A 55,758-nucleotide genomic window follows, 5' to 3' on the forward strand; every position below is an offset into this window, starting at 1 on the left:
GTGGGGGAGATGTCCGGCAGGACAGAGGGGGGCGCTGTCCGGGCGCTGTCCCGCCCACCTTGCCTTAATTTCCAGCTCCAGCTCACTGCTTCTCCTCTCGGTGGAGCCTACCGCCCCATCAGCAAATCGACGATCAGCCGCTGCAGATTGCCGCGCGGGGCGAATTCTACCCGGTCGAACTCGCGGCTTGCCTTCTGCCGAGCCTGGGAGAGTTCGGCAAGCCGCCTGGTCATTTCGGTCCTGATCTTTTTGCAGCCGGGATCGTCGGGGACGGACAAGCCGATGGTGGCCGCCTCGATCTTTCGCGCCATGTCCGTATACATCTCGCCATGCACCTTTTCATGGGCGGCAAGGCCAGCAGCAAAAACCTCCCAGCTTTTTTGAACGGCGTCCGGTAGCGACCCGGATGGCTTGGGCAAGATGTAGGTGATGATGAGCTTCGGCCGTGCCGACATCAGCACGCAGGCATCGCCTTGCGGCTGGTAGTTTCTGACCCAGGTCAGCTTGTAATCGGTGTATGCCATGACGCGGCGCTTGCTTTTGCCGATGGTTGGCCCCTGCTCGCCCATCGAGGCATGGAGTTCCGGCCCGGTCTGCCCTGAAATGGCGTAGGTTTCGACCTTCTCGACCGGCTTCCACTGCGACTTCGACTGCGCCCCCATCTGCGCCTGCCCCGGCGATGCCAGCAAACAGGCCAGGAGCAGATACTTCAGAACGGCTGTTTTCATGCGAATCCCCCGGGGCGATGCCTTTGGTGCGCTGAGATCATCAACGCATGGCCGGAATGCGGTCAAGACGCCCTCGCCAAACTCGCCGTTCGCATTTCGCGTCGAAAGAACCAATCAACGGCGATGTGCCGCAAACTCAATCCGCTTGGCGGGTTCGATTTGAAATCTTCTTTCTCTTTAAACTTTATAAACTTAGTAGACTTAACGCACACAAGCGTTTTGCGAGGAGCCCAAATGTCGAAAAATCTGGTGGTGGGGCTGTCGGGCAACCTGACCCGTCCGTCGAAGACCAAGGCGTTCATCAGCCACATCGTTGCGGAGGTGGCGAGCAGCACCGGAGCAGCCTCGACCGTTTTCGACATCGAGGATCTCGGTCGGTCGTTTCCGCTGGCAAGGCGCATTGGCGATCTGGATCCATCGGCCAGGAACATCGTCGAGCGATTGCTGGGCGCCGACGTCCTGGTGGTTGGCTCGCCGACTTTCAAAGGCAGCTACACCGGGCTTTTCAAGCATTTCTTCGACCTGCTCGACCCGTCATCCCTGCGGGGAAAGCCAGTCATCCTTGCTGCAACCGGCGGCGGCGATCGTCATTCGCTGGTGGTCGAACATCAGCTGCGGCCGCTGTTCGGCTTCTTCGAGGCGCTGACCCTGCCGACAGCGATCTACGCCTCCGACAAGGACTTCGCCAACGGCGTGCTGGTGTCCGAAGCCATCCATGCTCGCGCCAGCCAAGCGGTCGCCGAAGCATGCCGTGCGGTGCCACGCAGCGTCGGTCTTGCCGCCTGAATACCGGCCCGTGTCCTCAATTCGCTTCCCGCACAGCTCAGAAGGAGCCCGCAATGACCAGACCCAGCAAGTCGAGGCAGATGAAGCTTGGTGCTTTCCTGCCCGGTGGCGGACAGCATATCGCAGCCTGGCGCCATCCTGACGCGCCGGCCGACGGCGCGACGAATTTCGAGTTCCACAGGCAGCTCGCGCTGACCGCCGAGCGCGGCCTGTTCGACGCCTTTTTCCTCGCCGACAATCTGACCGTCGGCCTCGGCGCCCGCGAAGGCGGCAATGCCAAGATCGCCGGGTTCGAGCCGGTGACGCTGTTTGCCGCATTGGCGCCGCTCACCACGCATCTGGGCTTCATCGCCACCGCCTCGACCACCTATGAGGAGCCCTATACGCTCGCCCGCAAGTTCGCCTCGCTCGACCTGCTGTCAAACGGCCGGGCCGGCTGGAATGTGGTGACCTCGGCGGGCGACGAGACCGCGCGCAATTTCAATCGCGAGACGCAGCCTGCCCACGCCGAGCGTTATGCCCGCGCGCACGAGCATGTCGAGACGGTCAAGGCGCTGTGGGACAGCTGGGAAGACGATGCCTTCATCCGCGACAAGAAGTCGGGGCGCTTCTACGAAGCGGACAAGCTTCACGACATCGACCACAAGGGCCGGCATTTCAGCGTCAAAGGCCCGCTCAATGTGCCGCGACCGGTGCAGGGCCACCCGGTGGTGGTTCAGGCCGGGCAGTCGGAAGACGGACGCAAGCTCGCCGCCCAGTCGGCTGAGGTCATCTTCACCGCCCATCAGAACCTGGCCTCGGCGCAAGAATTCTACCGCGACATCAAGGCGCGCGTGGCGGCGGTCGGCCGCGATCCCGGGCAGGTGCTGATCATGCCGGGCGTAGCACCCTTCGTCGGCCGCACCGAAGAGGAAGCCCGCGCCAAGTACCAGCAGTTGAACGCGTTGATCCTGCCCGAGGATGGCGTGGCCCTGCTCAACGGGCTGGCCGGCCAGACGCTCGACATCAGGGGGTACCCGCTCGACGGACCGCTGCCGCCGAGCAAGGAAACCGAAGGCATGAAGAGCCGCCAGGCGCTGATCCGCCAGATTGCCGACGAGCACAACTTCACCATCCGCCAGCTCTACCAGTGGGTGGCGACGGCCCGCGGCCACTACACGGTCATCGGCAGCGCGGCGCAGGTTGCCGATCAGCTGGAGGAATGGTTCGGCAACGACGCCGCCGACGGCTTCAACATCCTGCCGCCGTGGCTGCCCGGCGCGCTCGACGATTTCGTCGACCTGGTGATCCCCGAGCTGCAGCGTCGCGGCCTGTTCCGCACCGCCTACGAGGGCAGGACGCTGCGCGAGAATCTCGGCCTCAGGCGGCCGGAAAATCCCTGGACCGCTGCCCGCTCCAAGGTGCTGGCCGCCGAATAGATTCTCTTGAAGCAAAGGGCAAGACGATGAGTTTGCAACACATCGAGCAGCGGGTGACGATCGATGCACATGACGGCAGAACCGGCCTTGGCGCCGATTTCCCGCGCCTGGCCAACCGCACTGTCATCCGCTTCCTGTCCCGCTACGGCATCCTGATCGGCTTCCTCGCGATCTGGCAGGTGTCGAGCAGCGCGGGATGGGTCAACGCCGCGGTGCTGCCGCCGGTCGACACGATCGTCTCCGCACTGTGGAATGGTCTGGCCGGCGGCACCTTGCTTGGCGACATCGCCATCAGCCTGCAGCGCGCCGGCCTCGCCTTCGCGGCGGCGGTGGCGGTTGCCATCCCGCTTGGTCTGTTCATGGGCCAGGTGCGCGCCGTCGAAACCGCGCTTGACCCGATCCTGCAGGTTTTCCGGCAGACCTCGGCGCTTGCGCTCTATCCGGTGTTCATCCTGCTGCTCGGGCTGGGGGAGGCATCAAAGGTCTTCGTCATCTTCTGGGCGACGCTGTTTCCGCTGCTGCTCAACACCATCAGCGGCGTCAAGCAAGTCGATCCGAAACTGCTCGAGATGGCCCGGGTCTACGGCGCCACGCGGCTCACCGCGTTTCGCCGGGTCGTGCTTCCGGGGGCCGCCCCTTCGATCTTCGTCGGCTTGAGGCTGAGTGCGACCACGGCGCTCTTGTTGCTGATCGCATCCGAAATGATCGGCGCCAACAAGGGCATCGGCTTCCAGGTGATGAACGCGCAGTACAACTTCCAGATCCCGCTGATGTTTGCAGCGATCGTCATCCTTGCCGGCCTCGGCCTGATCGCCAACCAGGCGCTGGTCAGCCTGCAGCGGCGACTCTGCCGCTGGAGCAATCCCATCGACTGACCAGCTTTCAACCATGCTCTCCAACAGGCCCCATCCTCCAACACGAAAGTCCGGACCATGCCAATCACTCGCCGATCCCTGCTTGCTGGCGCTCCCTTTGCCGCCGGCATCATCGCCACCGGCCTGCCTCGCTTTGCCGTTGCGCAAGCCGCGCCGGTCACGTTGCGCTACCTCGCCAGCCGCGGCAGCATCTCGCCGCATGAGCTGGCGGACGCGCTCGGCTATTTCAAGGACGTCGGCGTCAAGCTTGAGAATGTCGGCTACTCCAGCGGCGGCCCGGAATCGCTGTTCGCGCTCGCCTCCGGCAGCGTCGATCTCGGCTCGGCGGCAACCGCTGCGGTGATCAATTCGATCTCCGGCGGCAACGACTTCGTCGCCGCCTATCCAAGCAACGGCATCAACGGCCGAGTGCGCAGCGTCTTCTACGTGCTGGAAGACAGCCCGATCAAATCGATCGCCGACATCGCCGGCAAGACCATTGCGGTCAACACGCTCGGCGCCCATCTCGACTACATCGTGCGCGAGGCGCTGCACGGCGTCGGCCTGCCGCCGGATGCCGCCAACCTCGTCGTCGTGCCCGGGCCGCAGCTTGAACAGACCTTGCGGTCACGCCAGGTCGATATCGCGGCACTGGGCTACTGGCAGGCGACGTTTGCCGGCGCGCTGGTCGACAAGGGCGGTGTGCGCGGCGTGTTCAACGACACCGACGTGCTGGGCGAACTGGCCGGCGGCTTCATTGTCCTGCGGCGCGACTTCATCGCGGCGCATCCGGACGGCGCCCGCAATTTCGTCGAACAGTCGGCCCGCGCCGCCGACTGGTCGCGCCAGAACCCGAACGAGGCGCGCAAGGTGCTCGCGGAGATTTTCGATAAACGCGGCGAAAATGGCGAGCTGGCGCGCTACTGGACCGGCTTCGGCCTGCGCGAAGGGGCGAAGGCTGACGACCGCGACATAGACTTCTGGGTCGGCGTGCTCGAGCGCGACGGCCGGCTGCCCAAGGGCAGGCTGAAAGCCGCGGATATTCTTTACGGGCGAGGCGAAACGAAAACCAATTGATCGGGAGACGGCCATGGCCAGCACAAGCGGTGGCGAGGTCACGATACGCGACCTCTCCAAATCCTTCACCCTCGGCGGGCGCCCGCTTGCCGTGCTGAGGACGCTCAACCTCGATATCCGCTCCGGCGAATGTCTCGTCATCGTCGGCGCCAGCGGATCGGGCAAGACGACGCTGCTGCGCATCCTTGCCGGTCTTGAGGCCGCCGACAGCGGCGGTGTCGCGATCGACGGCAGGCCGGTCCATGGCGTCGGCGCCGAGCGCGCGGTCATCTTCCAGGAACCGCGCCTGCTGCCCTGGCTGACGGTGCTCGGCAACGTCGCCTTTGGCCTCGAAGTGCGGGGCGTGCCCAAGGCGGAAGCCGAGGACAAGGCCCGCTTCTATACCGCGCTCGTCGGCCTGGCCGAATTCAGCGATGCCTATCCCAGGCAGCTTTCGGGCGGCATGGCGCAGCGCGTCGGCATTGCCCGGGCCTTGACCGTGCAACCTGAAATCCTGCTGCTCGACGAGCCGCTGGGCGCGCTCGACGCCATGACCAAGATCGGCATGCAGGAGGAACTGGCGCGCATCTGGAGCGAGGAGAACGTCACCATGGTCATGGTCACCCATGATCTGGAAGAAGCGATCTATCTTGCCGACAGGGTGCTGATCCTGCCCAGGGAGAAGGGCGGCACAGCTCGGCTGGTCGAGGTTGAACTGCCGCGCCCCCGCGATCGCAGCGAGAGCCGGTTCGTGCGCTACCGCGAAGAACTGCTGCGCGAGTTTGGCTTGCACTGAGACTGGGGGCACCGAGACGCTGGTGAAAGGCGCGTCTTGCGCGCCTTACTTCCCGGCCGCCCCGGTCGAGAACAGCGCGCGCTCGACCGTCGGCTCCAGCGTTTGCGCAAAGGGCGTCGCCATGTGGTGGCGGTCGCGATAGGCCAGCTTGCCATCGATGAAGACATGGCAGGTCTTGGCGTCGCAGAACCGGTCGGTCATGTCGATGTAGGTCGCGTTGGGGACGGCGCGCACGATGTCACGCTCCACCGCGGCCATAGCGTCGTTGGCGGCGTCGGTTCGCGGCGCGTCACATACCGATGGCGTCTGTCCACGCCACAGCGCGCGGGCCACGCAGGTGTCGACAAACAGGGTGTTGAACGGCACATCGCGGATGAAGGCGACTTTCAGCCCGGCCTGGCTGAACGCCTCCAGCGTTGCGCGCAGGCCGCCCTGCCAGTCCTGATCGAGGCTTTCGGATTGCCGGGCGTCGGGCGACAGTTTGCGCGAACTGGTCAGCGCGATCTCCGAGATCACCACCAGGCTCGGGCGCAGGGCGATGATCTCCTTGATCGATTGCTCGCGCCATTGATCGCACTCGGTGTAGTCACGCTTCAGCTTCGAGCTCCAGACCGTCAGCCGCGATGCCCGGCAGGCGGCTTTGAGCCAGGTGACGACCTTGTAGTCGTTCTTCTTCGCGGCCTCGATCAGCGGCGTCGACCAGTGATCGGCATGCGAATCGCCGAACAGCGCGATCGAGCGCTCGGCATTCTTGGCGCCGAACTCGCAGGCCCTCGGCGTCACTGTCTCGTAGTCGACAACGCAGCCTACCTTGGCGCGCGCGGTAGAGGGCTGCGCGGCAGTTTCGGCAATGATGCGTTGCGAGGGGTCGAGGCCGTCCACGGCAAGGCGCGCATTGGCGTAAGTCGCCACGACGCCGGCGCCGGTCAGCATTGCGGCGGGGATTAGCGCGCGCGCCGCGTTCGCCATCAGCCAGCCATTGCGACGGATCGGGTTTTCGATGAAATTATAGGTGAAGAGCGACAGCGCCAGCGTCAATGCGGCGCAGGCAAGCCGCCCCGGCCAGGCCAGGTCGGGCACCATCATCGTCGCATAGACGATGACCGGCCAGTGCCAGAGGTAGAGTGAGTAGGAAAGTTTCCCCACCCATTGCAGGGGCGGCAGCGCCAGCATGGCGCTCGGCCCTCTTTGGACATTGCCGGAGCCGCTGAGCAGCAGGAGCACGGTGCCGGCCACCGGCACCACCGCCGCAAAGCCGGGGAAGGGGGTGTCCTGCTCGCTGAAGGTCAGATAGGCACCGGCGATCAGCGCCAGGCCAAGCCATGCCAGTGCTGCGCCCAGTTGCGGGCGCTCACGCCAGAATTTTACCGGCGCCATCGTCGCCAGGCCGCCGGCGGCGAATTCCCAGGCCCTGAGCGGCGAGAAATAGAAGGCCCAGGGCTGCGCCACGGTGGTGAGCCAGGCGCAGACGGCGAACGACACCGCGCCGGTGAGGCCGATCACCAGGATCGCCGTGCGCTTGCCCGGGCGCAGCCATGCCGCCAGCAGAAGCAGCCCCGGCCATACGAAATAGAACTGCTCCTCGACCGAGAGCGACCAGAAGTGGATGAAGGGGTTGTTCGCCGCGTCGGGGGCGAAATAGTCGAACGACCAGCGTATCAGCCAGAAATTGATCGCATAGGCCGAGGCGAACATGGCGCCTTTCGAATATAGCGACTGTTCGTCCGGCGACAGGATGAAGTAGCCGGCGACCAGCGTGGCGAAGATGACGAACAGCGAGGCCGGCAGCAGGCGCCGGGCGCGCCTTGCATAGAACCGCCACAGGTCCAGCCTGCCGTCCTCGGCGATTTCCCGCAGCAGCTGGCCGGTGATCAGGTAGCCGGAGATGACGAAGAAGATGTCGACGCCGGTGAAGCCGCCAGGCAGGTCCGACAGGCCAAAATGGAACGCGACGACGCCGGACACCGCCAACGCACGCAGCCCTTCGATATCAGGCCGAAACGATGCTGACACGGCAAAACCTCGCGAAGTCGTTGAAAAGCCACCCGTGCGAAGACTCGACGCAATGCATTGATATTGCAATGCAACAAATCTAACGCAGTGCAACATATGTGGAAGTTTGCCGGGTGCAGTGCGGCATGCTCGTCGGCGCGTCCTCAGCGAACGCCGCGCCAGCGCTGCCATCCGCATCCGCGGCGGCGGACTTGGGCGGCGGGATTTTGGAGCACAAAAAGACAATTTGGCCGGGATACGGCGGGCGGGAGGCGTGCGAATTTGACTGGCGTCCGCTCTATCTGTTCGTTTTAGCCGCATTTCTGCAACGCCAGATTCCTCCTGGCTGCAAAAACACTCTAGCGGGCCGGATCTCGGGCTTTAGAAGGAGCCCGCCGTTCGCGCGCCGCGCTCCTCCCTTAAAGCGCCTCGCGTTCGAAAGGAAATCGACGCGCTTTAAGTCTTTGTTTCTGTGCCTGTCGTTACCCCCAAAACCGCTGCGCACCCTCGGGTCAGGCCCAAGGGCATGCTTTTGGGCGACAAGCATCAGTCGTCACCGATCACGCATGCGCTGGCGGATGATGACGGGAGTCCCAGACTGCCCAGGCCGATGCCGCAACCACCAGCACGCCGAGGACAACGTGGGTCGCCATTGCGTTGGCGTTTGCCACGAAGCCGAGCAGCCAGGGCGACGCGATCAGCCAGAGCCCGACGACAAGGTTCACCCACTCTTCCCATTCGGCGAATACTGAAAGCGCCGCGAGAGCCAGGGCGCCGAGCAAGATCGCGGCAATCCAAGCGTTCCAGGCAGCAGTGGTTTCAGCAGCGAAGCCGACAACCCAGGGTGAGATGAACAGGCATGCCGCTAGGATCAGGTTGATCCAATCCTGAGGCTTCTTTCCTTCCATCAGATCGTTTGCCATGACAACCTCCACAGATGAAGCTTGACCAAAGCACTACGTCGCGTGCAACGCACGCTTAGTCATTGATATATCGCACTTTCGGCGGCTTTCAAGGAGTGGCTCCGGGGCGGCCGGTTACGCACTGAGTGCCGGGCGCGATCACGCCTTTTTCAGGAACTCGGTCTTCAGCACCAGGCCCTTTACCTGCTTGGTGCTGCCCTCGATCTCGCCGGGATTGCCGGTGAGACGGATGTTCTTCACCAGCGTGCCTCGCTTGATCGTCTCCGACGTGCCCTTGACCTTCAAATCTTTGATCAGGGTGACGGAATCGCCCTCGTTCAACTGGGCCCCGTTGCTGTCTCTTACGATCGCGTCTGCCATTTCAGGGTCTTTCATCGAAGGGGATAGCGGACTATCCGGCGGATGGCGGCAAGGTCAAGCGTGGTGGCAACTGTGCCATCGCTGGCGCGTGAAGCGGGCAGGGCACCCTTGTTGCTCAGGTCAGGAGGCCGTATCGCCCGTCGAAGTCGGCGATGCCTCGTGGTTGAAGCCGATTTCACCGGAAGGTGGAGGATCACAGCCTGGCGCGCGGCCGGCTAAGCCTGTCGATCAAGTGGCCTGTCAAACAAATGACTTGTCGAACAGGTGACCTGTCGAAATGCGGACCCGTCGATCGCGGACACCGCAAGCGGCGTACGGCCGGTTAAAGATTGAGCCCCACAACGGATGGAGAGACTCTAGAAATTGAAATAGATCGCCGGCGGATACAGACTGGATCCATTGTTGTCGGCTGGCGCCGCCGTCGCATCAGACGACGTGATCCCGCTGGTGGACTTGTTGTCGAGCGGCGGCCGGTTTTTCTCGGCTGAGGACGCTTTGGCATCGGTGGCAACGGCTTTCGTCTTGGCCTCCACGGCTTGCGAAAGTGCGAGCACGGTGAGAAGTGCAGACAGGGCAAGTTTCATGACGAGGTCCCTCCATGGTTAACGTATGGTTAACCGCGGCCGCCGGCCCGAACACGGCCGCTGTGTGGAAGGACGTGGAATTCTCCGGAATTTCTGGAATATTAGCTTGTGGAAAAGTACAATGTGAGCAGTTGCCGGCACGTGTAGGCTTGCAGCCGCATCAGGCCGAAGCTTGGAGCGGCCGCGACAGAACCCAGACATCCAGTTGCGCTTGGCCGCTCAATGTCGCGGCCAACGCTGGTGTTAAGCTCAATCCCTGAAGCCGTTCGAGTCGAGCAGGGCGACCTGCTTGCCGTCGATGAAAAAGCGTATCACGTGCGCGCCGCCGTCGACTTCGATGCGCGTCGGATCGATGACCGGCGCCGCAGGAGCCGCCTTGCCATATGTCGCTGCCGCGCGCGAGCCGGCAGCGGCACGCGACGGTCCATCCGGCCCGAAGGTCAGCAGCAGCAGTGCAGCGGATCCAGCCGCAACCGCGGTGAAAGGGATTTTGGGGGAGGCAATCCAGGACATCGAATTATTCCTTCCTTATTGAGGCGGCATCTACGCTGGTTTGTGCCGGTGCCGAGAGCTCGGCTTCGCCGTCGTTCAAATGACTGAGGAAGGGTGTTGGTATTCAGGCCTAAATAGCGTGAGTTTCATAACTTGCCCCTGCCCTGCGCGACCTTAGCGCCGCCCGGCGGGGCGAAAAGCGCAGGCGCGTGGAGGGGCGTGGAATTCTCCGGAATTTCTGGAATATGAGCTTGTGGAAAAGTATAGCCGGCGCGTGCTATCCTCGCGGCGGCATAAAGGGGCGGGTAGGATGGCACAGCATATCGCGCAGAAATTGCGGCTGACCGCGGCCGTGCTGGGGACCGTCACCCGCAAGGACCTTGCGGCGGCGTTCCGGGGCGTCAACCCGAAGACGGCGTTCGACCTCGGCCGCGCCGATAAATGGCTGCAGGGGCGCTCCCAGCCACGCGAGCTCAGCGTCTACGACGACTGGACGAAGCTGCTCAAGCTGGAGCAGCCCGGCGCTTGGATCGCCGAGAGCGACCTGCCAGGTTTTACCGCGGCGATCTGTGCCCGCCACGGCATCGACAGGGCCGAACTGGAGCGCCGCGCCAATGCGCATTTCGAAACCGCTGCCGGGCATGAGGAGCGGAGCCCTGGATTGGCCCTTGCCGGAACCTACGCCTGTTATTCGAGCGCCTTGTCGCCCTACTATCGCGGCCAGTTGATCAGGGGCAGCCTGTCGATTGATGTCGGGCCGGGGGCGAACGGCCTGACCGCCGCCTATCGCGAGGCCTTGCCGACCGGGCAGCTGCTGCTCGGTGGGCAGATGACGTCGGCAAAACGCGGGCTTTATGCGCATCTGAAGGAAGCCAGCGGCGAAGCGCAATTCTTCTTGTGCCTGTTTCCGCACTCGCGGCCGGGAAGCGTGCTTGGCGGCTATTTGTGCGGCACCACCATCATCGGCCCGGAGCCGCAGCCCTCGCTGACCCGGATCCTGATGGTCCGCTTGCGCAATCCGGCGCCCCAGGCATGGGGCGGATATCTGCCGCCCGACGGATCGATCGCCGCCGATCTGGCATCGCTTGGCCTGTCCGTCGAGCAGACGGAAGCGGTTGACCGGCAGCTGGCGCAATTCCTCGTCGGAGACAGCGACGGCGGCGCCAGCCAGATCCCGCCGGCCGAGTTCCGCGCCATCGTCGACGTGTTCGACCGTCATTGGCTGAGCCATTCCGCCTGACACCGGGCCGTCTGACCCCGGGCTGAGCGAGAGACGAAGACCGCTTGTCGCTCGCGCGGGGCTCGCTGGCACGAAGGTGGGGACGTTGCATGCCGGCTCAATATGCCCGATCATGGTCATGGCAGGGTGGAGGCATCAAGTGGCGGCCAATCGGCGAAACGGCATGAATCCGTCGGAGCCCGGGCTGGTGGGCGTTGTTTCGGCTGCCATGGCCCTGCCGCGCATGTCGCTGCCCACCGTCGCGACCGTCGTGGCGGCGGTTGCGGCCCTGTATTTCGGGCGCGAGGTTTTCCTGCCGATCGCAATCGCGCTGCTGCTGACCTTTGCGCTTGCACCCTTGGTTTCGGCACTCAAACGGGTCGGCATTCCCCGTCTTCCTGCGGTCATCGCCAGTGTGCTGGGCGCATTCACGGTGCTTGCGCTGTTCTCCTTCATTGTCGCCACGCAGGTCAGCGAACTGGCGCAGAACATCCCGCTTTACCAGTCAAATATCCTGACCAAAGTCCGATCCCTGAAGGAGACCGGCGTCGGCGGCGGCGTCATCGCCAGGCTGAGCGAGGCGATCGAACGTGTTGGCCAGGAACTCGACAGGCAGGAAACCTCGCCGCCCGCCGCGGATCAGCCACGGCGCGAGCCGGTGCCCGTCGAGATCATCGCACGCGAAAGGCCGCTCCAGGTTCTGCAGAACCTGATCGGCCCGCTGATCAGCCCGCTGGCATCGGCCGGCCTGATCGTCGTCGTCGTCATATTCATGCTGCTCGAGCGCGAGGACCTGCGCGATCGTTTCATACGCCTCGTCGGCTACGGCGACCTTCATCGGACCACCGAGGCGCTCCAAGAAGCGGGCAAGCGGGTCGGCCGATATCTGCTCATGCAATTGGTCGTGAATATCGTCTATGCCATACCGGTTACAGCAGGGCTTTGGGTTCTCGGCATACCCAATGCGCTGCTGTGGGGATTGCTGGCGCTGGCGTTGCGTTTTGTTCCCTATATCGGCCCGATCATTGGTGCGCTGCTGCCGCTGTTCCTGGCGCTTGCCGTGGCGCCCGGCTGGTCGCTCGTGCTGTGGACCGCCGGACTGTTCGTGGCCATGGAAATGATCACCGGCAACATCGTCGAACCGTGGCTCTACGGTTCACGAACGGGGCTTTCGCCATTGGCCATCATCGTTGCGGCGATCTTCTGGACCTGGCTCTGGGGGCCGCTGGGCCTGGTCCTGTCGACGCCGCTCACAGTCTGCCTCGTCGTGCTCGGCAGGCACGTGCCGCAGTTCGAATTCCTCGACGTCCTGTTCGGCAACGAACCGGTGCTCGAACCCCACGCCCGGCTCTACCAACGGCTGCTGGCCGGCGATCCAGAGGAAGCCACGGATCACGCCGAGGAGATGCTGGAGGAAAAATATCTGTTCGAATTCTATGACAAGGTCGCCATTGCCGCACTGCTGCTCGGCGAGCAGGATCGGGTGCGCGGCGTCATGGGCGATGAGCAAAGACGGCGGGTGGCGGCCAGCGCGCAGATGCTGGTGGCGAACCTCGACGACAGCGCACGGGAGGAAGCGGAGGAGGACGATGATCCGGCCACAGCCGAACCTGCGCCGGCGGACAAGGACAAGCAGGCTCAAGCGGAGGGCGAGGACGACACTGAGCTGCCGGATGGCACGGACATCACGGTGCTGTGTGCCGGCGGCCGCGGCGAACTCGACGATGCCGCCGCCGCCATGCTGGCGCAGGTGCTCGAAGTCCAGGGGGCGACGGTCTCGAAGGCGAGCTTTGCCGATATGGATCCGACTGGCATTCGCCGGCTCGAGCTCGACGCGGTCGACACCGTTGTGGTCGGATTCCTGAACCGCGACTCGGTCAAGCACGCCCGTTTTCTTGTTCGTCGGCTGAAACGTGCCAGGTCGGCGCTGCGGGTAGGGATCGTGTTCTGGTCGAAGGACGGCGACGACAAAAAGACAGAAGTCGAATGGACCAATGACATCAACGCCGATTTTGTGGCGTTTGGCATGGTCGAAGCCGTTCTGGGCGCATTGTCGAGCGATCCGCCGGTTGCGCTGAAGGTCGCTGCCAAGCGCCGCATGCGCCGCCGGCCGCGCCCGGCCAGGAAGGCGCCGCTTGCGGCTGCAAAGTAAGAGACTGTTTGGAAACTCTACTCCGGCGGCCATCTGATGGCGTTTTCTGCGCTTCCGGTGCTCACGGACCCAAATGTCCGCTGCGCTCCGGTTCTCGAAACCACCACCATATGACTCGCCGGAGCGACTTTCGAAACAGCCTCTGAGGTCGTAGCTCGCCCTCACGTCCAGAAATAGCGCACCGTGTGAAAGAAAACCGGGGCGGCGAAGACCAGGCTGTCGGCGCGGTCCATCATGCCGCCATGGCCCTCGATCAGATGGCCCCAGTCCTTCACCCCCTGGTCGCGCTTGATGGCGGAGGCGACCAGCCCGCCGAGGAAGCCCATCAGGCAGGCGATGAGGGCGACACCCGCCGCCTGGAGCGGCGAAAACGGCGTCAGGAACGACAGCAGCGCGCCAAGCAGGCTCGACGTCGCCAGCCCGCCGACCAGCCCTTCCCAGGTCTTCGACGGCGAAACCTTCGGCGACATCAGGTGCCTGCCGAACAGCTTGCCGAAGATGTATTGCAGCACGTCACTGCCTTGCACGGTGATGATCAGGAAAACGACCAGCAACAAGTTGCGGCCTTCGAAGCCGGGCACGTCGAGCGTCAGCAGGGCCGGCACGTGGCTGACGCAGTAGACCGAGATCATGACGGCCCATTGCTGCGCCGAGACGCGCTCGAGAAAGCGCTCGGTGTCGCCGTGCAGCGCGGTGATCGCCGGCATCAGCAGGAAACAGTAGACCGGGATGAAGATGGTGAACAGGCCGTACCAGGCGGTCCACACCAGCCAGTACTGGAACGGGATGATGATGCCGAACATGCCGAGCAGCACCCAATGGTCGCTGCGGCGGCTGTGCGTCAGCGTCACGAATTCGCGCAAGGCGGCAAACGAGATCAGCGCGAACAGGATGGTCATGCCGGCGCGGCCGAAGAAGAAGGCGACGGTGATCGCCACCACCATCACCCACCAGGCGTTGATGCGCTGGTTGAGATTGACCAGCGTCGAGGACAGCGGCTTCGGCGCGCGCCACGACAGGATGCCGGCGACCAGGCTTGCCGTGGTCAGCACCGCAGTGAGGCCGACAACCATGATAAGCGTCTCGTGCATTGGCATGTTGTTCTAGTCGTCTCTTGGAACATCGTGTCTGGGAGCATCGTGTATTGGAGGATCGTGTCCGGGAGTGTCGTGCCGGATACCGGATCCGGCACGATCTCCAGCTCATTGGGCTCTACGCTCTTTGGGCTCGACGCTGTTTTGGTCGAATGATGTTTTTCGGTAAACCGGATTCCACTTTTCCGCATCATGCGTTGGCGGGCGGGGGTTCAGCGCCAGCAGTGCTTGGCGGGCGCGCTCGAGAAAGGTTCGGCGTTCCTCGCCGGGCGCAATGGCGATCGGCGCGCCGAAGACCACCCGGCAGAGCAGTGGCACCGGCACGAACTGGCCCTTGGGCAGCACCCGCGACATGTTCTCGATCCAGCACGGGATGAGTTCGACGTCGGGCCGCGCCATCGACAGATTGTAGAGGCCGGAGCGGAACGGCAGCAGCGGCTGGTCGGTCATGTTGCGCGTGCCCTCGGGGAAGATGATCAGCGAATGACCCTCGTCGAGCACCGACAGCATGATCGAGATCGGATTCTGCGCTTCATCGGTCCACTGCCGGTGGATGAGCACCGAGGACAGCATGTCCTGCGCGATGAACCGGCGCAGCCGCGATTTTCCCCAATAGTCGGCGGCTGCCACCGCATGGGTGCGGGCGCGCTGCTTCTCGCTGAGGCAGGCCGACAGCAGGATGAAATCGCCGTGGCTGGCATGATTGGCGAAGTAGATGCGCTGCCGGTTCGACGGCTGGCTGCCGTTCCAGATCGGCCGCACGCCGGTCACCGCCCAGGCCAGCGCCGACAGGCCGACCGAGGTCACGGTCTGCAGCAGGGTGAAGGTGCTTGTGCCGAGCTTGCTCATCGTCGGCCTCAGAAAGACAAGGCGACGAGCGACGCCGCGACGAACAGGCCGAGCGCGATGCGCTGCTTCATCAGCAGGCGTTGCGTGCCCGCGATGCGCCGGTCGAGCGAGCGGATGCCGGCTGCGGCCGGTTTTACGCGCATGCGCGCCAGCACGTCATCGACCGAGGCACCGCCGGCGGCCTCGCTGATGTGGCTCGCCATCAGCCAGAACAGCAACGCGTCGAAGACAAGCAGGGCCGAGACTGCGAGAGTGACCACGCCGCTCGCTGCCGCGACCAGCCACGCCGCTGCCGCCAGCGTGGTCGCCTGCGGCTGCGCTGCCACGGCAATGACCGGCGCGGCCGCCAACGCGGCCAGCACAAAAAACAGCGGCCACACCGCCTGCGTCATCAGTCCGGCGGCGAACGCTTCGGCTTGGTCTCGATGGGCACTCATGCCGGCTGGTCCACGTGAAGATGCACCGGCCGGCCCGCGGTGGCGAGCTTGGTTCGCGCTTGCGCCAGCGTGTCGGCGCGGCCGGTGGCAACCAGCCAGGCGGCGACGGCGCCGGCGCTGCGCTGGAAGCCGAGCGCACAGCAGACAAGCACAGTGCCGTGGCTGCGCGCTTCCTCGATCGCCGCCACCGCTTGCGCCTGCGCCTCGGGCGATGGCGGCAAAAGGTCGACCATGGCGACAGCCGCCCAGCAGCAGGTGACGCCGCGCGGCCGCTCCAGCTCGCCGGCAAGGTCGATCACCGTGCCGAAGGCGCCGGCCTCGGCGACGGCGGGAAAGCGGCCGAGGAAGACACCGTCGGCAATGGCGACATGCGACGGCAGCTTGCGCGTCCATATCCATGCATTGATCCTGGCGCCGACCCGGTGGGGCAGCAGCAAGACACGGCTGGCCAGCGAGACGCTGCCGTCGGCCGTTTTCTGGAACACTTTGGCGCCGGCTCCGGCATAAGCGAAGGCAACGATGGCCAGCGCCAGCGCCGGCCACAGCAGGATGAGCCACAGCGCCAAAACGAAGGCGCCGGCAGCGGCGCCGGCCAGCGCCAGCGCTGCGACCAGCGCGTAGAGCAGCGCCAGCCGCCGCGCGCCGGCATCAGCGGTCAGCCGGAAGCCGGCGAACGGCAATTCGCCGTGGCGCGGAAACAGCCACAGGGCGAAGAAGCCGAGCAAAGCGCCGGTCGGGACATCGATGACATGGTGCTGCCACGTCGTCAGCACCGAGGCGCCGATCAGCAGACACCAGGCATGCCAGACGACGCCGGCCATGCCTTTCAGCCGATAGCGCCAATGATCCCAGATGATGACCAGCAGCGCGATGTGCAGCGACGGCGCCTGGTTGAACGGCTTGTCGAAGCCGCCGAGCACCGCGAACATGAAGCCTGGCAGGCCCGATGTCTGCGGCCGCACGAAGGTCGCCGTCAGCGGGAACAGGATGAAACAGGCGACGGCGACGATCTGCGCCGTCAGATAGCGGCCGGCAAGCCGATCGACGCCGCGCTTGGTATCGTTGAGCAGCAGCGACAGGCCGTAGAACAGATTGATCGACCAGTAGGGCACGATCGTCCAGGCGATGAACGGGATGTTGTGCTCCCAGGCGAAGACGATGCTGCCGACATCATCGCGCTGCGACGCCAGCCAGTTGGCGAAGCCGTAGCTCGCGTAGAAGAACGGCGCCAGAAAGGCCAGCCACAGCGCCGCCCGCAGCGCGATTCCAGCGTACGGCTCGCGCGCAGGGGCAGAAGGGGCGGCAGGGCCAAGGACAGGCAAGACCATGCTCAGACGCGCCGCGCGACCGATACGGTGAAGATGCCCCACTGGTCGATGCGCTGGTCGAGCTTCTCGAAGCCGGTCGCCGCCACCAGCTGGTCCATCTCGCCTTGCGTGCGCCGGCGCATCACCCAGGCCTGGCCGCCGCGATGCGAGGTCAGGCTGCGGGCGATCATTTCGAGCTGCGGATGCCAGGGCTGGTTGGTGTAGACAAGCAGGCTGCCGGGCTGCATCGCCGTGGCCAGCCCGCCGAGCGAGCGGATGATCATGGCATTGTCGGAAAACAATTCGTAAAGCCCGGAGACGATGGCCAGGTCCGGCGCCGGTTCGAGCCCGGAAAGCATCTCGGCGTTGAAGGCGTCGGCCTGGTGGAACGATACGTTGGTCGGCAGGTGCCGCTCGGCGATCAGCTTGCAGCCGAGCGAAACGTTGAGCTCGGAGAAATCCTGCAGCCGCACGCTGGCCGGCGGCTCGGCGCATTTGGCGACGGCATCGAGCACGTAGCGGCCGTGGCCGGCAGCGATATCGACGATATGGACTGTGCGGCCGGCGGCCTTCAGCGTCCCGGTGGCGCTGCCGATCAGCTCTTCGAGATGCAGCTTGCGCTGGCGGATGCCGCGCCACCCGATGGCGTCGAGAAAGGTGCGATCGATCATGCGGCCGAGCGGACCGGCGCCCCGCGCCTGGTTCTCGTAGACATAGTCGAGGGTCGAGCCGGAATCGAAGCCGGTGGCGATCCCGGTCTTCATGCCTGACGACAGCCAGGCGCCGATACGGATCGAGGCGCGGCTCATTGCCCAGGAGAGACCTTTCGGTGACAGCAAAGCGAGCGGCGAGGCCAGCCGGTCGGCCTCGTCGCGTGTGTAGCCGGAGCGGTCGGCCGCGGTCAGGTCGACGGACTTCTGTGGCGTCGAGAACTGGCTTTCGAGGAACGGCTTGATCAGGTCGAGTGCCTTGCGGCGGTCGCGTTCGCCCAGCGTGTCGTGGAAGAAGCCGGGCAGCACATGCCGCTGCTTGGCCGGGCTGGCGAGATTGACGAAGAATTCGTGCTGCGGTCCATGCCGCACAACCCAGTCGCTGCCGGAGATCAGCAATTGCGTCGGCACGGTGATGGCGCGGGCATCCGAGACGATGCGGGCGGCGTGGTCGTAGAGCTCGACCAGGATGTTGGAAGCGATCGGCCGCGTGATCAGCGGATCGGCCTCGAAGGAGGCGATGCGCTCGGGGTCATGCGTCAAGAACTTGGCCTTGACGTAGGAATTGACGAAGAAGCGGCCCTTGATCTTCTGCCACAGCGCAATGCCTTGCTTGGCGAAAGGCACGTAGAGCTTGACCGAGAAGGCCGGCGAGGCCAGTACCAAGGCGCGAATCTGCGGTGCATAATCATGCACCCAGGCAGCGGCGAGCACCGCGCCGAAAGATTGCGCGATCAGCGCGATGTCGCGCTGGGAAAAACCGTCTCTGCCGATCTCGCGCACCAAACAATCGATGTCGCGCACAAGTGCGGCAAAAGACGGCGCATAGCCGCGCTCGCCGGCCGAGCGGCCATTGCCGCGCGCGTCCCAGGCGTAGAAGGCATGGCCGGGCATATCGAGTTCGTCGACCAGATGCGCCATGCGGCCGCCATGCTCGTGGCCGCGGTGGAACAGCACAATCGCGCCCTTGGCGGGTTGCCTGACAGCCGGCCAGTAGCGGTAGAAGATCTCGGTGCCGTCATGGCTGCGGAAGCTGCGCTCCTGCGCCACCCGCTCCTCAACTGCGGAAGCAGCAATCGTCGGTTCATGAAGCATGTTTTCCCCCAGGCGGATGCGACCGGAATTTCAGTCGCCCCTCCCGTTAAGGCCGCTGCGTATCCGGTTGATGGCGGTCACCAGCGACAGTGTAGCCATTGCCGGAAACACGAACGGCGTGATCGCGTCCACCCACAGGCCGCAGGCGACGAGGACGGCGACGATGCCGAGCGCCAGCGCCCGATCGCTCTTGCCGAACGGCCCGGCATAATTGCGCCCGATGCCTGCCGCGATGCCAAGCACGCCGGCGAACTCCACAAGCACTGCTGTGACGGCAAAGGCGACGACGCCCCAGGCAGGGAAGAGAGCGGCAAAAGCCAGGATCAGCGCCAGGTCGGAGACGGCGTCGCAGAGCTCGTTGAGATACATGCCGAGTTTTGAGGCCTGGCCATGTTCCCGCGCAAGCATGCCGTCGATGGCGTTGAGCGCCATGCGCGCAAACAGCACCACCGGCATCAGCAGGAAGACCGCGCGATGGCCGGCAAGGGCCGCAACCACAACGCCGGTGGCAACCGACAGGGCGGCAGCCAGCAGCGTGATCTGGTTGGCGGTGACGCCGGCCCCGGCCAGCCGGTCGGCGAGCGGCCGCAGCCTGGCCTGGAAGGCCGGTTTCAGCGCATAAAGCGTCGGCATGTGCGAACCCCCCGGCCGCGGTGCAACTGCGGCGAGGATGATCAATTGGCGCGCGAGACGCAAGGGCGGCCAGCGGTTGTACATGGTTACGATCAGCAACGCTGGACGAGGCAACAAGCGACCAATGGCGCATCTCTCAAATGAGAACTTTACAAATATTTAAAAATATGTGAAGTTATGTCCACCAAAAGGGCAACCCATGACAGCCAGTCGTTTCGCCACACGCCTCAATTCCTTTGCCTCGCGGCCACACGCCGAATGGCCGGATCTTGTCGGCAAGCCGTCCATGCTGCAGATGGCGGCGCGTGCGGCGAAGGTTGCGGGGCTGACCGACCTTGACCTCAACTTTCCCGATCATGTCGAGGAAAAACCTGCGGAAATGACACAAAAACTCGGCGATCTCGGGCTTTCCATCAATGGTTTCGCCATGCGCTACTACTCCAATCCGGCCTTCAAGCTCGGCGCCTTCACCAATCCGGATCCGGCAGTTCGCCGCGAAGCCATCGACCTGACCAAGGCGGGCATCGACGCCGCACGTGAGGCGGGGGCCAATCTGATGACGCTGTGGCTTGGCCAGGATGGCTTCGACTATGCTTTCCAGGCCGATTACGCGACGCTGTGGCAACACGAAATAGATGGGATTCGTGAAGTGGCAGCGCATGATCCCGACTGCGAGATCAGCCTGGAGTACAAGCCCAACGAGCCGCGCTCCTACAGCCTGATGCCCGACGCGGCGACGACATTGCTGGCGATCCGCGAGATCGGCCTGCCCAATCTCGGCGTGACGCTCGATTTCGCCCATGTGCTCTATGCCGACGAGCAGCCGGCCTTTGCCGCGGCACTCGTGGCGCGCCACAGCAAGCTCTTGGGCGTGCATCTCAACGACGGCTACGCCAAGCGCGACGACGGCCTGATGGTCGGCGCGGTGCATACGCTGCAGACGATCGAGCTGCTTAGGCAGATCCGCCGCGACGGCTACGCCGGCGCCATCTACTTCGACACATTTCCCGACATGACCGGGCTCGATCCGATCCACGAATGCGAAGTCAACATCGCCACCGTTAAGCGCATGCTGCGCGTCGTCGAGCGGCTGGAAAGGGACAACCGCCTGTCCACCGCCATCGACCGCCAGGACGCGGTCGCGTCGCAAGCCATCATCCAGGAAGCCATGCTCGGGCCGGACAGCTGACGCGGGCGCCATCAACGTTCAAGAAGGGAGGAAGACCATGAAATTTCTGCTTGCCACCGCCACCGCTGCGCTCATGGCGCTGTCCATCGGCTCGGCCTTTTCCGCGGACCTCGTGCCGCTCAATTCCGATACCGAGAAGGACCGCATCGACTGGTCGCAGCTCGAGGCCAAGTTCGGCGCGTTTCCCAAGCTGCCCGACGGCACCAGGGCGGGCGCCGTCTCCAAGACGCTGACCAACGAATACTGGCGCTCGCTGGGTGAGGGCTACAAGTCGTTGGGCGATCGCGTCGGCGTGCCGGTCATCTACCAGGCGGCGCAGAGCGAGGGCGACCAGCTCGGCCAGCTGACCATCGCTGAAGGCCTGGTCACGCAGGGCTACAACGTGCTGCTCGTCTCGCCGCAGACCGACTCCAACCTGCAGCCGATCATGGAACAGGCCAAGGCCGCCAACGTGCCGGTGGTCAACGTTAATGACGCGGTCATCCCGCAGGCTGAGCACTATGTCGGCAATGTCCAGCGCGACAATGGCGTGCGCGTCGCCAAATGGTTCATCAAGAACCGGCCGGATGGCGGCAAGGTCGCCATCGTCGAAGGCCAGGCCGGCGTCTATGCCGCCGTCCAGCGCACCGATGGCTTCAAGACCACGATCACCGAGGCCGGCAAGTTCGAGGTCGTCGCCAGCGTGCCCGGCAACTGGGATCGCCAGACCTCCTACGACGCTGCCAGCAACATCCTGCAGCAGCACCCCGATCTGATCGGCTTCTATGCCAACAATGACGGCATGGCGCTGGGCATCGTCGAGGCCGTCAAGGCCGCCGGCTTGCAGGACAAGGTCGCCGTCTTCGGCACCGACGGCATCTCCGACGCCTATGCCTCGATCCGCGCCGGCGAGCTGACCGGCACCGTCGATAGTTTCCCGGTGCTGACCGGCGAGGTGGCGCTGGAATCGGCGCTCCGGCTGGTGGCCGGGCAGAAGCTGCCGCGCGTCGTAGCCACGCCGCAGGCGCTGATCACCAAGGACAATGCCGACCGCTATTCCGGCGCCGGCGAGGCCGTGCGCAAGGCGCTGCTCGAAGACGCGGCGGCGGGCAATTAAGGCAGGTGTGCGGGTGCCGGCCCTTCGGCTGGCGCCCTTTGCCTGGAGAATAGAACCAATGTCTGTCGCGCGGCTGCAATTCGAGGGCATTTCCAAGGTGTTTCCGGCCGTGCGGGCGCTGAGCGATGTGTCCTTTTCGGTCGGCGCCGGCGAAATCCATGGCCTGCTCGGTGAGAACGGCGCCGGCAAATCGACGCTGCTGCGCATCCTGTCGGGGGTCTACAGGCCGACCGCCGGAAGCGTGCTGATCGACGGCAGACCGGTGGCGCTGAACAATCCGGTCGCGGCGCGCGCCGCGGGCGTCGCCATGATCCATCAGGAATTGCAGCAGGTGCCGCATCTCAGCGTCGCCCAGAACATGTTCCTCGGCCATCCGCTGACGCGCGGCGGCATCTTCGTCGCCCGCCGCGAGCAGGAACGCCGCGCCGCGGAAGCCCTTGCCGCCCTCGATCCGACCATCGATCCGGCAGTCCCGCTCGGCAGCCTGAAGGTTGCGCAGCGGCAGATCGTCGAGATCGCCCGGGCGCTGCTCGATCGGGCGCGCGTCGTGGCGATGGACGAGCCGACATCGAGCCTGACGCCGAGCGAGTTCGAGCGGCTGGCCGAAGTCATTGCCGGGCTGGCGCGCGACGGTGTCGCGGTCGTCTATGTCTCGCACAAGCTGGACGAGGTGTTCGGCATCTGCCAGCGCGCCACAATCATGCGCGACGGCGTCGTGGTCGGATCCGTCGATCTGGCGCAAATGTCGGAAAAAGCCGTCGTTTCGATGATGGTCGGCCGCGAGCTCGCCCAGGAACAGCACCGTTCGCACACCTCGAGCGAGGTCAGGCTGAGCGTGCGTGGCCTCGCCTCGACGACAAAAGTCCGTAACGTCTCGTTCGACCTGCACCGCGGCGAGGTGCTGGGCATTGCCGGCCTGGTCGGCTCGGGCCGCACCGAACTGCTGCGGCTGCTGGCCGGCGCCGACCGCGCCTCGTCGGGCAGGGTCGAGATCGACGGCAAGGCGATAAAACTCGCCAATCCGCGCGACGCCATCGCCGCCGGCATCGGCCTGGTGCCGGAGGAGCGCAAGCGCGAAGGCATCGTGCCGCTGCGGTCGATCTCCAGCAATATGGCGCTGGCCTCGATGGGCGTGTTCGCACCGTGCGGCGTCATCGATCACGCCAGGCTGAAACGGGTCGCGGCCGAGAAGATGAAGCGGGTCAATTTGCGCCCGTTCCTGCTCGACCGGCCGATCCGGCTGTTCAGCGGCGGCAACCAGCAGAAGGCGATCATCGGCCGCTGGCTGGCGGCGGGAACGCGCATCCTTTTGTTCGATGAGCCGACGCGCGGCATCGACGTCGGCGCCAAGGCGGAGATCTACCATTTGATCGAGGAGCTCGCCGCCGAAGGCCATTCGGTCGTCGTCGTGTCGTCCGAGCTTCCCGAGGTGATCCGGCTCGCCGACCGCGTGCTGGTCATGCGCGACGGCACGGTCGCCGCCGAACTCGACCGGGCCGATCTCAGCGAACAGGCGATCGCGGCGCACGCCATACCCCAATCGGAGACGCAAAGCCGGCAAGGCGCAAGGCCATCGGGCCGGCAAGGCATAACGGACAGGACCAGCGTATGACTGATGTAACCGAACACACAGCAGCGCGCCCACGGGCTGAATTCCTGCACCGGTTTTCGCTGCGCGACGCCGGCACGCTGATCGGCCTGGTGGTGATCCTCGCCGTCTTCGGCGCGCTGGTCCCGGGCTTCTTTGCCGAGCGCAATTTGATCAACATCCTGCAGCAGTCGAGCATCAACGCCTGCCTGGCGTTGGGCATGACGCTGGTGATCATCTCGGGCGGCATCGATCTGTCGGTCGGGCCGACGGCAGCCCTTTCGGCCGTCATCTCGGCCTCGATGCTGGTTGCCGGCGTGCCGTTTCCGTTGGCCATCGCCGCCGGCTTCGCTATCGGCCTCGTCTGCGGCCTGCTCAACGGCGTGCTCGTCGCCTATGTCGGGCTGCAGCCCTTCATCGTCACGCTGGGAACGCTCAGCACCTACCGGGCGCTGGCGCTGATCTATACCGGCGGCAATCCGGTGCTCGGCCTGCCTGCCGGCTTCCGCGCCATCTTCAACGGCTCGCTGTTCGGATTGCCACTGGCGGTCATCATCGTGGCCGTGGTCGCGCTGATCGCCTGGATCATCCTCAAGAAGACGCCTTTCGGCGAATATCTGCTCGCCGTCGGCGGCAATGAGGAGGCGGCCTACATAGCCGGCGTGCCGATCGCTCGCACCAAGATCGCCGCCTACATGATCTCGGGCCTGCTGGCGGCCCTTGCCGCGCAGATCCTGATCGGACGGCTGGGTGCCGCCGAACCCATTCTCGGCAATCTCTGGGAGCTCGATGCCATCGCCGCGGCGGCCATCGGCGGCGCCTCGCTGATGGGCGGCAAGGGCAGCGTCGTCGGCACCATCCTGGGCGCCGTCATCCTCGGCACCATGCGCAACGGCCTGACGCTGATGAATGTCCAGTCCTTCTATCAGCTCTTGGCAACTGGCCTTATTATCCTCGCCGCGATGCTCATCGATCGCGTGACGAGGGGACGTGGATGACCTTGACCAGCCTGGATCTGAAAGCAGTAGGACCGCGGATCCGCATGATGATGCCGCATTTGACCCCGCTCGAGGCGAAGGTGGTGGAAACCGTGTTCGGACGGCGCGGCTTCGACGAGACCATTCCGCTCAAGCAGATCGCCGAAGAAGCCGGCGTGTCGGAGGCGATGGTGGTGAAGATCGCCAAGAAACTGGGCTTTTCCGGCTATCGCGACTTCCGCACCGCGGTTTACGAATACAGCCGCCTGCCGACCGCCGAAATGCACCAGGAACTGTCGGTCGACGACAGTTCGGCCGAGATCGTCCAAAAAGTGTTCCGCACCTCGATCCAGGCGCTGGAGGAGACGCTGGCGATCCTCGACATGGACGATTTCGACCGCGCCGCCGATCTTTTGTACCGCGCCAGGAACCGCGATTTCTATGGCGTCGGCGGTTCGGCGCAGATCGCGCGCGACGTCTCGCACAAATTCCTGCGCATCGGCATCCGCGCATCCGTCTACGACGATTCGCACATGATGCTGATGTCGGCCTCGCTGCTCGGCGCCGACGACATCGCCGTCGGCTTCTCGCATTCCGGCAACACCAGCGCCGTCATCGATGCCATCCATCTCGCCCGCAAGAGCGGTGCGCGGACGCTGGCGATCACCAATTACGACAACTCGCCGCTGGCCGCCGTCGCCGACATCGTGCTGTGCTCGACCGCGCAGGGCTCGCCATTGATGGGCGAGAACGCGGCGGCGCGCATCGCCCAGCTCAACATTCTCGACGCGCTGTTCGTCGCGGTGGCGCAGCGCGACTACCAGGCGGCGGAGCGCAATCTCGGCCGCACGATGTCGGCGGTGACGTCGAAACGCCGGGACAAGGGCGGTTCATGAAAGATTGGGGCGGCTCATGAAAGATCGGGGCACATGACGGCTCCGCTGGTCACCGTGTTCGGCAGCCTGCATTACGACATCATGGTCGAAGCGCCCGACCGCCCGCGCAAGGGCGAAACCGTAACCGGCCGTGCCTGGCAGCCGAAATGCGGCGGCAAGGGCGGCAACCAGGCGGTCTCGGCGGCGCGGGCCGGCGTGCGCTCGGCAATGATCGGCGCCGTCGGCGATGACGATTTCGGCCGCGCGCTTGTCAGCAATCTCGCGCGCCGCGGCGTCGACAGCCGCTTCGTGCGGGTCGCACCTGGCGCCGGCTCGGGCATGAGCGTGGCGATCTTCGACGCCGGCGGCGATTATGGCGCGGTGATCGTCTCGGGCAGCAATCTCACCTTGGGCGAGAAGGACATCGTGGCCGCGACCGAGATGGTTGCGCAAACGGCGGTGCTGCTGCTGCAGAACGAGGTGCCGGAAGCCGCCAACATTGCCGCAGCGCGGGCGGTGAAGGCGCATGGCGGCCGCGTCGTGCTCAACGCCGCCCCCGCGCGAAAACTGTCCGGCGAATTGATCGCACTCACCGATATCGTCATCGTCAACGCCATCGAGGCGGAATTTTTGGCCGGCGTTGCGGTCGTCGATACGCTCGAGGGTGCTGCCGAGGCGGCACGCATGCTGATCGATTTCTACCCGGCGGCGATCGTCACGGCCGGCGGGGAGGGCGTTGCCTATTGCGGCCGCGACGGGCAGGCGTTCGCGCGGGCCGCCCTTCCGGTGAAGGTGGTCAGCACCCATGGCGCCGGCGACGAGTTCGTCGGCGCGTTCGCGGCAGGCCTTGCCCGCGGGCATCGGGTCGAGGCCGCACTTGCTGCCGCCAACGCCGCCGCGGCCTTGCTGGTCGCCACGCCGGAACGGCAGCGCGAGGCGATCTGAGACGGGTGGCTGCCTCCGCCCGCGATCGTGACACGAAGCGGATGGCGAGGACTTTTCACAGGCCGATAAAGCCGCCAATTGATACGAAAGCCCGCCACCCCAAAGGGATGACGGACTCCGTAGCCTGTGCGCCAGGAACGCCACGGTAGCGACGCTGCTACTCAATGCTCCGTAGATACTCACTATGCGGCCTTCGCACCGTCAGGCGCATCGGCCGAACAAATGAAGCCCGTGCCTTTGGGCGGAGCGCGCGGGCCGATCGGGATGCAGCCCGATCTGCAGCCGGGCGCGGCTGGCGCGTCCGGCTGCCGATGTCGTCAGTGCTTGCTCTTGCCGGGGCTGGCGGCACTGCCACTGATGGCGATGCGCTTGGCTTTCGTCCGTGCGCGCTCCGTCTTGGGCAGCGTCACGGTGAGCACGCCGTTATGGAAGGCGGCGTTCACCTTGTCCTCCTCGACCTCGTAGCCGAGCGGGATGCGGCGCTCGAAGCGGCCGTAGAACCGCTCGGAGAACTGCCTGTCCTTGTCTTCGGTCTCGGAGCGCTTCTCGCCACGCAGCGTCAGCACGCCGTCATCGAGCATCACCTCGACGTCCTTTTCGTCCATGCCGGGAATTTCCGCGGTCACGCGGATCTCCTTCTCGCCGTCGGCGATTTCGACGCTCGGCCAGCTGCCGCGCGCCGACGAAAATCCGCTGAGCATCGGCATGCGCGTTTCGAAGCCGCGGAAGGCGTCGTCGATCAGGCGGTTCATCTCGCGATGCAACGCCATAAACGGGTCGCGGTCCTCGTCACGATAGAAGCTGGGAACCGGACTGTTCTCCCGGCCCCAGGGAATGAGATCACGAATAGCCATTGCTGTTCTCCTTTCTCGACTGGTTGTGTCAAAGGCGAACGCCAGAGATCGCCTTCGCTCAGGCGGCCTGCTTCGGCTTCTCGACCTGTCCGGCCTTCGGCGCGGCGTCTTGCTTGGCGATCGTGATGCGACGCGGCTTCATCTCTTCGGGCACTTGGCGCACGAGGTCGATCGTCAGCAGGCCGTTGTTGAGCGAGGCGCCGGTGACCGTCATGTGATCGGCAAGCTCGAAGCGCCGTGTGAACGGTCGCACCGGAAGGCCGCGATGGAGATATTCCACCTCGTCGTGTTCCTTGCGCTCGCCAGAGACGATGAGAAGGTTCGGCTCGTGGCTGATGTCGAGATCGTTCTCGGAAAAGCCGGCGACGGCGATCCTCACCCGATAGGTGTTCTCGTCGCTTCGCTCGATGTCATAGGGCGGCCAGGTTTCGACTGCCTGCGGCGCGTTCTCCAGCAGGTTGAAGATGCGGTCGAAACCGATGCTCGACCGATAGAGCGGGGAAAAGTCGAATGCGGTTCTCATAGCTACATCCTCCATGGAGCAACATAGTACGAGGGACGCCAAAGAGCTTGGCGCTCCCTGGGTTCTGCCGGTCCCAGTCGGCAACCGGCAATTTTCATTTGGTTATTGTCAGGCCGAAATCAAGACCCAGATTCTGTCCCGCTGCCAGAATTTTTGTTGCCGGATTGTACTGGCCCCGATTCTGCTGGCAATGCCGGTTCAACCGTCGTTTGAGGGTCGCGCCGGCACGCCGCATGGAGGACATCATGACCATGACACGCGACGACATCATTTCGGTGTTGGGCCCGGTCGACGACGCCGTGATCGCCGACATCGCCTCGACCGGCGCGACGATCGAAGAGTTGCGCGAGGCCTTTGCCTGGGTCGGCGCCGATGAGGCGCTGGTCAACGAGGGCCGCCCGCTGCCGTCGGCAAGGGTGGCGACGCTGATCGGACTTCTCGAACCGCCGGACGACGACATATAGCGCCGGGTTTCGGCAAGCAGGGCTGGAGGCAAGTAAGGCTAAGCCGGGGGAGGTCTTGAAGCGTGCAGCTAGACGAACCATCTCGTCAGTCGGGCGCCGATCGGGCCGCCTTCCTGGTTATTCTCAAAAAGAAAAAAGGAGGAAGTGATTAACGACGTCCCAATTCTCCGAGCCGATCACGCTCAAGCTCCAATCCGTCGGAGAGCGCAAGGTCGCCAGCAGCTGGGAAGCCATCGAATGCATGCAGCAATGGCCGGACCGGGCGCGCGGCCGGAGCTGGCGCGCAACCTATCGCGCCTGCGGCGACGCGCTCGACGGCTGGCGCACCGCCCGCGACGCGCGAACCGCCTTCGTCAAGGCGGCGCGCACCGCCGGACTGCTGGTCACGGGACGTAAATCCACCTGAACGCCAATCCACCTGAACGCCAATGAACCTGAAACCGGGGAACCTGAAGCCGGGGCGGACGCGCTGTGCTGCAGAGGCGGCGCCATTCATGAAAAGCGCCGCCTTTTTCTATTTCACTGCAGCGTAATGACGCCGTCCACCGCCCGCCATTCGGAGGGCTGAATCAGACGGTGATGGGCGACGCGCACAGAATGCAGCGGGCCCTCGATCTCACGTTCCCAAAATTCGAGGAAATGCTTCAGCGTCGGGAAATCCGGGGCGATGTCGTATTGCTGCCAGATGAAGAGCTGGAGCAGGTCCCGATAGTCGGGAAGACGATAATGGATCTCTGCCGTCGTCAGGCCAAAACCCTGCATCTGGAGCCGGAACTCGTTGCTGACCTGGAACTCATTACCGACCATGCTCGTCTCCTTTCCGAACGATCAGGCGTCCATCCTCCGCGGGGGAAAACGCTTCCACTTCCTCATCGGTTCCGGCCGCCGGCAGACGGTGCCGGGATCGACGATGATGTCGGAAGGTTGAGCCCCGATTTCAAGCCGCATCCATCGTTTCAAATCCTGGAATAGCGCCATTATTACAGTGCGTATTACGGTGCGTTGGCACTCGACAATGGCGAGTGCTAAAATTTTTTCGGCGTCCTCTTGAAAGGCTGGATAGGCAGACTAATTCGATAGGCGCGTGATGCCTGAGCAGGGGTCGCGCACCGTCGCACCGACCCACTGGTCGGCTGCGAAGGGAGGTCCAAGAAAATCTGTTTGTCCCATGAGGAGAACGACATGGCGTTCCGTCCATTGCATGACCGTATCCTGGTCCGCCGCATCGAGGTCGACGAGAAGACCGCGGGCGGCATCATCATTCCTGACACAGCCAAGGAGAAGCCGCAGGAAGGCGAGGTCATCGCCGCCGGCCCCGGCGCGCGCGACGATAGCGGACAGCTGCAGCCGCTGGACGTCAAGGTCGGCGACCGCATCCTGTTCGGCAAATGGTCGGGCACCGAGATCAAGCTCAATGGCGAGGACCTGCTCATCATGAAGGAAAGCGATGTGCTAGGCGTGATTGAAATGACCGACCAGATAAAAAAGAAGGCCGCCTGAGCGGGGCCTGAACAAGCCATCAGTCAACGTAAGCTGCCTATTTGAAGGAGTTATCCAATGGCTGCCAAGGATGTGAAATTCCATACCGAAGCCCGCGAGAAGATGTTGCGCGGTGTCAACATCCTCGCCGACGCGGTGAAGGTGACGCTCGGTCCCAAGGGCCGCAATGTCATCCTCGACAAGTCATTCGGCGCCCCGCGCATCACCAAGGACGGCGTTACCGTCGCCAAGGAAATCGAACTTGAGGACAAGTTCGAGAACATGGGTGCGCAGATGGTGCGCGAGGTCGCCTCGAAGACCAGCGACGTCGCCGGCGACGGCACGACGACCGCTACCGTTCTGGCGCAGTCGATCGTCCAGGAAGGCGCCAAGGCGGTTGCCGCCGGCATGAACCCGATGGACCTGAAGCGCGGCATCGACAAGGCGGTCGACGCCATCGTCGCCGAACTCAAGGCAAATGCCCGCAAGGTGACAAGGAACGACGAGATCGCCCAGGTCGGCGCCATCTCGGCCAATGGCGATGTGGAGATCGGCCGCTTCCTCGCCGAAGCGATGCAGAAGGTCGGCAATGAGGGCGTCATCACGGTCGAGGAGGCCAAGACCGCCGAGACCGAGCTCGAAGTGGTCGAGGGCATGCAATTCGATCGCGGCTATCTCAGCCCCTATTTCATCACCAACCAGGACAAGATGCGCGTCGAGCTCGAAGAGCCCTATGTGCTGATCCACGAGAAGAAGCTGTCCAACCTGCAGGCCATGCTGCCGGTGCTCGAAGCCGCTGTGCAATCGAGCAAGCCGCTGCTGATCATCGCCGAGGATGTCGAAGGCGAGGCGCTGGCGACGCTGGTCGTCAACAAGCTGCGCGGTGGACTGAAGGTTGCCGCCGTCAAGGCGCCGGGTTTTGGTGACCGCCGCAAGGCGATGCTGGAAGACATTGCCATCCTGACCGGCGGCACGGCAATCAGCGAGGATCTCGGCATCAAGCTCGAAAACGTCACGCTGGAGATGCTCGGCCGCGCCAAGAAGGTGCTGATCGAGAAGGAGAACACCACGATCGTCGACGGTGCCGGCCGCAAGGACGAGATCCAGGCACGCATCAGCCAGATCAAGGCGCAGATCGAGGAGACCACCTCCGACTATGACCGCGAGAAGCTGCAGGAACGGCTGGCCAAGCTCGCCGGCGGCGTCGCCGTCATCCGCGTCGGCGGCTCGACCGAGGTCGAGGTCAAGGAGCGCAAGGACCGCGTCGACGACGCCATGCACGCCACCCGCGCTGCGGTCGAGGAAGGCATACTGCCCGGCGGCGGCGTGGCGCTGCTCAGGGCGGCGAAGGCGCTCGACAATGTCGCCGTCGACAATCCCGACCAGAAGACCGGCGTCGACATCGTGCGTCGCGCCATCGAGCAGCCGGTGCGCCAGATCGCCGAGAATGCCGGTGCGGAAGGTTCGATCATCGTCGGCAAGCTGCGCGAGAAGACCGAATTCGGCTATGGCTGGAACGCCCAGACCAACGAGTTCGGCGATCTCTACGCGCAAGGCGTGATCGACCCGGCCAAGGTGGTGCGCGCCGCTCTGCAGGACGCCGCGTCGGTCGCCGGCCTGCTGGTGACCACCGAGGCGATGGTGGCCGAGAAGCCGAAGAAGGAAGCTGCCGCACCGGCAATGCCCGGTGGCGGCATGGACTACTAAGGTCAGACCTCCAAAGCGAGGCTTCTGAACGGCAGATGGACCGTGTCCGCCAAAGCGGGCACGGTCTTGCCGATCCGGACCAATGCGGAGCAGGTGTTGCCATGGATGTGATGGACAGTTTTGGAAAGATCGCGGCGCCGACCCGCCCGAAGAACGATTTCAACTATGAATCCGATTGCAGGGCGGCGCTGGCGCCCTTGGTCGACGGCTTGCTGGATATGGCCGAGCAGGCCGGCTGGGATCGCCGCAAGGCGGCCTATACGCTGATGTTCCTGTCGGCCCAACGCGTCGGGGCCGGCCAGGAGGAGCGTAAATGATTGCCGCGCAGGCGCGCATGCCTGCGCCTGTTGGAGACAGTTGAACCGGAAAGGAGAGTGTCATGGACCGTTCTTCTTTTGAAAAGCCGGTCACCATCCTGACCGGCCTCGGCACGCCGACCAGGATAGAAAGCGCGGCTGAGGCCTATGCGCTGCTTGCCGACTGGCCGCGGGCGAGCCGGACGGCCGCGCATGACATCGCCGCCAAAGCCTGCCGGGCGGCGATGGACGGAGAGATCGACGCCGAGACGGCGCGGGCGACCTTCGTGGCGTTCGCCCGCCGCAACGATCTTCTCGCGCCGCTGACGAGTTCTACCGTTGCCGGCGGGACAGTCATCGATTGGGCAACGCGTTCGCAGCGTCTCAACGCACCGGCATGAACGCGGCTTTTCCCCAAGTTGGAGAATGGCGAAAGCCGCAGCAACATCCAATCTCCCCCTTGAGGGGGTACTGCCCCGCCAGCGTTGCGCGATCAGCTCCGCGACCAACACTCAACGCATCTCTGCGCCTGCCAGGCCGGCCACGATCACGATGTGCTGGCAGACATTGTCGATGTCGCGAATGACGTCGTCGGTCCAGAAACGCAGGATGGTCCAGCCAGTCGCCTCCAACCTCGAGCTTCTGTAAGCATCCGATGCCGAGGCTTCGGCCTGAGCGTGCTGGGAGCCGTCGAGTTCGACGATCAGCTTTTTGTCCGGACAGGCAAAATCGACAATGTAGCCGGCTATCGGCATCTGTCGCCGAAACGCCAATCCCATGAGACGGTGCGCCCTGATCTCGTTCCAGAGCTTCAGCTCGGCGTCCGTCATGGTCTTGCATCTTGCTCGCATTGCCGCGGTTGTTCGGAGGTACGTGATAGTGGTTCACTGCTTCTATTCCCTCCGCGCGAAACTTGCCTATCCCTATGCGCCGCGCTTGAACACCCCCCTCTGTCCTGCCGGACATCTCCCCCTCAAGGGGAGAGATTGGCAGCTTCGCCGGTAGCGCTTCTTCTGAGATTGGCGAAAGGCGAAGCGACATCCAATCTCCCCCTTGAGAGGGGAGATGTCCGGTAGGACAGAGGGGGTACTGTCCCGCCGACCTAGGTCTGTATTGCCCCTCGGACTACCGCCTTACCCGCGATTTCAGCCAGCGGTCGAAGGCCACGGCGAGGATCAGGATCAGGCCGATGACGATGCTTTGCGTGTAGGACGAGACGTTGTTGAACTGCAGCCCGTTCTGCAGCACGCCGATCAGTGCCGCACCCACCACCGTGCCGCCGACCGAGCCAATGCCGCCGAACAGCGAGGTGCCGCCGATGACCACCGCCGAGATCACGGTCAGCTCGTAGCCGATGCCGGCGACGGCTTCCGAGGAATTGAGCCTGGCCGATAGCACGAAGGCGGCAAGGCCGGCGAAGAAGCCGACGATGATGTAGACCGAGATCAGGATGCGGTCGACGCGCAGGCCGGACAGCCGCGCCGCCTCGGCATTGCCGCCGACGGCGTAGACGGCGCGGCCGTAGCGCGTGTAGCGCAGGACGATGTGGCAGAGGATCGCCGCCGCCGCGAAGATGATCGCCGGCACCGGCACCGGGCCGATCAGCCCGGTGCCGAACCAGCGCATCGAAGCGTCGAAGCCGGAGATCGGGCCGCCATTGGAGATCGTCAGCGTCAGGCCGCGAAAGACGGTGAGGCCGCCGAGCGTGACGACGAAGGGCGGCACTTTCAGCCGGGTGATGGCAAAGCCCTGGACGCCGCCGGCCAGGGCGCCGACGACGACGGCAGCCAGAAGGGCGGCGAACCAGCCATAGCCTTGTGCGCCGGACGTCGACAGCGACAGCGTGTTGGCGGTGCCGCCCTTGGCCACCACCGCCGCGACCATGCCGCAGAAAGCCAGCAGCGAGCCGACCGACAGGTCGATGCCGGCGGTGAGGATGACGAAGGTCATGCCGAGCGCGATCAGCCCGGTGATTGAGATCTGCCGCATGATGTTGAAGATGTTGATCGGGTCGATGAAGCTCGGCTTCAGCACGGTGAAGACGACGATCAGCAGCGCCAGGAACATGAGCGGTCCGAAGCTCATCAGCAGGCGCGCGACATTGATGCCGCCGCGCTGGCTCTGTTCGGTCGTGCTGGTCATTGCGTCGCTTCCTGCGTTTGATCGAGCGCCATCAGTTCCATCAGTTTTTCCTCGGTCGCCTCGATGCCTGGCATCTCGCCGGTGATGCGGCCGCGCCGCATGGTGACGATCCTGTCCGACACCGCAAGCACTTCGGGCAATTCCGACGAGATCATCATGATGGCGATGCCGCGCCCGGCGAGCTGCACCAGGATCTGGTGCACCTCGGCCTTGGCGCCGACATCGACGCCTCGCGTCGGCTCGTCGACGATCAGCACCTTGGGGTCGCGCGCAAGCCAGCGGGCGAGGATCACCTTCTGCTGGTTGCCGCCGGACAGCCCCTCGATGGGCTGCTCGGGCGAGGCCATGCGGATCGACAGCGTTTTTCTGTAGCTCGCCAGCGCCTGGCGCTCGCGGCGCTCGGCCATGAAGCCGAGAGCGTTGGAGTAGCGGCCGAGCGCTGCGACGGAAAAGTTCGTGAGAATGCCGAGCGCGGCGAAGATCGCCTGATGCTTGCGGTCTTCCGGCACCAGGCCGATGCCGAGGGCGATGGCGTCGGCGGGTGTTTCAGGCGCGATCGTCTTGCCGTCGAGGGTGATGGTGGCGGCGGCGATGCGGTCGGCGCCGAAGATGGCGCGGGCAAGCTCGGTGCGGCCGGAGCCGACGAGGCCGGCGACGCCGAGGATCTCGCCCGCCTTGAGGTCGAGATCGATGCCTTCGAGCACGATGGCGTGCGGCGCCTGCGGATCGCGCACCGTGCGCAGGCCGCGCACGGAAAGCCTGACGTCGCCGGCGACATCGCGCAGCGTCGGCCTGGCATAAAGCTCGGACGCGGCGCGGCCGACCATTTTCTCGATGATTTTCGGCAGCTTGATCGGCCCGCCATCGCGGTCGAGATGGCCGGCCAGCCTGCCGTCGCGCAGCACCGTCATGCGGTCGCAGATCGCGGAGGCCTCTTCCAGCCGGTGGGTGACGAACATGATGGCGACGCCGTCCTTGCGCAGCCGGCCCATGATCGACATCAGTTTTTGCACTTCGGTTTCGGTCAGCGCCGAGGTCGGCTCGTCCATGATGATGAGCCGGCTCTTCAGCGACAGCGCGCGGGCGATCTCGACCAGCTGCTGCTCGGCCACCGACAGCGCAGACACCGGCGTCGCCGGGTCGAGGTCAAGGCCGACGCGGGCGATGATCGCGCGCGAGTCTACCTCCATCTTCCGCCAGCTGACCAGGCCGAAGCGCCCGAGCGGCGCGCGGCCGATAAAAATATTCTCCGCCACGGTCAGCGTCGGGATCAGGCTCAGTTCCTGGTAGATGGTGACGATGCCGAGGCGCTTGGCATCCTGCGGATTGTGCGGATTGAATTCGACGCCGTCGAAGACGATGCGGCCGCTGGACGGCGGCATCACGCCGGACAGGATCTTGAGCAGCGTCGACTTGCCGGCGCCGTTCTCGCCGAGCAGGCCGAGGATTTCGCCGGGCCGAACCTCGAGCGAGACATCGCTCAGCGCGGTGACGCCGGCAAAACGCTTGGTCACGCCCTCGACGGCGAGGAGGGGGGTATTGGGCGACGCAGTGGCTTCGGCTGGCAAAAGCTTTTCCCTCGATGCAGTTGTTCACGCCGCGCTTGAACACCCCTCTGTCCTGCCGGACATCTCCCCCTCAAGGGGGAGATCGGATGTCATGGCCGCTTTCGCTAAGCTTTGGCGTTGAAGAAAGGGCGACGCGTTGAAACTGCCAATCTCCCCCCCTTGAGGGGGAGATGGCCGGCAGGCCAGAGGGGGGTGCTGTCCCACCGGCCTCGCCAATTGGCCTACTTCGTTTCGCCCAGCCTTTCCGCCTTGTCGAGATTGTCTTTGCCGATGACGATCGGCGTCAGCAGCACAAGCTTTTCCTTCGGCTCGGTCTTGTCCCTGGCATAGGCGACGGCGATCTGCACCGCAGTGCGCGACTGCTCGCCGGGGAACTGTTCGACGGTGCCGGCCAGCTTGCCGTCGCGCACGGCGACCAGCGCTTCGGGAAGCGCATCGAAGCCGTAGATCTTGACGTCGGTGAAGTTGCGCGCCGCGCAGGCTTCGACCGCGCCCAGCGCCATGTCGTCATTGGCGCAGATGATCGCGTCGGGCTTGCCGTTGGCGGCCAGGCCGGCCTCGGTGACCGAGAGCGCCTCGGCGCGGGCGAAATTGGCGGTCTGCTCGAAGATGATCTGGTACTTGTCCTTCATCGGGTCGAGAACGTTGTGCACGCCCTTGTTGCGGTCGATCGCCGGCCCGGCACCTGGCTGGCCCTGCAGATGGAAGATCTTGGCGCCGTTCGGGAAAGCCGCCACCATGGCCTGCGCTTCGGCCTCGCCGCCCTTGACGTTGTCGGCGCCGACATGGGCGAGGATGCCTTCGACCCCGTCGACGCGGCGGTCGATGGTGACGACGGGGACGCCGGCCTGGATCGCTTGCTCGATGGCCGGGGCCAGCGCGTTGACGTCGAGTGGCGAGATGACGATGGCGTTGACCTTCTGCACGAGCGCTGCCTCGATATCGGCGGTCTGCTTGGGCGCCGAGTTCTGGCCGTCGCTTTCGACAAGACTGACGCCCTGCGCCTGAGCTTCCGCCTTGATCTGGTTCAGCATGTGCACGAAGAACGGAAAGCCGAGGCTCGGCACCGAACCAAGAATGGTCAGCTTGTCCTGGGCGAAAGCCAGTTGCGGAGCGGCCAGCGCCATCGTGCCCATCGCCACGGACGACAGCAGGAATTCACGTCTGTTGATCAATTTAGTCTCCTCCCACATGAGCGCATGAACCCGAAAACCGGTTCCGGTTTCCGAAAATTCCTGCGTCGATCCAGAAATGGAGTGTCCTTTGAGCGCCCAAGGGGACGCAACGGCGCTCCAGCCGGTCCACCGCGACGTTCTCCTCCGCTCGGCGCCGGCGGGCGGATGCTAGCCAAGGCCGGAGATTTGCGCAAGAACGGGCGGATCCGACACAGGGCCGCGTGATGCCAACGCCGCCGATGCGGGCGCGGCCATGAGCCCCGCGATCAGGCAGCGCATGTCCACGGCGCTGAGCGGATCGAGATGATCCAGCACAGTCTTCTGCGCAACATTGCCGAAACCCCAAAAGGCAGCAGCAAGCAGAAGCAGACAGTTGGCCTGCACCAAAGCTTGCGCCGCAAAGGGCGGATCGCTGGTTGCTAGCGGGCGGCGAGCTTGTCCCACCGCTTGCAATACAGGCGCACGCCGACGGGCATGATCTCATAGCCGGCGTCATTCAACTGGAGCTTCATCTCCTCGAAATGCCGCTTTGAGCCGCTGACGATCGATTCAGGCGTGTAGTCCCAGCCGTTGCGGGCGGCATTGGCCAGGATGTCGGCATAGAGGCGCATGCTCGTGATTTTCACATCCGATTCCAGCACCTGCCTGCATCCTCTAGCGAACGACGGCGACTGGGCGGCGGAAAAACTCAAGATCGTGCATGCCAGCATTATCGAAACAGTACGCATGGAAACCTCCCCCGGATTGCCGCTTTTTGCGGCAAACGACCTTGCAATTTGTGCGCCTGCGACGGGATCGGGCAGATGCAGTATTCGGCCTCCTGCATTTGTAGTATTCTGTCCTGGGACGGGTTCCACCATGACGGTCAATGACGCTTCGAAAGCGCAGACGCTCGATGCCTTGTCGGGTCGCGAGCGCGCGGTCGCGGAAAAATTCGCAACCGGCATGACCTATCGCGAAATCGGCAATGCACTTTTCATTGCCCCGACCACTGTTCGCACCCACCTTGCGGCCATCTACGAAAAACTTGGCGTGCGCACCAAGATCGGACTCGCGGCGTATTTTGCCGGCGCTTCCGGCGCTCGGCCGGGCGGGCAGTCAGCCCCGTCGGACGCTCCGCCGGTGCTCGCCATATTTCCGATTGAATGCCTGAATTCCGAAGAGCGCTGGCGCCGCTTTGCCGACGGCCTGTCGTCAGACATCACCATCAACCTGGCGCGATACGCTGGCTTGCCTGTCATCGCGTTCCACACGATGAAATCGCTGGGCAGCAAGCCGGCCGATTTCGCGGCGGACGGCAAGGCGCTCGGCGCCACCTATTTCGTATCGGGCCAGTTGCGTGCGGACGACCAGAGGATTCGCTTGACGATAGAGCTTGCCGATGCCCGTAGCGGCGTCGACCTGTGGAGGGAGCGTTACGACCGCCCGGCCGAGGACATTTTCGCGCTGCAGGACAGCCTGGCCGAAAGCATCATCAACGTGTTCGCCGGCAGTTACGGAACGCTGGCCACGGTCGGCCGCAATGCGGCTCGCCGCAAGCCACCGGCCAGCTTGCGGGCCTATGATTTTTATCTGCTTGCGGTCGAACAGCACACCACGTTCAGCCGCGCCGGCAATGCCGAGGCGATCCGCTTGTTTTCGCGCGCGCTGGAGCTTGATCCTACCTTCGCCAACTGCTGGGCCGAACTCGCCTACGCCTATTCGATCGAGGCCTGCAACGGCTTTGGCGACGACCTGCTGACGTCGATCGAGAACTGGCGGATCACGGCCGAAAACGCCTTGCGCCTCGACCCGACGGACAGCTGCGCCCACGCATGCCTTGGCAATGTCAGGGCATGCCTTGGCGATCTCGAAGGAGCGGAGCGCGCGCACCGGCGGGCTCTCGAATACGGCTCCAACCACGCCGGCATACTGCTGCTGCTGGCCGGCAGCAAAGCGCTTGTCGCCGGCGATCCAGCCGAGGCGATCCCGCTCATCGAGCGTGCCATGCGCCTCAATCCATTGGCCCCGCACTGGTATTTCGGCATGCAAGGCCGCATCCTGTTTGCCGCCGGCAGGCATCGGGAAGCTGTCGCGGCGCTCCGCAGGAGTTCGCCGGAGTCGCCGGACGTGCTGATGTTCCTGGCGCTTTCGCATGCGGCCATGGGCGAGACCGGCGAGGCGGCGCGCGCCGTGGCCCGCTTGAGAGCCGAATTTCCAGGCTTTTCGGTCGAACGCTTCATCGCAGGCTATCCGGTGACCAACCGGGACGCCTTGCTTGCCATCCGCCACGCTGCCGAGCTGGCGAAGCTGGCGTAGGCAAGTTGAAAAATTGACACAACCGTCTGTCTCGGCCATCCTTATGCCAGCCGTCTTCTCCTGCGGCGGCGTGTGTATGAGCAGTCCATGGCCAGTTCCGTCACCAGCCAGAATTCCAAGCGCGCTGCAGTGCGCAGGGCGCTCGGCCGCCACAAGGTCTACATCACCGCACAGAGCTTTTCCGCCGGCGCCTACAAGGCGCGTGTCCTCGTCGACGGCGAGGCTTATTGGGTCGACGAATTCCGGCTGAGCCAGCTCCAGCAGGGTCTGTCGCCTGCCGAGCTCGAATTGACGCCGGCCACCGACGATTGAGCCCGTGACATCCATCCCTTCGTCATCCCAGGGCGGAGCAGGAGCGAAGCGACGTCGCGGAGACCTTGGGATCCATGCCGTGACAGCGGAGCGCCGCTGCGATGGAATTTTGATGCTGGCGGGACAGCGCCCCCTCTGTCCTGCCGGACATCTCCCCCGCGAGGGGAGATTGGATGTCACGAATGCTTTCGCCAATCTCCAACGTCGAAGAAGAGGCGCCAAGGCAGAAGCTGCCAATCTCCCCCCTTGTGGGGGAGATGTCCGGCAGGACAGAGGGGGGCGCGAAGGAATGAGACGCTGGTTGCTGACTGCCGCGCGCTCCGGTCTTTGACATGCCAGCTCCTTCCAAACTCAAGGCCTATCGCGCCAAGCGCGAATTCAGCAAGACGCCGGAGCCCGCCGGCGGGCCGGTTGCCGCAGAAGGCAATCGCTTCGTCGTGCACAAACACCATGCCACCGCCGACCATTACGATCTTCGCCTGCAGGTCGGTGACGTGCTGAAGAGCTGGGCGGTGCCTCGCGGCCCGTCGCTCAATCCGGCCGACAAGCGGCTGGCGGTCGAGACCGAGGACCATCCGCTTGAATATATCGACTTCGAAGGCGTCATTCCCGAGGGCGAATATGGCGGCGGGCCGATGATCGTCTGGGACACCGGCGTCTGGGCGCCGATGGACGATGTCGAAAAGAGCCTGCGCACCGGTTCCTTCAAATTTCGTCTCGCCGGCGAGAAACTGAATGGCGGCTGGATGCTGACCAGGCTGAAACCGAAGCCCGGCGAGGATGAGGGCAAAAAGAACTGGCTGCTGTTCAAGGAGCGCGACCTCGCCGCCGCCGCCGGGCTCGACATACTGGAGGCCCGGCCGGAAAGCGTCAAATCCGGCCGCCGCATCGAGGAACTGGTGGCAACCCCGAAGCCTGCCGCAAGGCCTGCGAAACCGGTGGCATTGAAACCCGGTGCGCTGCCGGGCGCGGTCAAGGCGCCGCTGCCTTCCCGGATCGAGCCGCAGCTGGCCACGCAGGTTCCGAAGCCACCGGGCGGCGAAAGCCCTGCCGAAAAAACGCGTGAAATCTGGCTGCACGAAATAAAATTCGACGGCTACCGCACCATGGCGCATCTGGCCGACGGCGCGGTCAAATTGATCACCCGCGCCGGCCTCGACTGGACCAGGCGCTATGGCGACCTGCCGCTCGCCTTTGCCGGGCTGCCCTGCCGCGATGCAATCATCGACGGCGAGGTCGTCGTGCTCGACGCCAGGGGCATCAGCCGCTTTGCCTTTTTGCAGGAGGCGCTGGCCGAGGGCGCCGGCAACAAGCTCCACTACTATGCCTTCGACCTGTTGTATCTCGACGGCTGGGACCTGAGAAAAGCGCCGCTCGGTCGGCGCAAGGAGCTGCTGTCGCAATTGCTGTTAGGCCTGGGCGCCAACTCCGCCATCCAGTTCTCGGACCACGTCGAAGGCGATGGCCAGGCGCTCTACGACCAGGCCTCCGAGATGGGGCTGGAAGGAATCGTCTCCAAGCGCGCCACCGCGATCTACCAGAGCGGCCGCACCAAGACCTGGACCAAGACCAAGGCGCTGAAGACCGGCGATTTCGTCATCGCCGGCTACACCACCTCCGCTGCAGCCGAGGGGCTGGCCGCACTCGGGCTCGGCGAATTCGAGGATGGCGAGCTGCACTATCGCGGCAAGGTCGGCACCGGCTTCGACGCCGCCACCGCCACCGCGTTGCTGGCCCGGCTGGAGCCGCTGCGCGCCGGCGCGTCTGCACCCGAAGGCGTTCCACGCGAAATCATGCGCGAGATGAACTGGGTGCGGCCGCTGCTTTCGGCCCATATCCACTATGCCAACCGGACCACCGATAATGCGCTGCGCCATGCCGTGTTCCGCGGGCTGCGCGACGTCGGCCTGTCGACGCCTGTATCGGCCAAGCGCAAGCGGCTGATCGCCGAGGCCGACCTCGCCACGATCTGGGTGACCAACCCGACGCGGCGGCTGTTCGGCAGAACCGGACCGACCAAGCTCGATATCGCCGTCTACTACGCGCTTGTCGGCGACTTCATGCTGCCGCACATTTTGGGCCGCCCGGTGTCGCTGGTGCGCTGCCCGACCGGCAAGCCGCAGGACTGCTTCTTCCAGCGCCATGCCTTCACCGGCATGCCGAAATCGGTGGCGACTTTTGAGGCGACCAATTCCGAGGGCGAGACCAAATCCTACCTGTCGGTCGAGGACGCCAAGGGCTATCTGGCGCTGGCGCAGTTCGGCGTCGTCGAGTTCCACACCTGGGGCACCCATCGCACTCGGCTCGACAAACCCGACCTGATCGTCTTCGACCTCGATCCGGGCGAGGGGGTTAGCTGGCGCGAGGTGGTCGAGGCGGCGGTGCATATCCGCGCCGAACTGGAGGCGATGGGACTGGTGCCGTTTGCCAAAACCTCCGGCGGCAAGGGCATCCACATCTCAGTGCCGGTGACGCAAAAACAGAACTGGAAAAAGCTGCACCAGGCGACCAGCGCCATCTCCTCGGCATTGGCCGCCGCGGCGTCCGACACCTTCACCACCACGATGGGCAAGGACAACCGCAAGCGGCGCATCTTCATCGACTTTCACCGCAACGCGCGCGGCCACACTTCGGCGGCACCCTATTCGCTGCGCGCCCGCACAAACCTGCCGGCCTCGACGCCGGTGAGTTGGTCAGATCTGGAATCCATCGACGCTCCGGAAGATTTGAATTATTCTTCGCTGCCGGGGCTTCTGGCCACCTCCGGCGATCCCTGGGCCGACATGGAAGATTTCGCTAGGGATTTGCCGGTATTGTGAGGGCGATGTAGGTTTTGCGCAGCGCCGTTCGTCCTTTGGACGAAGCGCTGCGAAAAGTTCGACAGCGCACGGCCGCGTAGGAGAGTTTCATGGCGCCCAGGGCAAGTTGGAAAGGTTACCTCAAGCTCAGTCTCGTCAGCTGTCCGGTCCGGCTTTATCCGGCGACGAGTGCCAGTGAGCGCATCAGCTTCAACCAGCTGCACAAGGACACCCACAACCGCATCAACATGAAGCCGGTCGACCCCGAGCTGGGACTGGTCGAGCGCTCGGATCTGGTCAAGGGCTACGAATACGAGGACAAGCAGTACATTATCATCGAAGATGCCGACCTCGAGGCGGTGCGCATCGAATCCAACCACACGATGAACATCGAAGCCTTTGTCGACGAGCATTCGGTCGACGTCATCTACCAGGACGCGCCCTACTATCTGGCGCCGGATGGCGCGATGGCCGAGGAAACTTTCGCGGTGCTGCGCGAAGCCATGCGCAAATCCGGCAAGCTGGCGATCGCCCGGCTGGTGCTGTCCAGCCGCGAGCGCGTGGTGACCATCGGCGCGCGCGAGAACGGCATGTTCGTCTGCACCTTGAGGAACCCGAACGAAGTGCGCGGCACGGCTGAATATTTCGGCAACATCCCGGCCGGCAAGCCCGACCCCGAAATGCTGCAGCTTGCCGAAGCGCTGATCAAGCAGAAGGAAACCACCTTCGATCCGAAGAACTATGAGGATCGCTATGAGATCGCGCTGATGGCGATGATCCGCGAGAAGCTCAAGGGTCACAAGCCGATCATTGCGGCCGCGCCCGAGCGCGGCAACGTGATCAACCTGATGGATGCGCTGAAGGCCAGCCTGTCGCAGTCGGCCAAGCCGCCCGCCAAGAGCAAGAGCAAGGCCGATGAGGCAGCCAAGCCTGCAGCGAAGCCCGCCAAGGGCGGCGCCGGCGCGGCCAAGGAAAATCCGCTCAAGGCCAATCTGCTCAAGGCCGTCGGCAAGAGCAAAGGGTGACAGCGCCGACCGGTATAATTTCCGGCAGCGTCTTCGGCGCGATCGGCGCGCTGGCGGCGTTCCCGCTCAGGCTGGCGGCGCGCGAGGTCGAGCGTCAGCAGGGCCAGTTGCGGCGCGGCGTCAACAGGCGCACCAGCCATGTCGTGTTTGGCCGCACACTTCTGGCCAAGGCCGGGGATGCCGAGATCGAGCGCCGCGTCGCCGCCGAGCGTGCGGCCGGGCGCAAGCTGATCAGCGAAAACGGTTTTTTGCGCCTGCTCGGGCTGGTGAAGGCGCCGGAGGTCTCGGCGCTGTCGCGGCAGTCGCTTCTCGATCAATCGCGATTGGCGGCATTCGAGCTCGACCTGTTGTCGCTTTTCGATGCCTTCGAGCATGATTGCGAACCCTATTCGTTCCGCGATTTGATCCTGGCCCGCAAATATGCCGGGCTGATCGCCGGTGGCGCCTCGTGGGGGGCGATCGCGCGCTCGGTGCACCGCTGCGGTCCGGTCGCCTCGCTGACCGCCAAGTCGCTGAATGTCGGCTCGCAGCATGGGCGCGCCGATCAGATCTACCTCGAAGGCGGGCAGAGCGAACTCGACGGCCAGTTGCTGTTCGATCTGGGAACGCCGGATGACGACACGCTGGAAGAACTGTTCGCCGACGCTGAAGCGGCGGAAGAGGCTGAAGACCACGAGCAGGCGGCGGCACTCTACCAGCGCTGCCTGGCCATCGATCCGACCGACGCCATCGCCGCCTTCAACCGCGCCAACTGCCTGCGCGCCGCCGGACGCGCGGCCGAGGCGGCGCATGGCTATGCCCGCGCCATCAAGTGTGACCCCGGCTTTGTCGAGGCCTGGTTCAACCTGGCCGGGCTGATGAGCGATGAGGGCCGCGACGGCTCGGCGCGACGGCATCTGCAGAAGGCGATCGCGCTCGATGCCAATTATGCCGATGCGGTGTTCAACCTTGCGAGGCTGGAGTTCGACGCCGGCAACCTCGCCGAGGCGCGGCGAAACTGGGCGCGCTATCTCGAGCTCGACGCCAGCTCCGAATGGGCGCGGATGGCGGCCAAGGGTATTCAGTTCATCGATTTGCAGCTGGCGCGGATGTCGGGGTGAGGGCTTCGTTTGGTTGCGCTTGAACACCCCCCTCTGGCCTGCCGGCCATCTCCCCCGCAAGGGGGGAGATTCGATGTCGCGATCGCTTTCGCCAATCGCCAATGTTGGAAGTCCGGCGGTACGGAGAAGCTGCCGATCTCCCCCCTTGCGGGGGAGATGGCCGGCAGGCCAGAGGGGGGTGGGACGGAACGCGGCCTTCATAAGTGGGCCGCCCCATGACCACCTTCCTCCTCGACGGCCCAGACACCGCTTCCATCACCATCCTGCTCGCCCATGGCGCCGGCGCGCCGATGGATTCTGCCTCGATGAATGCCACGGCAAAAGCGCTGGCCGAAGCCGGGTTCCGCGTTGCGCGCTTCGAGTTCCACTACATGGCGGCCCGCCGCTACGGCCATCGCAAGCCGCCGCCGCGCGCCGAGACGGTGAACCCGGAATACATCAAGGCGATCGCCGACCTCAGGGCGAAGGGCGTGAACGGGCCGCTCATCATCGGCGGCAAGTCGATGGGCGGCCGCGTCGCTTCGATGATCGCCGACGAGGTGTTTTCGAAGGGCGACATTTCAGGGCTGCTTTGCCTCGGCTATCCCTTCCATCCGCCGGGGAAACCGACACAGCTTCGGACAAAACACCTCGCCGATCTCAAGACGCCGACATTGATCTTCCAGGGCACACGCGACGAATTCGGGACCAGGGACGAGGTCGCGACCTACGATCTTTCCGACGCCATCGAAGTGCGGTGGCTGGAGGATGGCGACCACGATTTGAAGCCGCGCAAGAGCATCTCCGGCTTCTCCACTGCCGATCATCTGAAGACACTCGCCGATGCGGTGAAGGCGTGGACCGAGCGCATCGTGCGCTGAAGCAGGCCGATGAAGATCGCCACCTTCAACGTCAACAACATCAACGGCCGGCTGCAAAACCTGCTCGCCTGGCTGACTGTCGCCAAGCCCGACATCGTCTGCCTGCAGGAACTGAAGGCGAGGCAGACGCAGTTTCCACGCACAGCACTCGCCGCGGCCGGCTATGGCGCGGTTTGGGTGGGGCAGCCGACCTGGAACGGCGTCGCCATACTGGCGCGGGGTTCAGAACCCGTTCTGACCCGCGAGGCACTGCCCGGCGACGACGGCGATAACCAGGCCCGCTATGTCGAGGCGGCGGTCAGCGGCATCGTCGTCGCCTGCCTCTATGCGCCGAACGGCAACCCGCAGCCCGGCCCGAAATTCACCTACAAGCTGGCGTGGCACGAACGCCTGAACGCGCATGCGGAAGAACTGTTCGACACCGGCCTGCCGGTGGTGCTGGCCGGCGACTACAACATCGTGCCCGAGCCGCGCGACATCTATCCGACCCGCTCCTATGACGACAATGCGCTGGTGCAGCCGGAAAGCCGCGCCGCCTTCGCAGCGCTGCTCGACCAGGGCTGGACCGATGCGCTGCGCAAGAAGCACCCGAAGGAGACGCTCTACACATTCTGGGATTATCGCCGCAACCGCTGGCCGCGCGACGCCGGCCTGCGGCTCGACCATATATTGCTGTCCAAGAAACTGGCGCGCCGGCTGGCCGGGGCAGGCATCGACCGCGACGTCCGCGGCGAGCCCGGCGCCAGCGACCACGCGCCGGTGTGGGTTGAGTTGCGGTGAGGGCGGAGATTGGCCGTCATTGGCGGTTTCGCCAATCTTAATCCTTCATGCGCAACCGGTCAGCCCGGTCGCGCGCCTTCGCGGGCGAAGGCCTCGATCAATGGCGTATACCCCTCAAGGTCGGGTTGGGTGGCGAAGCTGTGGCTGGCGGCGGTCGTTGCCCAGGGCAGCGTGAAGACCTCGACGAAGGGCACATACCAATGATGCTCGTCCAGCATGGTCGCGCGAACATTGACGAAGAAGTCCAGGCCGTGCGGATGGGTGAACATCCAGTTCTTGCAATGCGGGCAGTAGAGTTGCCGGTGCGGCCCATGCATGCCGCCGACCACCGGCTCGCCTTGCGTAACGGTGAAGCCGCTGCTTGGCACCGCCATAGTCAGGGAATAAGCACTCGCGGTCAGCTTCTGACAGCCGGTGCAATGACAGGCCATTGTCAGCAAGGGCGGCGCACTTATGCGAAAGCGTATCCCGCCGCACAGGCAGCCGCCGTCCCAGGGTAGTTTCCAATCATCCATCACTTGGCCTCGGTGCTGAGTTCCCTGCTAGGCGATTCTAGCGCGCGACCGGGCAACATTGCGGCGACCGAGAGTGTCGCCAGGCCATATCGAGCGCTTTGGCGCAGGCGCGCGTTTTGCGCTCGCTGTTTCGCTCTTCGGAATTGACCGGGCATCGACAAGCCCGGCGCCGACCTGCATCATTGCGGGCGAAGCGAACAGCGGCGCGAGGGGAGTCCGATGAACAGGTTTGTCGACAGGCTGCTCGCGGCACTTCTGCTTGCGATCGGCATGCTCTGCTTCACACGCGTGTATTTCGCGCTGGGCGGCGAGGGCGCCGGCGACGCTTTCGCGTCCGCGCGCCTGGCTTTTTTCGGCGCCGCGGGTGTTTTCTCAGCTCTTGCCGCCCTGCTGTTCTGGGCCGGCCTGCTGCCGGGCCGATCGACGCTCGTTCCGAAGACGCCTCTGTTCGGCAGGGGCGCCGAACTGCAACCCGGCGGACGACCACGCCTGCGGCGGCTCTTTGCCGTCGTTCCGTTCCTCGCCGTGCTCGCTCTGGTGGCCGACCAACTCGGCCCCTGGTCGCGGCAGCCACAGGACGCCGGCAAAAGCCTGATCGCCGAGCAAACCGTGCCAAGCGCGCCGGAAGGCCAAGACGTCACCAGCGCACCGGCCCCGGAACCGGAAGCGGCTCCTGCCTCGCCATCCGAGGTCGCGCTGGCCCCACCTGTCTCACCGCCGGAGCCTGCTCCAGCCCCGGCTGCGCCACCGCAGACCGTCGCGCCGCTGCCTCAGGCTCCGCCGCCGCAGCCGACGCAGCCCGACGGCCACCGCGAGCCCGTGGTCTGGCTGGCGGTGGCGTCCGACGGTCACTCGATCATGAGCGCCAGTACCGACCGCACGATCAAGCTCTGGGATATCGACGGCAAGCGCCTGATCCGCACCCTCGGCATCCACAAGGACATGGCGCGTACCGCGCTTTTCCTGCCCGATGGGGCGCGGGCGCTGACGGCGGGCGACGATGGCGAGATCGTGCTGCGCCAGCTCGCCGATGGCGCGGTGCTGCACGTCTTCTCGTCAGGCCAGAACGGCGGCGTCAACAAGCTGGCGATCAGCCCCGATGGCAAACGTGCTGTCAGCGGGCACGACACCGGCAGGGTCATCGTCTGGGATATCGAGAAAGGCTCGGTGCTGCATGTGATGCCGGGGCACGACTGGTCGATCAGCGGGGTCGCCGTCTCGCCCGACGGCACACGCGCGATCAGCGGCAGTATCGAGGGCACACTAAAACTATGGGACATCGACACCGGCAAGCAGCTGCGCAGCTGGCACGGGCATGAGCGCGGCCCCTATGGCGTGGTGTTCACGGCCGACGGGCGCCATCTGATCACCGGCAGCGGCGATTATACGATCAAGCTCTGGGATCTCGACAGCGGCCGCGAAGTCCGCCGCCTCGAGGGCCATTCGGGCACGGTCTATGCGCTGGCGCTGTCCGCCGACGGCAAGCGGCTGCTGTCCGGCTCGCTCGACGGCACGGCACGGCTGTGGGACATGGAAACCGGCAGCGAGATCGCCCTGTTCGACAGCCGGTCCGGTCCGGTCTACGCGGTGGCGTTCGCCGCCGACGGCACGGTGCTGACCGGCGGCTACGACCGCACCATCCGGGACTGGCCGGCGGGCGGCGGCGACGGCGTAGTGCTCTTCGCCGGCGCGCCGGAGTGATCAATTTCCTGATCGGCGCTTGAGCACCCCCCTCTGTCCTGCCGGACATCTCCCCCGCAAGGGGGGAGATCGGATGTCACTTCGGCTTTCGTCAATCTCCAGCGTTGAAAAGTTGGCGCTGTCGAGGACGCTGCCGATCTCCCCCCTTGCGGGGGAGATGCCCGGCAGGGCAGAGGGGGGTGTGAAAGAACGCGACCTGTGCAATATCGGCGCTAGGCCCCATCGTCGCGCAGGGTGCAGGGACCGAACATGACGACCAGTCTCCACATCGTCGAAGCGTCGATCGCACAGCTGCGGCGGGCGCTGGAGGCCGGCACCGTCACCAGCGTCGAGCTGGTCAGCGCGTATCTCAGGCGCATCGCCAGGTACGACCGCCATGGCATCGCCCTCAATGCCGTTCCCTTGCTCAATTCCAAAATGTTCGAGGAGGCGGCCGCGTCCGACTGGCGCCGCAGGAATGGTGCTGCGCTCGGGCCGCTGGACGGCATCCCCTATACCGCCAAGGACAGCTACAAGGTATCAGGTATGACAGTCGCCGCCGGCTCGCCGGCCTTCGAGCATCTCATCGCCAACGAGGACGCCTTCACCATCGGGCGGCTGCGGGCCGGCGGCGCGGTGCTGATCGGACTGACCAATATGCCGCCAATGGCCAATGGCGGCATGCAGCGCGGCGCCTACGGCCGGGCGGAAAGCCCCTACAATGCCGATTACCTGACCGCCGCCTTCGCGTCGGGCTCGTCGAGTGGCTCCGGCACCGCGACCGCCGCCAGCTTCGCCGCCTTCGGGCTTGGCGAGGAGACATGGTCGTCGGGCCGCGCGCCGGCGTCGAACAACGCGCTGGTCGCCTACACGCCGTCGCGCGGCGTCATTTCCGTGCGCGGCAACTGGCCGCTGGTGCCGACGATGGACGTGGTGGTGCCGCATACGCGCAGCGTGCCCGACATGCTCGAACTGCTCGACGTGATCGTCGCCGACGATCCGAACACAAGGGGCGATTTCTGGCGTGCGCAGCCCTGGGTGGCGCTGCCGAAGAGCTCGGATGTACGGCCGCCAAGCTACACCGGCCTCGAGCTGGAGGGAGCGCTCCGAGGCATGCGGCTCGGCGTGCCCCGCATGTATATCGGCCGCGATACGGACGTTGCGATCCAGACCCGCGCCTCGGTGCTGGAACTGTGGCAGCAGGCGGCGGCCGATCTGCGGCGGCTCGGCGCAGATGTGGTCGAGGTCGATTTTCCCGTCGTCTCCAACTACGAGCGCGACCGGCCGGGAGCAAAAAACATGGTCGATCGCGGGCTGATTCCCAAAGGATTCGCCGAGCGCGAGATCTGGGACGTGTGCGTCTTCGCCTGGGACGATTTCCTGCGCGCCAATGCCGACCCTGCCATCGCCGATCTCGCGTCGGTCGACGGCCCAAAGATCTTTCCGCAGCCGCCGGGCACGCTGCCGGACCGTTATGAGGACAGTTTTGATGTGGCGGAATATGTCGAGCGGGCCAAGCGCGGCGTCACGCCATTCCTGGCCATTCCCGAGCTGGAGGCCGGCCTGAAAGGCCTGGAGGCGACGCGGCGCATCGATTTCGAGGATTGGCTCGCCGCGCAACGGCTCGACGCGGTGGTGTTTCCCGCCGTCGCCGATGTCGGGCCGGCCGATGCGGATGTCAACGAGGCCTCCGCAGCACTGGCCTGGCGCAACGGCACCTGGGTCGCCAATGGCAATCTGGTGCCGCGCCATCTCGGCATTCCGACCGTCACCGTGCCGATGGGCACGATGGCCGATATCGGCATGCCGGTCGGCCTAACCTTCGCTGGCAAGGCCTATGACGACACCCGGCTGCTGCGGCTGGCCGGCGACTTCGAGCGTTTTGGCCAGCGCCGCAGCCGCCCGCCGCGCACGCCGGAACTTCCCGACGATGTTTTTTTCGGCCGACACAACGCGAGCATGCCCGGCGAGACGCCGCCGCTGACCGTGGCGCTTGCCGCCGAGACGCGCCATGCCGGTGATCAGGACGAGATAACAGTCACGCTAGATGTGGCCGGAACGGGAATCGAGACCAGCGTGAACGTCCATGTCAACGGCGAGCCCATTCGCATGCAACGGACCGGCGCGCGGTTCACCGGGCGTGCAGTCGTACCGGCCAAAGAGCATGAGAGAATTCACAGCGTCTGGCGCGGCTCGTATGGCTCGATCGTCAGCGCTGTCGTGCATCTTGAAGACGGACGCGCCGCCGGCGCCTATATGGTGACCGGCGGGATCGGCTGACCATCGCGCTTCGCCTTGTGCTGCGGCGCGCCGTCTGCAAACGGCTTTTCAATTCGCGTCAGTCCGGCTTGCAGGGGTCGGCCTTGGCCGCTGCTGTCTTCTCGCCCTCCTGCTGCGCCTCGACATCCTGCTGCGAGGTGGCAAGGTTTTTATCGCCACCGGCTTCCTGGTTGGCAAGCGGCATGGTGTTGCCGGTCTTGTTGGCCGGGCCGCCCTTTACCCTGTTACCGGTATTCGCGTCGGTTTCGAGGGGCGCGCGCGTTGCGTCTTTTGCGACGCCTGATTGAGTTTCGATCGATGCGGTCGTGTCGTGGCAGGTAGCGCTTGCCGTGCCGGCCGTCAGCCCGATCATTGAGGTGGCGAGCAAAATAGCGGTTAGGGTCTTCATCTCGTCCTCCTTCGCTGTTTGAGGTCATCTTTCTAAACTGCCGGCACTATCCGAGGTTCCGCCAATTCAGTTCGAACTTCGAATGTTGCGTCGTATTCCCATCGATTTGCGGGTTCCGCAGACGCCGCCTATCGCGTATTGGCGCGGGGAAACTCCCTTGGACGCGCGTGAAAAGCATGATTCGACTGGAAAGCATCAGCAAGCAGAACGGCCGCCAGATCGTCTTCATCGAGGCCTCCGCCTCCCTGCAGAAGGGCGAGAAGGTCGGCCTGGTCGGCCCCAACGGCGCCGGCAAGACGACGCTGTTTCGCATGATCAACGGCGAGGAGCAGCCCGACGAGGGCCAGGTCTCGGTCGATCGCGGCGTCACCATCGGCTATTTCAGCCAGGATGTCGGCGATATGGCGGGCCGCAGCGCGGTCGCCGAAGTGATGGACGGCGCCGGGCCGGTGAGCGAAGTGGCGGCGGAGATGGGCGAACTCGAAGCCGCCATGGGCGATCCCGATCGCGCCGACGAGATGGACGCGATCATCGCCCGCTACGGCGACCTGCAGGCGCGGTTCGAGGAGCTCGACGGCTATGCGCTGGATGGCCGCGCCCGCGAGGTGCTGGACGGCCTCGGCTTCAGCCAGGAGATGATGGACGGCGACGTCGGAAAGCTTTCCGGCGGCTGGAAGATGCGCGTGGCGCTGGCCAGGATCCTGCTGATGCGGCCCGACGCCATGCTGCTCGACGAGCCGAGCAACCATCTCGACCTGGAAAGCCTGATCTGGCTGGAACAGTTCCTGAAGAATTATGACGGCGCCCTGCTGATGACCTCGCACGACCGCGAGTTCATGAACCGCATCGTCGACAAGGTGGTGGAGATCGATGGCGGCTCGCTGACCGCTTACTCCGGCAACTATGAATTCTACCAGCAGCAGCGTGCGATCGCCGACCGGCAGCAGCAGGCGCAGTTCGAACGCCAGCAGGCGATGCTGGCCAAGGAGATCGCCTTCATCGAGCGCTTCAAGGCGCGGGCGTCACATGCCGCCCAGGTGCAGAGCCGGGTGAAGAAGCTGGAGAAGATCGACCGCGTCGAGCCGCCAAAACGCCGCCAGAAAGTGTCGTTCGATTTCCAGCCGGCGCCGCGCTGCGGCGAGGACGTGGTGACGCTGAAGAACGTCCACAAGGGCTATGGCAGCCGCCCGATCTATCAGGGGCTGGATTTCCAGGTGCGCCGCCGCGAGCGCTGGTGCGTGATGGGCATCAACGGCGCCGGCAAGTCGACGCTGCTGAAGCTGGTCGCCGGCGCTTCCGCGCCGGACAATGGCACGGTGGCGCGGGGGCCTAGCGTCAAGATGGGCTATTTCGCCCAGCACGCCATGGAAGTGCTGGAGGGCGAACGCACCGTGTTCCAGACGCTTGAGGGCGCCTTTCCGCAGGCCGGCCAGGCGCCGTTGCGCGCGCTGGCCGGCTGCTTCGGCTTTTCCGGCGACGAGATCGACAAGAAATGCCGGGTGCTGTCGGGCGGCGAGAAGGCGCGGCTGGTGATGGCGCTGATGCTGTTCGACCCGCCCAACCTGCTGGTGCTGGACGAGCCGACCAACCACCTCGACATCGCCACCAAAGAGATGCTGATCACGGCACTTTCGCAGTATGAGGGCACTATGCTGTTTGTCTCCCACGATCGGCATTTTCTGGCGGCGCTGTCGAACCGTGTGCTGGAACTGACGCCGGAGGGCATCCACACCTATGGCGGCGGCTATACGGAGTATGTCGAGCGAACCGGGCAGGAGGCGCCTGGGTTGCGGAGCTGAGGCGCAGAGCGGCGTTGCCGCTCACCATGACCCAAACGCTCGATTCCGGAAAGGAAGCACGGGCTGCTCAGCCGTGTATCACAATTTCGCGCAGCGGATCGCCGCCGTCGATGAACAGCCGGCCTTGCGCCGTCAACGCCCCCTTGAGCCGTTGCAGGGCGATTTTTCCTGCTTCGGGATGACGCCCGTCCAGCGCGCCGACGCGCACCGCAACTGCAATGTCGAAGTGCTTTTCGTCCGCCTCAAGGTTGAAGTCCTCGATGGCGACCTGACGAAAGCTCAGCCGGCTTGCTGCAATCTCGGCGCGCGAGGCGGCCCTGGCCTGCGCGATGGCTTTGGCCGAGCGGTCGATCGCCAACACGTGACCGTCGCCAATCCGGCGCACGATCTCGCGCGTTGCAGCACCTGGGCCGCAGCCGATCTCCAGCACGCGCATGCCGTGCCGCAAAGGCAGCGCGTCAACGATCGCCAAAAGCCTTGGCGATAAGTCGTTCGCCATTCCTCTTCTCCAGCCTTTCCGTGAGCCGAGATTAGCGACCATGGCTGGCGACGGGAAGGCCGACACCTGAGGGATCGCGGACATCGTCGAAGTGTTCACCGCCGGTTATTGAGGAGGGGCGCCCCTTGATCGATATCGAAGAGGCCGACGATCGGTCGACTTCTCAACTGCGCGACAGGAACAGCAGGGATATTTAAAGAAAGAATAAAGGCCGAGCGGCCCGGCGTCGTTGGCCTGAGGGGGGCGGGACTGGCGCCGAGCCTAACCGGTTGGGGGGTAGATCACCGGCCACCTGCATACATACGCTAAATCTAATTTAAGAGCAAGCTAATATAACAGTGATTCAATGTTGCGCGTTGGCGATTTTCCAGCGGTTGTTTCCAATCAGTTGTTGTTTCTGGCGGCCGCTGCCTGGCCGCGTGCGTCACTCTTATGGCGGCGGCTATACCTGACATGTTGAGCGCACCGGCCAAAAGGCGCCGGGGGCGCGGGGTGAAGCGCAGAGCGCCGGCTTGACCCTGCACCAGGCCGGCGACATTGTGTTGGTCGCCAGTCCATAACGGTCGTGTGGGAATGGATTTTCGCAACGCCATTGATGAATCGCTGGCCTGGGCCAGCCGATGGTTCGACTACGCCGTCACGCCGTGGTTTTTCTATCAGGCTGCCATCATCGTCGTGCTCTTCCTCGTCGCGAAGCTCGCAGCGCAGCGCATCGAACCGCTCGTGGAGAACCGGGCACGCCAGATCAAGGGGCATCCCGGACTGTTGAGGGTCGTCGTTGCCCTGTTGCGGCGCACCGACTGGATCCTGTTCACGGTCTTCCTGCTTGCCGCGCTCGTTCTCATGCGCGCCGTCACCTGGCCGAGCCGGACCCATTTCATCTATATCGCGCTCTCCCTATCGCTTGCGTGGCTGTTTGCGTCGGTGCTGTCGCGCATCGTCCGCAATCGCTTTGTCGCGCGGGCTCTCGCCTGGCTGACCTGGATCTATGCGGCCCTTGTCATCCTGGGCATCGACGACGACGCCGCGACTTTCCTGGACGGCCTCGCAATACCTTTGGGCGCGGTGCGCCTTTCGGCGCTCATGGTGCTGAAAGCGGCGCTGCTGCTGATCGCCACGGTTTGGCTTGCGGTGGTCGTCGGCAAGTATATCGACGAGCGCGTCCGCATCTCCGAAGAGCTGACGCCCTCGATCCGCGTCCTCGTCGGCAAGGTCGCAAAGGTCGGCCTTGTGCTGGTGGCGGGTGCCATCGCCCTGTCTTCCGTCGGACTAGACCTGACGGCCCTGACGATATTCTCCGGCGCCGTCGGCGTCGGCCTGGCTTTCGGGCTGCAGAAGGTTGTTTCGAATTTCGTCTCCGGCATGATCATCCTGCTCGACAAGTCGATCAAGCCGGGCGACACTATTTCGCTCGAAGGCACTTTCGGCTGGGTGCGCGAATTGCGGGCGCGGTTTGTCTCGGTGGTGACGCGCGACGGCCGCGAATACCTGATCCCGAACGAGGACTTCATCACCCAAAGGGTCATCAACTGGTCGTTCAGCGACAACCTCGTGCGGCTCGACGTGAATTTCGGGGTCTCTTACGATGCCGACCCGCATAAGGTCAGTGAACTGGCGATCAAGGCCGCCATGAGCGTCGGCCGGGTCGAAGCGGACCGGCGGCCGGTCTGCTGGCTCACCGACTTCGGCGAATCCTCGCTCAATTTCGTGCTGCGCTTCTGGATCCACGACCCTCAGCAAGGCTTGACCAACGTGCGCGGCAGGGTGCTGCTGGCGCTGTGGGACACTTTTAGGGAAAACGGCATAGACATCCCCTACCCGCATCGCGAGATCATCATGAAGCCGGATGGGCGTGCTGAGAAACCAGGCGGGCGCTGAAGCTGCCAATCTCCCCCCTTGTGGGGGAGATGTCCGGCAGGGCAGAGGGGGGCGCGAAGGATCGCCAACCTTGTTCGTTCTGAACGCGCAAAGGACGTTCTAAGCGAATGCGCGTGAGAGCGGATCGGTGAGAGAAGTCGGCGGGACAGCGCCCCCCTCCGTCCTGCCGGGCATCTCCCCCACGAGGGGGGAGATTGGCAGCTTCGGCGCCGTGCGCGTTCGCGAGTGCATCCGGCAAGGGTTCGCACCTCGGCTCCAATCCTGTATCCAGCCCGAATTCAAGGAGCCTGCGATGACCTCACACCTCGATACCCCCGACGCCGTCATGGCGGCCGACGACGAGCCCGCCTACGACGCCGCGTGGCAGGGCGATGTTCGCGCCGGCGTGCGGCAGGTGCGCGATCTCGACTCCCTGCCGCTGTCGCCAGCCGAGCGCGCGGCGGCTCAAGCCGCGGCCACGCGCCACAAGGTTCGCATCCCAAAAGCCTACCTCGACCTGATCGACTGGAGCGACCCCGCCGATCCGATCCGGCTTCAGGTCATCCCGTCGCCCGACGAGCTGGCTGAGCAGGAAGGCGAGCTCGACGATCCGATCGCCGACCACGCCTTCAGCCCGGTGCCGCGATTGACGCATCGCCATGCCGACCGGGTTCTGCTATTTGCGACCTATCAGTGTGCGGTCTATTGCCGGTTCTGCTTTCGCAAGGAGTCGCTGACCTCGATCGGCCGGGGTTTTTCGCGCGAGGCGCTGGAGCCGGCCTTCGCCTATATCGAGGCCCACCCCGAAATCCGCGAGGTGATCCTGACCGGAGGCGATCCGCTGTCACTGCCGGACAAGGCGCTGGCAGAAATCCGCGCCCGCATCGAGGCGGTTGCGCATGTGCGGCTCTTGCGCATCCACACCCGCGTGCCCGTAGCGCTGCCCTCGCGCGTCACGTCAGGGCTAGTTCGCTCGCTGCAGGGCCGGCTGATGGTCACAGTCGTCACCCATTTCAACCACGCGCGGGAGATCACCCCGGCCACCGAAGAAGCCTGCCGCGCGTTGCGGCAGGGCGGCTTCGTGCTGCTCAACCAGAGCGTCCTGCTGAAAGGCGTCAACGACACCGTCGAGGTGCTGGAGGAACTGTGCCGCGAGCTGATGTACCGCCTCGGCATAAAACCCTATTACCTGCACCACGGCGAC

The 55,758-nt window shown here is 64.7% G+C and carries 55 protein-coding genes (1 of these 55 only partly in view); 31 read left to right on the forward strand and 24 right to left on the reverse strand.

All coding sequences use genetic code 11. From position 1 onward, the window contains the following. Positions 1-107: 107 nt before the first annotated feature. On the reverse strand, positions 108-728 hold the full coding sequence (locus tag AC0L15_RS22830) for a DUF922 domain-containing Zn-dependent protease (RefSeq protein WP_287249595.1): 621 nt from the start codon (positions 726-728) through the stop codon (positions 108-110). A gap of 234 nt (positions 729-962) precedes the next feature. On the opposite strand from AC0L15_RS22830, the gene msuE reads away from it, so the two are divergent. From msuE to AC0L15_RS22855, 5 genes are read left to right on the forward strand one after another with little or no spacing between them, the layout of a single operon-like run. Further along, positions 963-1,514, forward strand: a complete 552-nt coding sequence (gene msuE / locus AC0L15_RS22835; RefSeq protein WP_128246992.1) for an FMN reductase — start codon at positions 963-965, stop codon at positions 1,512-1,514. Between the two features lie 53 nt (positions 1,515-1,567). Next, the gene (locus tag AC0L15_RS22840; RefSeq protein WP_287249596.1) at positions 1,568-2,932 is read left to right on the forward strand and encodes an LLM class flavin-dependent oxidoreductase; all 1,365 of its coding nucleotides are present in this window, start codon (positions 1,568-1,570) and stop codon (positions 2,930-2,932) included. Between the two features lie 26 nt (positions 2,933-2,958). Next, on the forward strand, positions 2,959-3,807 hold the full coding sequence (locus tag AC0L15_RS22845) for an ABC transporter permease (RefSeq protein ID WP_287249599.1): 849 nt from the start codon (positions 2,959-2,961) through the stop codon (positions 3,805-3,807). Positions 3,808-3,864: 57 nt separating this feature from the next. Beyond that, positions 3,865-4,863 (forward strand): ABC transporter substrate-binding protein, encoded by a 999-nt coding sequence (locus tag AC0L15_RS22850; RefSeq protein ID WP_287249602.1) that lies wholly within the window; start codon positions 3,865-3,867, stop codon positions 4,861-4,863. Positions 4,864-4,876: 13 nt separating this feature from the next. Beyond that, positions 4,877-5,638 (forward strand): ABC transporter ATP-binding protein, encoded by a 762-nt coding sequence (locus AC0L15_RS22855; protein WP_287249605.1) that lies wholly within the window; start codon positions 4,877-4,879, stop codon positions 5,636-5,638. 45 nt (positions 5,639-5,683) lie between these two features. Here the strand turns inward: AC0L15_RS22855 and AC0L15_RS22860 are convergent, their stop codons facing one another. The 5 genes from AC0L15_RS22860 to AC0L15_RS22880 all read right to left on the reverse strand — a co-directional run bounded on the left by AC0L15_RS22860 (position 5,684) and on the right by AC0L15_RS22880 (position 10,010). Continuing rightward, a complete protein-coding gene (locus tag AC0L15_RS22860; RefSeq protein WP_287249608.1) occupies positions 5,684-7,651 on the reverse strand; it encodes an acyltransferase family protein in 1,968 nt (655 codons plus the stop codon). A gap of 539 nt (positions 7,652-8,190) precedes the next feature. Next, positions 8,191-8,553, reverse strand: coding sequence for an SPW repeat protein (locus tag AC0L15_RS22865; RefSeq protein WP_027154285.1), 363 nt, complete (start codon positions 8,551-8,553; stop codon positions 8,191-8,193). Between the two features lie 138 nt (positions 8,554-8,691). Continuing rightward, positions 8,692-8,913, reverse strand: a complete 222-nt coding sequence (locus AC0L15_RS22870) for an alkylphosphonate utilization protein (protein ID WP_287249611.1) — start codon at positions 8,911-8,913, stop codon at positions 8,692-8,694. Positions 8,914-9,269: 356 nt separating this feature from the next. Further along, positions 9,270-9,497: a hypothetical protein gene (locus AC0L15_RS22875; RefSeq protein ID WP_027154287.1), complete on the reverse strand. Its 228-nt coding sequence runs from the start codon at positions 9,495-9,497 to the stop codon at positions 9,270-9,272. Positions 9,498-9,746: 249 nt separating this feature from the next. Further along, positions 9,747-10,010, reverse strand: a complete 264-nt coding sequence (locus AC0L15_RS22880) for a hypothetical protein (RefSeq protein WP_023799059.1) — start codon at positions 10,008-10,010, stop codon at positions 9,747-9,749. 289 nt (positions 10,011-10,299) lie between these two features. Between AC0L15_RS22880 and AC0L15_RS22885 the strand changes: the two genes are divergently transcribed. After that, positions 10,300-11,229, forward strand: coding sequence for a hypothetical protein (locus tag AC0L15_RS22885; RefSeq protein ID WP_473497172.1), 930 nt, complete (start codon positions 10,300-10,302; stop codon positions 11,227-11,229). Between the two features lie 139 nt (positions 11,230-11,368). Continuing rightward, positions 11,369-13,360: an AI-2E family transporter gene (locus AC0L15_RS22890; protein ID WP_473497174.1), complete on the forward strand. Its 1,992-nt coding sequence runs from the start codon at positions 11,369-11,371 to the stop codon at positions 13,358-13,360. A 161-nt stretch (positions 13,361-13,521) separates the two neighbouring features. Here AC0L15_RS22890 and AC0L15_RS22895 read toward each other — a convergent pair whose 3' ends face one another. From AC0L15_RS22895 to AC0L15_RS22920, 6 genes are all read right to left on the reverse strand, one after another. Further along, entirely contained in the window at positions 13,522-14,451 is a 930-nt protein-coding gene (locus AC0L15_RS22895; protein WP_287249619.1) for a phosphatidate cytidylyltransferase, read from the reverse strand. Between the two features lie 111 nt (positions 14,452-14,562). Next, positions 14,563-15,303, reverse strand: coding sequence for a lysophospholipid acyltransferase family protein (locus tag AC0L15_RS22900; RefSeq protein ID WP_287249621.1), 741 nt, complete (start codon positions 15,301-15,303; stop codon positions 14,563-14,565). 8 nt (positions 15,304-15,311) lie between these two features. Beyond that, the gene (locus tag AC0L15_RS22905) at positions 15,312-15,740 is read right to left on the reverse strand and encodes a hypothetical protein (protein ID WP_287066367.1); all 429 of its coding nucleotides are present in this window, start codon (positions 15,738-15,740) and stop codon (positions 15,312-15,314) included. Then, on the reverse strand, positions 15,737-17,068 hold the full coding sequence (locus AC0L15_RS22910) for a phosphatase PAP2/dual specificity phosphatase family protein (RefSeq protein WP_287249623.1): 1,332 nt from the start codon (positions 17,066-17,068) through the stop codon (positions 15,737-15,739). Before AC0L15_RS22910 ends, AC0L15_RS22905 begins: the two co-directional genes overlap by 4 nt. 2 nt (positions 17,069-17,070) lie before the next feature. Beyond that, positions 17,071-18,852 carry a bifunctional alpha/beta hydrolase/class I SAM-dependent methyltransferase gene (locus AC0L15_RS22915; protein ID WP_287249625.1) on the reverse strand — a complete coding sequence of 594 codons (1,782 nt, stop codon included), beginning with the start codon at positions 18,850-18,852 and terminating at the stop codon, positions 17,071-17,073. A gap of 30 nt (positions 18,853-18,882) precedes the next feature. After that, positions 18,883-19,485, reverse strand: a complete 603-nt coding sequence (locus tag AC0L15_RS22920; protein WP_287249626.1) for a CDP-alcohol phosphatidyltransferase family protein — start codon at positions 19,483-19,485, stop codon at positions 18,883-18,885. Positions 19,486-19,684: 199 nt separating this feature from the next. Between AC0L15_RS22920 and AC0L15_RS22925 the strand changes: the two genes are divergently transcribed. The 6 genes from AC0L15_RS22925 to AC0L15_RS22950 are packed head-to-tail and all read left to right on the forward strand — an operon-like array spanning position 19,685 to position 26,155. Beyond that, on the forward strand, positions 19,685-20,674 hold the full coding sequence (locus AC0L15_RS22925; protein WP_473497177.1) for a TIM barrel protein: 990 nt from the start codon (positions 19,685-19,687) through the stop codon (positions 20,672-20,674). A gap of 37 nt (positions 20,675-20,711) precedes the next feature. Then, positions 20,712-21,770, forward strand: a complete 1,059-nt coding sequence (locus AC0L15_RS22930) for a sugar ABC transporter substrate-binding protein (protein ID WP_287249630.1) — start codon at positions 20,712-20,714, stop codon at positions 21,768-21,770. A gap of 58 nt (positions 21,771-21,828) precedes the next feature. Next, complete coding sequence (locus tag AC0L15_RS22935; RefSeq protein ID WP_287249632.1) at positions 21,829-23,382, forward strand: sugar ABC transporter ATP-binding protein; 1,554 nt, start codon at positions 21,829-21,831, stop codon at positions 23,380-23,382. Then, positions 23,379-24,356: an ABC transporter permease gene (locus AC0L15_RS22940; RefSeq protein ID WP_023799047.1), complete on the forward strand. Its 978-nt coding sequence runs from the start codon at positions 23,379-23,381 to the stop codon at positions 24,354-24,356. The genes AC0L15_RS22935 and AC0L15_RS22940 overlap by 4 nt, the downstream gene beginning before the upstream one ends. Next, positions 24,353-25,231, forward strand: a complete 879-nt coding sequence (locus AC0L15_RS22945) for a MurR/RpiR family transcriptional regulator (RefSeq protein ID WP_091598869.1) — start codon at positions 24,353-24,355, stop codon at positions 25,229-25,231. The genes AC0L15_RS22940 and AC0L15_RS22945 overlap by 4 nt, the downstream gene beginning before the upstream one ends. A gap of 33 nt (positions 25,232-25,264) precedes the next feature. Beyond that, positions 25,265-26,155, forward strand: a complete 891-nt coding sequence (locus AC0L15_RS22950; RefSeq protein ID WP_287249649.1) for a ribokinase — start codon at positions 25,265-25,267, stop codon at positions 26,153-26,155. Positions 26,156-26,472: 317 nt separating this feature from the next. Here AC0L15_RS22950 and AC0L15_RS22955 read toward each other — a convergent pair whose 3' ends face one another. Together AC0L15_RS22955 and AC0L15_RS22960 are read right to left on the reverse strand one after the other, a co-directional pair. Then, on the reverse strand, positions 26,473-27,009 hold the full coding sequence (locus tag AC0L15_RS22955; protein WP_023799044.1) for an Hsp20/alpha crystallin family protein: 537 nt from the start codon (positions 27,007-27,009) through the stop codon (positions 26,473-26,475). 58 nt (positions 27,010-27,067) lie between these two features. After that, positions 27,068-27,532 carry an Hsp20 family protein gene (locus AC0L15_RS22960; protein ID WP_128171064.1) on the reverse strand — a complete coding sequence of 155 codons (465 nt, stop codon included), beginning with the start codon at positions 27,530-27,532 and terminating at the stop codon, positions 27,068-27,070. Positions 27,533-27,777: 245 nt separating this feature from the next. On the opposite strand from AC0L15_RS22960, the gene AC0L15_RS22965 reads away from it, so the two are divergent. After that, positions 27,778-27,996, forward strand: a complete 219-nt coding sequence (locus tag AC0L15_RS22965) for a hypothetical protein (protein ID WP_023799042.1) — start codon at positions 27,778-27,780, stop codon at positions 27,994-27,996. Between the two features lie 175 nt (positions 27,997-28,171). Next, on the forward strand, positions 28,172-28,402 hold the full coding sequence (locus tag AC0L15_RS22970) for a DUF982 domain-containing protein (RefSeq protein ID WP_473497194.1): 231 nt from the start codon (positions 28,172-28,174) through the stop codon (positions 28,400-28,402). 113 nt (positions 28,403-28,515) lie between these two features. Here AC0L15_RS22970 and AC0L15_RS22975 read toward each other — a convergent pair whose 3' ends face one another. Beyond that, positions 28,516-28,803 (reverse strand): usg protein, encoded by a 288-nt coding sequence (locus tag AC0L15_RS22975; protein ID WP_091598882.1) that lies wholly within the window; start codon positions 28,801-28,803, stop codon positions 28,516-28,518. Positions 28,804-29,178: 375 nt separating this feature from the next. Between AC0L15_RS22975 and AC0L15_RS22980 the strand changes: the two genes are divergently transcribed. The 4 genes from AC0L15_RS22980 (at position 29,179) to AC0L15_RS22995 (ending at position 31,879) form a co-directional block, all read left to right on the forward strand. Beyond that, on the forward strand, positions 29,179-29,496 hold the full coding sequence (locus AC0L15_RS22980) for a co-chaperone GroES (RefSeq protein ID WP_023799038.1): 318 nt from the start codon (positions 29,179-29,181) through the stop codon (positions 29,494-29,496). A 57-nt stretch (positions 29,497-29,553) separates the two neighbouring features. Further along, positions 29,554-31,182, forward strand: coding sequence for a chaperonin GroEL (gene groL, locus AC0L15_RS22985; RefSeq protein ID WP_287249653.1), 1,629 nt, complete (start codon positions 29,554-29,556; stop codon positions 31,180-31,182). A gap of 35 nt (positions 31,183-31,217) precedes the next feature. Next, complete coding sequence (locus tag AC0L15_RS22990; RefSeq protein WP_287249654.1) at positions 31,218-31,499, forward strand: hypothetical protein; 282 nt, start codon at positions 31,218-31,220, stop codon at positions 31,497-31,499. A gap of 62 nt (positions 31,500-31,561) precedes the next feature. Further along, positions 31,562-31,879, forward strand: a complete 318-nt coding sequence (locus AC0L15_RS22995; protein WP_287249657.1) for a DUF982 domain-containing protein — start codon at positions 31,562-31,564, stop codon at positions 31,877-31,879. 111 nt (positions 31,880-31,990) lie between these two features. On the opposite strand, the gene AC0L15_RS23000 is transcribed toward AC0L15_RS22995, so the two are convergent. From AC0L15_RS23000 to AC0L15_RS23025, 6 genes are all read right to left on the reverse strand, one after another. Further along, entirely contained in the window at positions 31,991-32,308 is a 318-nt protein-coding gene (locus tag AC0L15_RS23000) for an endonuclease domain-containing protein (protein ID WP_287249659.1), read from the reverse strand. 295 nt (positions 32,309-32,603) lie between these two features. After that, positions 32,604-33,620: an ABC transporter permease gene (locus AC0L15_RS23005; protein ID WP_023799033.1), complete on the reverse strand. Its 1,017-nt coding sequence runs from the start codon at positions 33,618-33,620 to the stop codon at positions 32,604-32,606. Continuing rightward, the gene (locus tag AC0L15_RS23010; protein ID WP_287249662.1) at positions 33,617-35,188 is read right to left on the reverse strand and encodes a sugar ABC transporter ATP-binding protein; all 1,572 of its coding nucleotides are present in this window, start codon (positions 35,186-35,188) and stop codon (positions 33,617-33,619) included. Before AC0L15_RS23010 ends, AC0L15_RS23005 begins: the two co-directional genes overlap by 4 nt. Positions 35,189-35,409: 221 nt before the next feature. Then, the gene (locus AC0L15_RS23015; RefSeq protein WP_287249704.1) at positions 35,410-36,360 is read right to left on the reverse strand and encodes a substrate-binding domain-containing protein; all 951 of its coding nucleotides are present in this window, start codon (positions 36,358-36,360) and stop codon (positions 35,410-35,412) included. Positions 36,361-36,531: 171 nt separating this feature from the next. Then, positions 36,532-36,747, reverse strand: coding sequence for an EamA family transporter (locus AC0L15_RS23020; protein WP_287249706.1), 216 nt, complete (start codon positions 36,745-36,747; stop codon positions 36,532-36,534). A gap of 35 nt (positions 36,748-36,782) precedes the next feature. Then, positions 36,783-36,989: a hypothetical protein gene (locus tag AC0L15_RS23025; RefSeq protein WP_128171069.1), complete on the reverse strand. Its 207-nt coding sequence runs from the start codon at positions 36,987-36,989 to the stop codon at positions 36,783-36,785. Between the two features lie 232 nt (positions 36,990-37,221). Here AC0L15_RS23025 and AC0L15_RS23030 point away from each other — a divergent pair, with 232 nt between their 5' ends. The 7 genes from AC0L15_RS23030 to AC0L15_RS23060 all read left to right on the forward strand — a co-directional run bounded on the left by AC0L15_RS23030 (position 37,222) and on the right by AC0L15_RS23060 (position 45,536). Continuing rightward, on the forward strand, positions 37,222-38,661 hold the full coding sequence (locus AC0L15_RS23030) for a LuxR C-terminal-related transcriptional regulator (protein WP_287249663.1): 1,440 nt from the start codon (positions 37,222-37,224) through the stop codon (positions 38,659-38,661). A gap of 87 nt (positions 38,662-38,748) precedes the next feature. After that, a complete protein-coding gene (locus AC0L15_RS23035; protein WP_023799025.1) occupies positions 38,749-38,973 on the forward strand; it encodes a hypothetical protein in 225 nt (74 codons plus the stop codon). Between the two features lie 332 nt (positions 38,974-39,305). Then, entirely contained in the window at positions 39,306-41,792 is a 2,487-nt protein-coding gene (ligD, locus tag AC0L15_RS23040) for a DNA ligase D (protein ID WP_287249665.1), read from the forward strand. Positions 41,793-41,881: 89 nt separating this feature from the next. Next, on the forward strand, positions 41,882-42,796 hold the full coding sequence (gene ku / locus AC0L15_RS23045) for a non-homologous end joining protein Ku (protein ID WP_287249669.1): 915 nt from the start codon (positions 41,882-41,884) through the stop codon (positions 42,794-42,796). After that, complete coding sequence (locus AC0L15_RS23050) at positions 42,793-43,896, forward strand: tetratricopeptide repeat protein (protein WP_473497182.1); 1,104 nt, start codon at positions 42,793-42,795, stop codon at positions 43,894-43,896. Before ku ends, AC0L15_RS23050 begins: the two co-directional genes overlap by 4 nt. 215 nt (positions 43,897-44,111) lie before the next feature. Continuing rightward, positions 44,112-44,756: an alpha/beta hydrolase family protein gene (locus AC0L15_RS23055; protein WP_287249673.1), complete on the forward strand. Its 645-nt coding sequence runs from the start codon at positions 44,112-44,114 to the stop codon at positions 44,754-44,756. 9 nt (positions 44,757-44,765) lie between these two features. Then, positions 44,766-45,536, forward strand: a complete 771-nt coding sequence (locus AC0L15_RS23060) for an exodeoxyribonuclease III (protein WP_287249675.1) — start codon at positions 44,766-44,768, stop codon at positions 45,534-45,536. Between the two features lie 59 nt (positions 45,537-45,595). Here the strand turns inward: AC0L15_RS23060 and AC0L15_RS23065 are convergent, their stop codons facing one another. Then, a complete protein-coding gene (locus tag AC0L15_RS23065) occupies positions 45,596-46,051 on the reverse strand; it encodes a GFA family protein (protein ID WP_287249678.1) in 456 nt (151 codons plus the stop codon). A gap of 219 nt (positions 46,052-46,270) precedes the next feature. Between AC0L15_RS23065 and AC0L15_RS23070 the strand changes: the two genes are divergently transcribed. Together AC0L15_RS23070 and AC0L15_RS23075 are read left to right on the forward strand one after the other, a co-directional pair. Beyond that, entirely contained in the window at positions 46,271-47,752 is a 1,482-nt protein-coding gene (locus tag AC0L15_RS23070; protein WP_287249679.1) for a WD40 repeat domain-containing protein, read from the forward strand. A 249-nt stretch (positions 47,753-48,001) separates the two neighbouring features. Continuing rightward, the gene (locus tag AC0L15_RS23075; protein ID WP_287249681.1) at positions 48,002-50,011 is read left to right on the forward strand and encodes an amidase; all 2,010 of its coding nucleotides are present in this window, start codon (positions 48,002-48,004) and stop codon (positions 50,009-50,011) included. Between the two features lie 58 nt (positions 50,012-50,069). On the opposite strand, the gene AC0L15_RS23080 is transcribed toward AC0L15_RS23075, so the two are convergent. Further along, positions 50,070-50,399: a hypothetical protein gene (locus AC0L15_RS23080; RefSeq protein WP_287249682.1), complete on the reverse strand. Its 330-nt coding sequence runs from the start codon at positions 50,397-50,399 to the stop codon at positions 50,070-50,072. A gap of 176 nt (positions 50,400-50,575) precedes the next feature. Here AC0L15_RS23080 and AC0L15_RS23085 point away from each other — a divergent pair, with 176 nt between their 5' ends. Further along, complete coding sequence (locus tag AC0L15_RS23085; protein ID WP_287249708.1) at positions 50,576-52,198, forward strand: ABC-F family ATP-binding cassette domain-containing protein; 1,623 nt, start codon at positions 50,576-50,578, stop codon at positions 52,196-52,198. A gap of 67 nt (positions 52,199-52,265) precedes the next feature. Here AC0L15_RS23085 and AC0L15_RS23090 read toward each other — a convergent pair whose 3' ends face one another. Beyond that, the gene (locus AC0L15_RS23090; protein WP_287249683.1) at positions 52,266-52,697 is read right to left on the reverse strand and encodes a class I SAM-dependent methyltransferase; all 432 of its coding nucleotides are present in this window, start codon (positions 52,695-52,697) and stop codon (positions 52,266-52,268) included. Positions 52,698-53,270: 573 nt separating this feature from the next. On the opposite strand from AC0L15_RS23090, the gene AC0L15_RS23095 reads away from it, so the two are divergent. Next, the gene (locus tag AC0L15_RS23095) at positions 53,271-54,575 is read left to right on the forward strand and encodes a mechanosensitive ion channel family protein (RefSeq protein ID WP_128172985.1); all 1,305 of its coding nucleotides are present in this window, start codon (positions 53,271-53,273) and stop codon (positions 54,573-54,575) included. A 292-nt stretch (positions 54,576-54,867) separates the two neighbouring features. Next, positions 54,868-55,758: the 5' portion of a KamA family radical SAM protein gene (locus AC0L15_RS23100; protein ID WP_287249686.1), read on the forward strand. 246 nt of this gene lie beyond the right edge of the window; only the first 891 of its 1,137 coding nucleotides appear in the window; the start codon lies at positions 54,868-54,870; its stop codon lies beyond the right edge, outside the window.

The sequence above is a fragment of the Mesorhizobium sp. WSM4846 genome (assembly GCF_055811415.1).

Excerpts from the sequence above, each read along its gene's own strand:
- AC0L15_RS22900 (WP_287249621.1), bottom strand. The coding sequence starts at position 15,303 with ATGAGCAAGCTCGGCACAAGCACCTTCACCCTGCTGCAGACCGTGACC.
- AC0L15_RS23075 (WP_287249681.1), top strand. The coding sequence starts at position 48,002 with ATGACGACCAGTCTCCACATCGTCGAAGCGTCGATCGCACAGCTGCGG.
- AC0L15_RS22920 (WP_287249626.1), bottom strand. The coding sequence starts at position 19,485 with ATGCCGACGCTTTATGCGCTGAAACCGGCCTTCCAGGCCAGGCTGCGG.
- AC0L15_RS22935 (WP_287249632.1), top strand. The coding sequence starts at position 21,829 with ATGTCTGTCGCGCGGCTGCAATTCGAGGGCATTTCCAAGGTGTTTCCG.
- AC0L15_RS22910 (WP_287249623.1), bottom strand. The coding sequence starts at position 17,068 with ATGGTCTTGCCTGTCCTTGGCCCTGCCGCCCCTTCTGCCCCTGCGCGC.
- AC0L15_RS22925 (WP_473497177.1), top strand. The coding sequence starts at position 19,685 with ATGACAGCCAGTCGTTTCGCCACACGCCTCAATTCCTTTGCCTCGCGG.
- AC0L15_RS22840 (WP_287249596.1), top strand. The coding sequence starts at position 1,568 with ATGACCAGACCCAGCAAGTCGAGGCAGATGAAGCTTGGTGCTTTCCTG.
- AC0L15_RS22905 (WP_287066367.1), bottom strand. The coding sequence starts at position 15,740 with ATGAGTGCCCATCGAGACCAAGCCGAAGCGTTCGCCGCCGGACTGATG.
- AC0L15_RS22980 (WP_023799038.1), top strand. The coding sequence starts at position 29,179 with ATGGCGTTCCGTCCATTGCATGACCGTATCCTGGTCCGCCGCATCGAG.
- AC0L15_RS22960 (WP_128171064.1), bottom strand. The coding sequence starts at position 27,532 with ATGAGAACCGCATTCGACTTTTCCCCGCTCTATCGGTCGAGCATCGGT.
- AC0L15_RS22885 (WP_473497172.1), top strand. The coding sequence starts at position 10,300 with ATGGCACAGCATATCGCGCAGAAATTGCGGCTGACCGCGGCCGTGCTG.
- groL (WP_287249653.1), top strand. The coding sequence starts at position 29,554 with ATGGCTGCCAAGGATGTGAAATTCCATACCGAAGCCCGCGAGAAGATG.
- AC0L15_RS22955 (WP_023799044.1), bottom strand. The coding sequence starts at position 27,009 with ATGGCTATTCGTGATCTCATTCCCTGGGGCCGGGAGAACAGTCCGGTT.
- AC0L15_RS22945 (WP_091598869.1), top strand. The coding sequence starts at position 24,353 with ATGACCTTGACCAGCCTGGATCTGAAAGCAGTAGGACCGCGGATCCGC.
- AC0L15_RS22950 (WP_287249649.1), top strand. The coding sequence starts at position 25,265 with ATGACGGCTCCGCTGGTCACCGTGTTCGGCAGCCTGCATTACGACATC.
- AC0L15_RS22895 (WP_287249619.1), bottom strand. The coding sequence starts at position 14,451 with ATGCACGAGACGCTTATCATGGTTGTCGGCCTCACTGCGGTGCTGACC.
- AC0L15_RS22930 (WP_287249630.1), top strand. The coding sequence starts at position 20,712 with ATGAAATTTCTGCTTGCCACCGCCACCGCTGCGCTCATGGCGCTGTCC.
- AC0L15_RS22940 (WP_023799047.1), top strand. The coding sequence starts at position 23,379 with ATGACTGATGTAACCGAACACACAGCAGCGCGCCCACGGGCTGAATTC.
- AC0L15_RS23065 (WP_287249678.1), bottom strand. The coding sequence starts at position 46,051 with ATGGATGATTGGAAACTACCCTGGGACGGCGGCTGCCTGTGCGGCGGG.
- AC0L15_RS23060 (WP_287249675.1), top strand. The coding sequence starts at position 44,766 with ATGAAGATCGCCACCTTCAACGTCAACAACATCAACGGCCGGCTGCAA.
- msuE (WP_128246992.1), top strand. The coding sequence starts at position 963 with ATGTCGAAAAATCTGGTGGTGGGGCTGTCGGGCAACCTGACCCGTCCG.
- AC0L15_RS23055 (WP_287249673.1), top strand. The coding sequence starts at position 44,112 with ATGACCACCTTCCTCCTCGACGGCCCAGACACCGCTTCCATCACCATC.
- ku (WP_287249669.1), top strand. The coding sequence starts at position 41,882 with ATGGCGCCCAGGGCAAGTTGGAAAGGTTACCTCAAGCTCAGTCTCGTC.
- AC0L15_RS22830 (WP_287249595.1), bottom strand. The coding sequence starts at position 728 with ATGAAAACAGCCGTTCTGAAGTATCTGCTCCTGGCCTGTTTGCTGGCA.
- AC0L15_RS23005 (WP_023799033.1), bottom strand. The coding sequence starts at position 33,620 with ATGACCAGCACGACCGAACAGAGCCAGCGCGGCGGCATCAATGTCGCG.
- AC0L15_RS23070 (WP_287249679.1), top strand. The coding sequence starts at position 46,271 with ATGAACAGGTTTGTCGACAGGCTGCTCGCGGCACTTCTGCTTGCGATC.
- AC0L15_RS23095 (WP_128172985.1), top strand. The coding sequence starts at position 53,271 with ATGGATTTTCGCAACGCCATTGATGAATCGCTGGCCTGGGCCAGCCGA.
- AC0L15_RS22870 (WP_287249611.1), bottom strand. The coding sequence starts at position 8,913 with ATGGCAGACGCGATCGTAAGAGACAGCAACGGGGCCCAGTTGAACGAG.
- AC0L15_RS23090 (WP_287249683.1), bottom strand. The coding sequence starts at position 52,697 with ATGGCGAACGACTTATCGCCAAGGCTTTTGGCGATCGTTGACGCGCTG.
- AC0L15_RS22965 (WP_023799042.1), top strand. The coding sequence starts at position 27,778 with ATGACCATGACACGCGACGACATCATTTCGGTGTTGGGCCCGGTCGAC.
- AC0L15_RS23030 (WP_287249663.1), top strand. The coding sequence starts at position 37,222 with ATGACGGTCAATGACGCTTCGAAAGCGCAGACGCTCGATGCCTTGTCG.
- AC0L15_RS23000 (WP_287249659.1), bottom strand. The coding sequence starts at position 32,308 with ATGACGGACGCCGAGCTGAAGCTCTGGAACGAGATCAGGGCGCACCGT.
- AC0L15_RS22995 (WP_287249657.1), top strand. The coding sequence starts at position 31,562 with ATGGACCGTTCTTCTTTTGAAAAGCCGGTCACCATCCTGACCGGCCTC.
- AC0L15_RS22875 (WP_027154287.1), bottom strand. The coding sequence starts at position 9,497 with ATGAAACTTGCCCTGTCTGCACTTCTCACCGTGCTCGCACTTTCGCAA.
- AC0L15_RS22865 (WP_027154285.1), bottom strand. The coding sequence starts at position 8,553 with ATGGCAAACGATCTGATGGAAGGAAAGAAGCCTCAGGATTGGATCAAC.
- AC0L15_RS22855 (WP_287249605.1), top strand. The coding sequence starts at position 4,877 with ATGGCCAGCACAAGCGGTGGCGAGGTCACGATACGCGACCTCTCCAAA.
- AC0L15_RS23080 (WP_287249682.1), bottom strand. The coding sequence starts at position 50,399 with ATGAAGACCCTAACCGCTATTTTGCTCGCCACCTCAATGATCGGGCTG.
- AC0L15_RS22880 (WP_023799059.1), bottom strand. The coding sequence starts at position 10,010 with ATGTCCTGGATTGCCTCCCCCAAAATCCCTTTCACCGCGGTTGCGGCT.
- ligD (WP_287249665.1), top strand. The coding sequence starts at position 39,306 with ATGCCAGCTCCTTCCAAACTCAAGGCCTATCGCGCCAAGCGCGAATTC.
- AC0L15_RS23035 (WP_023799025.1), top strand. The coding sequence starts at position 38,749 with ATGGCCAGTTCCGTCACCAGCCAGAATTCCAAGCGCGCTGCAGTGCGC.
- AC0L15_RS22990 (WP_287249654.1), top strand. The coding sequence starts at position 31,218 with ATGGACCGTGTCCGCCAAAGCGGGCACGGTCTTGCCGATCCGGACCAA.
- AC0L15_RS22915 (WP_287249625.1), bottom strand. The coding sequence starts at position 18,852 with ATGCTTCATGAACCGACGATTGCTGCTTCCGCAGTTGAGGAGCGGGTG.
- AC0L15_RS22975 (WP_091598882.1), bottom strand. The coding sequence starts at position 28,803 with ATGGTCGGTAATGAGTTCCAGGTCAGCAACGAGTTCCGGCTCCAGATG.
- AC0L15_RS22850 (WP_287249602.1), top strand. The coding sequence starts at position 3,865 with ATGCCAATCACTCGCCGATCCCTGCTTGCTGGCGCTCCCTTTGCCGCC.
- AC0L15_RS22845 (WP_287249599.1), top strand. The coding sequence starts at position 2,959 with ATGAGTTTGCAACACATCGAGCAGCGGGTGACGATCGATGCACATGAC.
- AC0L15_RS23085 (WP_287249708.1), top strand. The coding sequence starts at position 50,576 with ATGATTCGACTGGAAAGCATCAGCAAGCAGAACGGCCGCCAGATCGTC.